Raw genomic sequence first — 57,671 nt, 5'->3', positions numbered from 1 at the left:
AATCCCGAATTTTTGCCTCTGGGCAAATCCACCTGGGTCACGTCGCCGGTAATCACCATTTTAGACCCAAAGCCGAGGCGGGTCAAAAACATCTTCATCTGCTCGGGGGTCGTATTTTGCGCTTCATCGAGAATGACAAAGGAATCTTCCAATGTCCGCCCCCGCATGTAGGCCAGAGGAGCCACCTCAATCAATCCGCGCTCCATCATCTTCGCCACTTGTTCCGTTCCCAGCATGGTGTAGAGACTGTCATATAACGGGCGAAGATACGGATCCACTTTTTCCTGCAAATCCCCGGGCAAAAAGCCCAAATTTTCCCCGGCTTCCACAGCAGGACGTGTAAGGACGATCTTTTTCACGCTGTGCGCTTTCAGGGCAGATACGGCCAACACGACTGCGAGAAAGGTTTTTCCAGTACCGGCCGGCCCGATTCCGAAGACGATATCCGACTTCTTGATGGCGGACACATAATGGCGTTGTCCGAGCGTTTTAACGCGAATCGCCTTCCCTTTTTGCGTCGTGCCGATCTCTTCCTGATAAAGTTCGAGCAGTTCGTCTGCTTGTCCCTGTCTGGCCAGACGGTGGGCATAGACAATATCGCGATCTGATATCGTTTTTCCCTGCCTGATCAAGGACAGCAGCACACGAAACAGATGATCCAATATCTCCAGTTCTTCCTCGCTTCCGGTGATGATCACCACTTCGCCGCGCGAAAAGATCCTGGCGGAAGTATTGGCTTCAATCTGCTTCAGATAGGCGTCATGAGGCCCGAATAGACTAAGTGCTTCTGCGGCATCCCGCAAGCGAATTTTCAGCGAATGATCTTGATTTTGCAATGGCTCATTCTCCTTGCAGAATCGGTTGTATACTTGCAATATTTTCAATGGCATCAAAGTGCACTTTCAAATTCACTTTACCATTCTCCACGCGCTGGTGCAAAATTTTTTCTTCCAAAATTCGTCCGTTGCCCCCCAATCTCTGTTGAAGTTCCTCCCTCGCGCGCATTTTTCCCAACATCACGGCATCCTCGGGAGTCAGATCCTTCTTCACCCACTTCATCTCCAAAATCTCATCTTCGACCAATCCGAACGGGAGCCGCCATTTCCCCAAGTAACAGGAGTGGATTTTGCGAATCGTTTCCACCTTTTTGAATGGGACTTTTTCGGCAAAAGGGTTGGGAATGATCATGGAAAACAGATATGGCGACAGCTTTTTCACCCGCTCTCCCGTATACACCTTCCGCTTCTGCACAAGCGGAACCGATACATTGGATTCATACCAGACTTCCCCGATCACTTTTCCTTTTGCACCGACGATTTTTCCATGATCCGGATTTTCCGGGTCGCCGTAAATGCCGGAGACCAAGATCTGTCCCTTTTTCACCACCTGATTGACCTCAACGAGCGGATTTCCCCTCTCGACGCGCAAATCATAAACCATCGCGTTCTTTTTGGCGACCAGGTTTACGGGCCCCGGGTCCCGGTTCTCCTCTTTTTTTGTTTCCGGCTCTTTTTTCTCCACAATCGTGACAATCACCCTTGTCCCTTCCACGCGGAATCCTACCCACGAAGCCTTTGGAAGGTGCATGAGCAAATCGTGCTGGATAACTTCCGCTTCCGGTAGTTTTCCCTTAAGTTGCCCGACAAACACCCCTTCCTTCTTTAAGAGGGCTTGTACATATCGTTCCGGAATTTGCTCGTTTCCCTCAATTTGCACTCTCCAGACAAATGAAGAAAGAGAGAGCGTGAGCAGAATAAAAAGAGCGACACCGAGCAAAAACGCTTTACGCCGCTTCAGCTTGCGCATGAAAAACGGCACACCTTCTTTTTTGACTATTTTCAGTCTCACCTTGTTCCTGCGGGCGATTGAAACGAACGAAAAAAAATGCGTTAATGGTACGGTAAGGTGGAGCTTCTGCTCATGAACCCATTGAATATCTTCCAGATGTATGCCTGCCTGTACCGTTTGATTGATCAAACCGGTAACCCGTTCCCCCGTACAGGCCAAACGGACTTTTCCTTTGACTAATGCCGGATAACCCATCACTGCCACCGCATTTCTCCCCTTACTTCATATATCGCAACTCCTGAATCTCGCCTTCAATCCGCACACCATCCTGATAAATGACGGCGATCTTTAATTTCTCCCCCTTGATTTGCAGGGTTCCTTCCTTCACTTTCAGCTTCAATTCGGTTGGGCTGAATTTTTCAACTTCAAGATAGTTTTCAATCTGGAGCCGCCGCGAGCCGACCATCTCGATCCGTGGAACTTCTTCTGTCACTTCTGCCGGCAGGTCCAACCAATCCGAAACCCATTTGCGCATCAGCTCCCGCCCTCTCCCATCCGATCTTCTTCTTTTTTCACTCTTATGCGCCCAAAGGCCGATTTATGAAGCAGACACAAAAAGCGGCATAGAGACCTACTATGCCGCCGTCTTCCATCTTATTCCGTTTTCATTTCGTTTTGAGCCGCAGCGATCAGGCGTTTGGTAATTTCTCCTCCGACAGATCCGTTGGCGCGCGCGGCCGTATCCGAACCCAATTTCACACCGAACTCGGCCGCGATCTCTTCTTTAAATTGGTTAAGAACCAAAGCCGCTCCCGGCACCAACAGGCGATTGGAATTGGATCGACGTGCCATGCCTTTCACCTCCTTTGGTTTTTAGTATGAAATTTGAAGCAAAATCTAATAAACGCAGTTGTTTCCATGAATAATAAAAAAGACTCGTGAAATCTCTTCACGAGCCGAGTACAATTTGTTTTAATTTTAACGGAACAGCGAAAAACGATACGGTTTCAATGCGCGGGGCGGACCTAAAATCTCTCTCATCCGCATCCCTTCACGGAGCGAGCCAATCCTTTTGCCCGGCCTTTGCCCCCGTTCCAAGCCGGTTCTCACCGCCTGAAGCGATCCGCTCCGCAGCTTTTGCGCTGAGATGCGAATTTCCATGAAACCACCTCCCTTGGGTGAAGCGGGGACTGATTAATTTTCCGCATCCGCTTCCGGATCATCATCACCCAGCGAGCGGCGCATTTTGGTATCGGCTTCAATATTTTGCATCATGTAATAATCCATGAACCCCATTTTCCCGGACTTGAGCGCCTCGGCCAACGCGCGCGGCACTTCGGCTTCCGCTTCGATCACTTTAGCCCTCATCTCCTGCACCTTTGCCTTCATCTCTTGCTCCAGTGCCACGGCCATTGCCCGCCGTTCTTCGGCTTTCGCCTGAGCGATGCGTTTATCCGCTTCCGCCTGGTCGATCTGCAGTTTCGCCCCGATATTTTTCCCGATGTCAATGTCAGCGATGTCAATGGAGAGGATTTCAAAGGCGGTTCCGGCATCCAGCCCTTTGGAGAGCACGGTTTCCGAGATCATATCCGGGTTTTCCAACACATCCTTATGGCTGTCAGCGGAACCATTCGTCGTCACAATTCCCTCTCCGACACGGGCAATAATCGTTTCTTCTCCCGCTCCGCCCACCAAACGGTCGATATTGGCACGCACCGTTACCCGGGCAATCACTTTTACCTCGATTCCGTCTTTACATACAGCAGAGACTTCCGGTGTCTCGATTACTTTTGGATTGACGCTCATCTGCACGGCCTCGAGCACATCCCGACCAGCCAGGTCAATTGCCGCGGCCCGTTCAAAAATCAGATCGATATCAGCCCGCTGGGCGGCGATCAAGGCATCGACAACCCGGTCCACATTCCCTCCGGCCAGATAGTGCGTTTCCAATTGGGAAATATCAACATGCAAGCCGGCTTTGCGCGCCTTGATCAAGGGATTTACGATTCGTGCAGGAACAATCCGGCGAAGGCGCATCCCGACCAGCGTGGAGAGTCCCACATAAACCCCCGATGCCATCGCGCTGATCCAGAGCATTACCGGTACAAATGAGAAGAAAATCGATAAAACAATAACAATCAGGATGACCAACAAAACAGCCCCCAACGCTCCGCCCGTCATTCCCTTCACTCCTTCAACTGATTTCCTTTATTGACAATTCTATCATATCGCAAAAAAATTCCATAAGTCATGAAAAATGGAGATTCTCTTTGAATGAATGATCAGGAAAAGATGACTAGTCCTCGATCTTTCGTACGACGACTCTGGCCCCTTCAACGGCGATCACCTTTACCTTCGCACCTTGCGGAATGATCTCTCCTTCACTGACAACATCTTCTTTCCGTTCTCCAAACCGGGCAAACCCGGAAGGACGGAGCTGGGTGACGGCGACGCCTTCCATGCCCAACAGATCCCGACGCTTTTTTGCGGACACATACCCCTCTTCATTCCTTTGTTCCGCCTTCAGCACAATCCGGTTCCAGGACGCTTTTAACCCGATGAAGCGGATCAGCACCCATAAAATGATGCCGGCCAGCACAAAGCCGATGACAAGGGCCGTCAATCCCGCCCACAAATCGGCTGCCGCCATGACAATTGAGGCAAGAATCATCACAAATCCGATCACTCCCAAAATTCCAAGCGTCGGCAACATCAATTCCAAGACGAGTAAAACGGCCCCCAGCACAAACAGAGCCGGTGCTCCCCAGCTCACCGTTCCCATGGTGAAATGAGCCCAGAAATAGAAAAAGAAACAAATGAGCCCGATGATCCCTGGTGCCCCAAAACCCGGCGACATCAGTTCAACCGCAATTCCGATCAAACCGATGGCCACAATCACGCCCATGACATAGGGATTGGTAAGAAATTGAGCGATCTCATACATGCTTCTTCTCCGCCTCTCCCTTCCTGATTCAGTGGTCAGACTGAAAAAAAACAGCGTGTTTTGGTTAAAACACGCTGCTGCATAACTCAACTCAACGCTTCGGACACCAAGCGGTTGACCAATCTTCCATCCGCTCTTCCTTTTACCTTGGGCATGAGAGCACCCATCACCTTACCCATATCGGCTTTGGATGAAGCACCCAATTCCTGGATCACCTGCTGCACAAGTGCTTTTACTTCATCCTCGCTCATTTGTTCAGGCAAGTAAGCGCGGAGGATCTCCATTTCCTCTTTCTCTTTTTGCACCAAATCCTCCCGGCCTGCCTTTTCGTACTCGGAAAGTGAATCCTGGCGCTGTTTCACTTCGCGCAACACCACTTCGAGCACCTCTTCATCAGTAAGCGGACGCCGTTTATCGATTTCCGCTTTTTTGATGGAAGACTTCAGCATGCGAATCGTGGAGAGTTTGGTTTTTTCTTTATTTTTTAGCGCCAACTTCATATCTTCGTTTAATTGTTCCAAAAGACTCAAGAGTTGCCACCTCTTTAGCGACGCTTTTTGCGAGCGGCCTCTGATTTTTTCTTGCGACGTACGCTAGGTTTTTCATAACGCTCGCGCTTTCTTACTTCCGCCAATACACCGTCTCTGGCGCAAGAGCGTTTGAAGCGACGCAAAGCGCTGTCCAGCGATTCGTTTTTGCGCACACGGGTTTCTACCATGCTATTCCCTCCCTCCACGGGTCAGCTAGGCCGTTTGGGCGCGCAGCCATAGCTAAAGGAAAAGACCCACACATTTCCACGCAAGCATCGGCCTGATCCCCAGCGGAGAGTCAGCACGACAACTGCATCAGAAAACTACCAACGATGCCCAAATCAAGCCTTTCCCAGGCTTTTTCCAAAGCCCAAGCTCTGGAAACCGTTGGGACACAAAGAGTCATTTTATATTATAACGTACAAGTCCAAAACCTGTCAAAACGCTTCAGCCTGTTATTGAAGAAATCAGCCCGGAGGCCAAGTGAGGGTACGTCCGCCCAGCAGATGAAAATGGATGTGGAACACGGTCTGACCGCCATGTTCGCCGGTATTATTCACCACACGGAATCCTTTTTCATCCAGGCCGAGTTCACGGGCCAGCTTTTGGATGACCAGATGGATCTTGCCGACCAGTTCTTGATCTTCTTCCTCCAGGTGCATCAGCGATTGAATATGTTTTTTCGGAATGACGAGGACATGAGTGGGCGCGGCGGGTGCAATGTCATGAAAGGCAAGTACATCGCGGTCTTCATACACTTTTTTTGAAGGGATCTTCCCTTCGATAATCTGGCAAAAAATGCAGGATTCCACTGTTTGAACCTCCACTCTCGATTAGGATCAGTACATTCACCCATGGTTCTCATCAGCATATACTATAACACGTTGAGGAAAAGAGGTGAATAAATTGGTTCGTCGACCTTCTGCTTATGAATCCCATCTCCGGCGGCTGATCCGCAAAATGATCAAAGAGGAACTCCGGTCCTTGTCCGAAAGCGGACAAAACACGGAAGGAACGGAGGCTGAAACCGCCAGCACTTCTGCTGGAGAGCAAGCGGAGCAAATTGCCCCTCCCCGCTTTGCGGACGGATTTCAGACGGAGACGTGGGCGATTTTTGGTTCTCCCGAACCCGACCCGGAAAAGCAGTTGCTACCGAAAAGAGAACAACCGCGAGCCTTGCCGGGTTTCCCCGAACTGTACCGGCCCGATTTTACCGGATTTGATTCTCCCCCTTTTCTTCCCCGAAGGCCGCAACCATTTCAGGATTCTTGATCAATTTCCACGCGGACAAAAACCGGAACGGTGTTGCAGCCAAACTGGCATTTGTCCGCTCATCTCCCTTGAACGAACGGTTCTTTTCCATTTTACTGGTCATGCTCCCTGTCTGTCCACCATATATATAGGCAAAGGATCAGGAGGGGTGGGTGCAGACCATGTTCAGGGAAATCGGAATTCCATTTCTTATCGGGCTTTGTGTGTTCATGATCGGGCTACACTTTATGCGGACAGGCTTGGAAGCGCTGGCGGCCAATCGCCTGCAAGATATTCTGCTCAAGTTCACGCGCACCCCGTTCAGGGGGTTTGTGACCGGAACGATTACAACTGCATTCTTGCAGTCTTCAAGCGCGATCACGGTTCTGACAATCGGTTTTGTCAATGCGGGTGTTTTGACCTTCGCCCAGTCGATCGGCATCATTCTGGGGAGCAATATCGGGACAACCATTACAACGCAAATCCTCGCCCTTAAAATCGAGGATTTCGCGCTTCCCCTTCTCATCCTCGGCACCATTCTCTGGATGTTGCCGCAGCTCATTGTCTCCCGTCTGGGAAAAACGACGGCCGGTTTTGGAATGATCTTTCTGGGGATCGATTACATGCAGAAAATCGCTTCGCCGATCAAAGAACACGGTCTGATCCAGTGGGTGATCGACTATGGCGGCCATCCGATCCTGGCCGGGATTGTTATCGGGGCTGTTTTTACCGCGCTCATTCACAGCAGCAGCGCCTGCATCGCGATCACGATGGGCTTCTACGCCTCCCATGCCATCCCTTTGCCGTTTGCGATCGCGGTTGTTTTCGGCAGCAATGTCGGAACCTGTGTCACCGCCATCCTCGCGGCGGTCAACGCCAACACGGCCAGCAAACAAGTGGCTTTATCCCATTTTCTTCTAAATTTGGCCGGAGTGATCCTGTTTGCGCCGCTCATCCCGTTGATCAGCCAATTCACGCCTTATCTGTCCGATAATCCAGCCACCCAAATCGCCCATATCCAAACGCTGTTCAACGTGATTTGCTCCGTAGCCGTACTGCCGTTTTGCGAACCGTTCGCCCGGGGGATTACCTATCTGATCCCCGATGAAACCGTGACATGGAAAAGAGGCGATTTTCACCGCCTCCCTTAATACGAGCCGCTCCCCTGCCCGCCACTGACAATTGCGACGCTTGCGCTGGCTCCAATCCGGTTTGCCCCGGCTTCCACCATTTTTTTCGCCGTCTCCTGATCGCGAATTCCGCCGGAAGCTTTTACACCCAAATCGGTACCGACGGTTTTGCGCATTAACCGAACGGCTTCAACGGTTGCCCCTCCATTGCCAAACCCGGTCGATGTTTTGACAAAATGAGCGCCCGCTTCTTTGGCCAATTTGCTTGCACCCGCGATTTCTTCATCATTGAGCAGTCCGGTTTCGAGGATCACTTTGACCAATTTCCCCTCTGCCGCTTTCACCACCGCCTCAATATCGCGTTTGACCGTTTCCGAATCTCCTGATTTTAATGCTCCGATATTGATGACCATGTCGATTTCATCGGCCCCGTTTTTAACGGCATCCTTGGTTTCGAACACTTTGGTCTCCGTTGTGGTGGCTCCGAGCGGAAAGCCGACAACCGTACATACCTTCACATCCGTTCCGGCCAATAACTTCGCCGCCTCCTTTACCCAAAATGGGTTGACACAAACAGAGGCGAAGTGATATTGTTTTGCTTCCTCACACAAAACGCGGATTTGTTCCAGCGTTGCTTCCGGTTTTAAGAGCGTATGATCGATCATCGCTGCCAGTTCTTTTGCATTCATGATTCATTTCCTTTCCGTAACCTGATTTGCTCGAGAGCGAGTTTCATCACTTCATCATTGTTATCATAGCCAAATTCCCGCTGTTTTTGCCATGCCTCTTCGGCAGGCAACCAGACGACACCGTTAATCTCCTCCAACTGCGGTGTCTCCGTTCCGGTCAGCGCCTTCACGAGATAATAGACGACGCTCTTTTCCACTTGTCCATGCAGTTCATGTAGATAATGGTAAGTAACTGTTTGAAGCCGGGATTCAATCCGGCCCTTAATTCCGGTTTCTTCCTCGATTTCCCGTAAGGCGGTCTCCTCATCCGTCTCTCCCGGCTCTTTTTTTCCTTTTGGCAGCGTCCAACGGCCAAACCGATCTTCAATCATCAGAATTTCGGTCCGCCTGTCTCGTTGCCGGTAGACAACACCGCCGGCGGAAACTTCTCTCATCCTCGACCATCCCTTCCACTGTTTGCTATGAGATCATAGCACAATTTTCCCTTACGAGACAAGCCGGGAAGCGCTTAAACGGACAGATGATCTGCCTAAAATGCCGCAAATCCTTTTCATAAAAAAAGCCGTCAGCAAACACTCTGCTGACAGCCAGTGACCTAAACCGCACGAGCGGGACGCGGAACATCGTCGACAACGCGCACAAACGTGCCATGGCAATATTCGCCTTCCACCCGATCGATCCGCACGCGGCACACTTTTCCGACCATGTCTTCCGTTGCCGGAAAAGCAACTTGCAAATAGTTATCCGCATATCCCATATAAAGACCGCTGGTCGGATCTTCTTTAAAGGGACGCTCCGGGATCACTTCCAAGACATCGCCGACAAATTTTTGTGCGTAATCAACAGTCAGGCGGTTGGAAAGTTCAATCAGGCGGCGAACCCGCTCATGTTTCACTTCTTCCGGAACCTGATCCGGCATGCGCGCGGCCGGGGTTCCCGTGCGTTTGGAATAAGGGAACACATGCAATTGGTACATCTGCAGTTCCTCGATAAAGCGATAACCGCGCTCAAATTGTTCATCCGTTTCACCAGGGAAACCGACGATCACATCGGTGGTGATGGCCACTTGGGGCATCGCCTCGTGAAGTTCAAGGATTTTTTCCCTGAACTCAGCCGTGGTGTATTTGCGCCGCATCCGTTTCAAAACGGCATCATCCCCTGCTTGCAACGGGATATGAAGATGGCGGCACATTTTTTCAGAAGCGTTCAGCACTTCGATAATCCGTTCATCGATCTGGCTCGCCTCGATCGAGCTGATGCGAATCCGTTTCAGCCCTTCGATTTTATCGAGATCCCACAGGAGATCAGCCAGTTTATAGTTTTCAAAATCATCGCCATATCCGCCGGTATGAATGCCGGTGAGCACAATCTCCTTATAACCGGCGTCAACCAATTGGCGCGCCTGGGCCAGCACATTTTCCGGCTTGCGGCTGCGGGACAGCCCTTTGGCCCACGGAATAATGCAGAAGGTGCAGAAATTGTTGCAACCCTCCTGGATTTTCAGGGAAGCACGTGTGCGGTCCGCAAAGGCCGGTACATCCAGTTCTTCAAATTCCCGCTGTTTCATGATGTTGGCTACGGCGTTGATCGGTTGCCGTTCGTGGATAAATTTCTCCACATACTCAATTAACTTGTCACGCCCCTGCGTTCCCACCACGATGTCGACACCTGGAATCGCAGCCACTTCCGCCGGCGAGGTTTGCGCATAGCAACCGGTAACCGCGATCACCGCATCGGGATTGCGCCGGATCGCCCGCCGAATCACCTGACGGCTCTTTTTATCACCCGTATTGGTTACCGTACAGGTGTTGATCAGGTAAACATCCGCTTCTTCCTCAAACTCCACGCGTTCGTAGCCTGCTTTTTTGAACAGCTGCCACATCGCTTCCGTCTCATATGCATTAACTTTGCATCCCAATGTATGAAATGCCACCGTTCTCATCCATTTTCACCTCACAAATCGTCTCTTGCAAACATGATGCAAGAAAGCGCCACAAGCGGAGCGGTTTCCGTGCGCAGTATACGTGCACCCAAAGAGACGGGGATTGCTCCCTTCTCTTTGGCCGCTGCAATTTCCCGCTCCTCGAATCCGCCCTCCGGCCCGATGATCACCATGATATTGTTCGCACTCACGGATGAGATCGCCGCCTTCAGAGGAATTCCACCTTTTTCATAAGCGATAAAACTCGCCTCAGCCTTCTCCGTTTGCTCCAGCAACTCTTCCCACGCAAGCGGCCGGGAGACAGTGGGAATTTGCCCGCGGTGTGCTTGTTCTGCCGCTTCTTTGGCAATTTTTTGCCACCGTTCCCGCTTCCTGTCTGCCTTGCGTGCATCTATTTTAACAACGCTTCGTTTTGAAATAAACGGAATAAACGAAACCGCACCCAGTTCCGTTCCTTTTTGGATGATCCATTCCAGTTTATCCCCTTTGGGCAGGGACTGTGCAATGGTCACTTTGGTTCGGGGTTCACCGCGGGAAACGCTTCGGCCGATGATGCGGCAGCGCACTTCCTTTGCTGCGATCTCCATCACTTCCGCTTGGTAATCCAAGCCCTGACCGGCACAAACGATCAGGTTTTGCCCCGGCTTGGCCCGCAATACATTTTTCAGATGATGGACATCTTCACCCCGAATCACCAATTCATCATCAGAAATTTGCTCAGGTAAGACAAAATATCTCTGCATTTGACACTCCTGCCATTTTACCATTTTTTCGCGAGGATTGCCACCCAACCGTCCTGGTGTTTCGTTTCCAACACTTCAAGGCCGGCATCGAGGAGCGACGCTTCCACCCATTTTGCCTTTTCTTCGATAATCCCGGAAGCGATAAACGCTCCCCCCGGTTTTAACACCCGTGGCAAATCGTGAACCAGAAGCACAATGATCTCGGCCAAAATATTGGCCACGACCAGATCGGCGGTTTGCCCCACACCTTTGAGGAGATCACCTTCCCTGGCCTCGATGACCCCGGATAAATGATTGGTTTCCACATTTTCTCGTGTTTTTTCGACAGCCAGGGGATCAAGATCGAGCGCCAGAACATACTCCGCCCCCAATTTCCCGGCAACGATGCTCAGCACTCCGCTGCCACAGCCTACGTCAATCACACGGTCGCCGGGGGTTAAAGCCTGTTCCAGCAGGTGAATGCACAGAGCCGTGGTTGGGTGCGTCCCCGTGCCAAAGGCCATTCCGGGATCGAGTTCAATCACTTTTTCTCCCGGCGAAGGATCGTACTCTTCCCATGTCGGTTTAATCGTAATCCGGTCTGAAATTTTGCTGACCTTGTAGTATTTTTTCCATTCATCCGCCCAATCGTTTTCATTCACCATCCGGTGCGTGACCGTCCCCGGGGAGATGTTCAGTCCGCTGTGCTTCAGGTGCTCCAATCCTTCCCTCACCTTTTGCAACAGCGCCTCCGGGTCTTCAATTTCCAGTTCGGACAGATAGGCTTTGATGCGAACCCCTTCTTCGGGATAATCATCCGGCGAAAGCTCGATTATTTCTCCATAGCGATTTTCCCATGCCCGATGGAGCACTTCGGGATCTTCGATCGCGACACCATCAGCCCCCAGCTCCTGCAACAAAAAGCTGACGGCTTCGACTGCTTCCTGATTTGTGTGTATGACAATTTCCATCCAGTCCAATCCGATTCACCCACCTCATCTGACGATAAATAAAAAACGGGCTGATCCACGCCCGTTTCATCTGTGATCAGTCCCCGCGAAACGCTTGCTTCATTTTGTCAAAGAAGTTTCCGCCGGACTGCTCATTGTTGATATACTCGCCGCAAAGGCGACTGAAGTTGCGCAGGGCTTCTTTTTGTTCTTCCGTCAATTTGGTCGGCGTCACCACACGGACTTTCACGCGCAGATCACCTTCGCCGTAGCCGCGCATACGCGGAACTCCTTTCCCCTGCAGGCGGAATTCTGTTCCGGTTTGCGTACCGGCCGGCACTTTCAGCCGCGCCCGCCCGTTCAGCGTCGGAACGATGACCTCATCCCCAAGCGCCGCTTGTCCGAAGGTGATAGGCAACTCGCAAACAAGATCATCGCCTTCTCGTCTGAAGAAGTCATGCGGCTTAATAAAGATGGTGATATATAAGTCCCCTGGCGGCCCGCCATTAATCCCCGGTTCTCCTTCCCCGGAAACTCGCAATTGCGCCCCTTCATGAATTCCGGCCGGAATTTTGACATTGATTTTTTTCTTTTGTTTCACGTTGCCGGAACCGCGACAAGCGGGGCATTTTTCGCGAATGATCTTGCCTGAACCGTTACAAGCATGACAGATGCGGCGGTTCACAATCCTTCCAAACGGTGTGTTTTGCACCATTTCCGCCTGACCCGATCCGTGGCATACCGAACATGTTTCCGGGTGCGTTCCCGGTTTGGCTCCGGTACCGCGGCACTGATCGCATTTTTCCGTGCGCGGGATCACAACATCCACATTTTTCCCAAAAATGGCATCCTTAAATTCAATCTGCAGGCGAAACTCCAGATCGGCACCTTGGCGAGGCGCATTAGGATTGTTGCGGCGACCCCCGCCAAAAAACATATCAAAGATGTCACCAAACCCAAAATCGGTGTCAAAACCGGTTCCAGCTCCGCCAAAACCGCCTCCGCCAAAGCCGGCACCCGGACCCTCATGGCCAAACTGATCATAAGATGCCCGTTTTTGGGGATCGCTCAAAACTTCGTATGCTTCTTTTACCTCTTTGAATTTCTTTTCGGCATCTGCTGCTTTGTTGACATCCGGATGGTATTTGCGCGCCAATTTTCGGTAGGCTTTACGAATCTCATCGTCAGTGGCACCTTTGCTGACTCCCAATATTTCGTAATAATCGCGTTTACTCACCGGGTCACCTCCTCTACCGATCACAAAGCTTTTGGTTCAATCCCACAAAAAGAGAAAAGCCATGTCAAGGCAGAGCCCCGACAATGACTTTCCTCGTCGAGGAGAACTCTTTCCTCTCCTCCGTAAATGATCTTTATTTATCTTCTTTTACTTCTTCATACTCGGCGTCGACAACGTTGTCATCCTTTTTCGAAGCCTTTTCACCGCCTTGGTTTTGCGCCGCCTGTTGCTGCATTTGTTCATAAAGTTTGATGGACAGTTGTTGAACCGCTTGTTCCAGCTCCTCTGTCGCTTTTTTAATCGCGTCGTCATCGTCCTGTTCCAACGCTTTTTTCAAATTGTCTTTGGCAGCGTTCGCTTTTTCCACATCGGCGCTGTCCACTTTGTCGCCAAGGTCTTTGATCGTTTTTTCTGCCGTGAAAATCAGTTGGTCTGCCTTATTGCGAAGCTCCACTTTTTCTTTGCGCTTCCGGTCTTGATCTGCGTACATTTCCGCTTCTTTTACCATGCGTTCAATCTCTTCGTCGCTCAATCCGCTAGAAGACTGAATGGTGATCGCCTGGCTTTTGCCGGTTGCCTTATCCTTGGCCGACACGTTCACGATTCCGTTGGCATCGATCTTAAAGGTTACCTCGATTTGCGGAATCCCGCGCGGAGCCGGAGGAATATCGGTCAACTGGAAGCGTCCGAGCGTCTTGTTGTCCGCAGCCATCGGGCGTTCTCCTTGCAACACGTGGATGTCAACCGAGGTTTGATTGTCAGCCGCAGTGGAGAAGATCTGCGATTTTTCCGTCGGAATCGTCGTGTTGCGCTCGATCAGTTTGGTGAAAACGCCGCCCAGCGTTTCAATTCCCAGCGAGAGCGGGGTAACGTCCAGCAATACGATATCCTTCACATCCCCGGAGAGCACGCCGCCCTGGATCGCTGCACCCATGGCCACTACTTCATCAGGGTTTACCCCTTTGCTCGGCTCTTTGCCAATCAGGCGTTTGATCGCTTCCTGAACAGCCGGAATCCGGGTCGATCCTCCGACCAAAATCACTTTATCGATATCGCTCGGCTGAAGACCTGCATCGCTCAATGCCTGACGGGTCGGCCCCATCGTGCGTTCAATGAGATCGGCACTCAGCTCTTCAAACTTGGCCCGCGTCAGGGTAACTTCGAGATGCTTTGGTCCCGTTTCATCGGAAGCCAGGAACGGAAGCGAAATCGTCGTTGTCAAAAGACCGGACAAGTCTTTTTTCGCTTTTTCCGCTTCGGCTTTCAAACGCTGAAGCGCAGCGCTGTCATTGCGCAGATCAATTCCGTTTTCCTTTTTAAACTCCTCAATCAGATAATCAATGATCACTTGGTCGAAGTCATCCCCGCCCAGCTTGTTATCCCCGCTGGTGGCCAAAACTTCAAATACACCGTCACCAAGTTCCAAAATGGAAACGTCGAACGTACCGCCGCCGAGGTCAAACACGAGAATTTTCTGATCTTCCGCTTTGTCGAGACCGTAAGCGAGAGCAGCTGCGGTCGGCTCGTTGATGATGCGCAGCACTTCCAACCCGGCGATCCGTCCGGCATCTTTCGTCGCCTGACGCTGGCTGTCATTAAAGTATGCCGGCACAGTGATGACAGCCTGGGTAACCGGCTCTTCAAGATAAGCTTCGGCATCCTGTTTCAGCTTTTGCAGAATCATCGCCGAAATTTCCTGCGGGGTATATGATTTATCATCGATTTTTACCTTATGGTTGGTACCCATATGGCGCTTGATCGAAATCACGGTTTTGTCCGGGTTGGTAATTGCTTGCCGTTTGGCCGCTTCACCGACGAGACGTTCGCCCGTCTTGGAAAAACCGACCACGGATGGAGTGGTGCGGGCACCTTCCGCGTTGGGGATAACAACGACTTCGCTTCCATCCATGAAAGCAACGCAAGAGTTCGTTGTACCCAAGTCAATCCCGATAACTTTACCCATAGACTACTACCTCCTACCTGTTTTCACAAAGGTAAATGAACCTTTTCTCATTTGCTCACTTTTACCATGGAAGGACGGATCACACGATCCAAATAGCGATATCCCGGCTGAAGTTCTTCCACAATCGTTCCGGGTTCATGACTGCTGCTTTCAACTTGCATGACGGCATTATGTTCATGAGGGTCAAACGGTCTGCCCTCGGTTTCAATAAGGGTGAGTCCCGCCTGGGATAAAGCGTTCAAAAACTGGCGGTAAACCATTTCGATCCCTTCCTGCAACGTCTTTACATTCCCGCTGTCATCAGCTGCATCCAGAGCACGCTCGAAGTTGTCCAGAACGGGAAGAAGCGATTCCAAGAGAGGAACTACGCTATATTTTATAGCATCTTCTTTTTCTTTGCGCGCCCTGCGCCGATAATTTTCCAAATCGGCAAGCGCGCGCATGTAATGCTCCCGATGCTGCTCGGCCTTCGCCTGCCAGTTCTCAGCTTCTTTTTTTGCTTCCTCCAATTCCCGCTTCAAGGCGGAAATCACTTCATCGGGAGAAGCTGAATTTTCCGGAGAAGTATCTCCAGTATGTACGCTTTCTTGCCCCTCAGCTTCGTTCTTGCCCGAAAAAGGTTGGCTGCCAGCGTTTGGCTGGAGCTCTTCTCTTTCTCGATCCATTTTCAATCCTCCTATCCTGACTGTTCAGGGATCGGAACCGGCTTCATCTTCACGATGGTATGGATGCGCAAAATGGCAACGGCTACTTCACCGGCAGTTTTTAAGGCATTTGCCTTGACGGGAAGCGGATCAACAACACCCATTTCCACCATGTCCACAATCGTTCCGCGGTCGCAATCAATGCCCAGAGAATCGGATTGCCGTTTCATCTGAAGCGCTTTGACCGCCTCGATTTTTTCCAGCGGATTAAAGCCTGCATTGGCCACAACCTGACTCATCGGGCGTTCCAAACATTCTGCCACAACAGAAACGCCAAACCGCTCCATTCCCTGCACCATATCACGAAAGCGCTCAACATCGCGGGCGAGCGCCAATTCAACCGCACCTCCGCCGGGCAAAAATCCTCCGCACACGGCTGCTTGCACGGCCGATGCTGCATCTTTGGCAATCCTTTCCCGCTCTCTTACAACCTCTTCCGTTTGTGCACCCACGATCAATGTGGCCATCGGACGTCCTTTACCGCCGAGAATGCGCAGTTTGCCAAGGCGCTCATCATCGATCACGCCTGCACAGGAACCCAGAGTCGATTCCAAAGCCTCGAGCGACTTTTTCAGTCCGCTCCTTGTTACGATCCGTGCACCCGTATGTTCGGCGACCTCTTCCAGGTCCGCTTGGCTGACATCCGTTACCACAATCACTCCTGCATCGGTCAGAACCTCTTCCGCATAGGGATCCACCCCTTTGGAAGTGACGATCAGCCCCACTTGCAAATGGATCAGATGTTCCAATAGGACATAAAAAGCTTCATTTACATTTTCCTGTTTCGCCGAAGCTTCGCCAGCACCGTTCTTTTCCGCCGAATCAGGTTCCAGGGCATCGCTCAGAACCAAAACGCGCGTGTGATCCTTTTTGCGCGGCATTTGCTGATTCATCCTCTGCCGGTTGATCACCATTCCCGAAAAGACGCTGTTATCCACACGCGGATGAGCGATGATGCAATCGGCGAGCTTGAAGTTCTGATCCAATAATTTCTCGCGTCCCACCAAATGGGCAGCCTCAATGACGGCCATCGTAATATCTTCGTTTTCCCTGCTGGCGGTAAAAGCGATCCGTTGCAGCCATTCATCATCTAATTCGTAAATCGGTCTTGCTTTTTCCTTCATTTTACGCAACGCAAACCGAATTCCGCGATCGATTCCGGCGATGACCTTCGTCACAGGTACGCCCTTCACCACCTGTTTTACGCCTTCTTCCACCAGCGCTGCGGTTAGCAACGTTGCCGTCGTCGTTCCGTCTCCGACTTCTTCCTGCTGAGACTTGGCTACATTGACAATCATTTTGGCTGCAGGATGACTGATTTCCATACGATCCAGAATCGTGACACCATCATTGGTCACAATCACCCGATGGTTGTCATCGACCAGCATCGTGTCCAACCCTTTAGGTCCCAATGTGGAAGCGACTGCAGAAGCCACTGACCTGACTGCATCCGCATTGCTTTTTAGAGCTGAGAGCCGGGTCTCGTCCTTCACCGTTACGTATTCATGATCAGGCACCTTGGCTTCCCTTCCTTTCTATATATAGGGAGAGGGATTCAGCAACTGAACCCCCAAAGATGCGTAAACTCCTGTTCTCACTCAAACCATGCACTGATCCGTCTGGAAAAATCATGAGCCAAAAATTCAAGAACGCCGATCACCCGACCATAATTCATCCGCGTCGGGCCGAGCACACCGATCGTGCCAACAGGTTCGCCATTTATCATATAGGAAGCAGTGATAATGCTGCAATCATTTACTGCCTCCAAATCATTTTCATCCCCGATTCGCACTTGAACCCCTTCTTTGTCGGAGTTGAACAATTGAACCAGCACCGTACTTTCTTCGACCAGATCCAGGATCGATTTCATTTTTTCCACGTCCCGGAACTCCGGCTGGTCCAGAATTCGGGTTGTGCCACTGGTATAAACGCGTTCTTCCAGCTCTGCTTTTAAAATGGTATCCAACAGATCCGTCAACTTATCAAAATGCTCCACATGCCGTTTTAGCTCTTCTGACAGTTCATGCTTGACAATCGCCTTTAACTTCGCGATCGGTACCCCCGTCAGCCGATAATTGAGCAGATTGACTAATCGTTCAATTGCGGACAGAGAAACGCCCTCCGGGACGATCACATGCTGCCGATGAACATATCCCGTATCGGTCACCAGAATGCTGACAGCGGCACGATCATGCAACGGTACAATCTGCAAGGCTTTTAGCTTGCTCTCAGACAATCTCGGCCCCAGAATAAACGTCATGTAATTGGTCATTTGGGACAGAATGGAATTTGCGTGTTTAATCGCTTGTTCCACATGATCAACTTTCATGGCATAAAAATCGTGCAGGGCCATCAGATCATCTTTTGACCACATATACGGTTGTAACAAATGGTCCACGTAAAAACGATACCCTTTTTGTGAAGGTATTCTTCCGGCAGATGTATGCGGTTGCTCCAAAAACCCCATCTCTTCCAGATCAGCCATTTCGTTGCGAATCGTGGCCGCGCTAAACCCGACACCCTTCTTTTTGGAAACAGTACGGGAGCCGACAGGTTCAGCCGAAACGATATAATCGTCGATGACGGCCCAGAGAATCCGTTTTTGTCGCTCAGTTAACATCTGCCTCCCCTCCTTGTTAGCACTCCAAGGAAACGAGTGCTAAAAATACTAATTTAAAATTACCAAACGGGAAATATGATGTCAATTGGTCCGCTTATAATTCCACGCCACCGAGAAATGAGGCAAATACCTCATTGCCAAAGAGAAGCCCCTGTTCAGTCAGGGCGATGCGGTCTCCCTGCTGCACCAATCGCTTTTGTTCAAATAATTGCCGCAAAACGCTGCCAAACGCATCCTCGATGCTGACCCCGAAACGTTCCCTGAACCGTGACCGGCTTACACCTGCGAGCAAGCGCAAGCCCAGAATCATGAAATTCTCAATCTCTTCTTCCCGTTCGACGCGATACGATTCAGCCACAGGACGCCTGCCGGCCGTCAAACGCGCAATATATTCTTTGACCCCTTTGATATTGGCATAGCGAACCCCTTCCACGTATCCGTGCGCCCCTGTTCCCAGTCCATAATACTCTTCGTTGAGCCAATACGTGCAATTGTGCCTGCTCTCAAATCCCGGCTGCGCAAAATTGCTCACTTCATATTGCTCATAGCCGTGCTGTTTCAAATGGGAGCGCAGCATCTGATACATGGTGAACTCCTCATCATCGGAGGGCAACGGCAGTTCATTTCGTTCATACAAATGGTGAAAAAGCGTCCCTTCCTCGATTTTCAGGCTGTAGCAGGAAAAGTGCTCGGGTCCCAGTGCAATCGCCGATTCCAGCGTCTGTTTCATATCTTCCACTGTCTGTGTCGGCAGGCCGAACATCAAATCGAGGGAAATATTCGCAAAACCGGCCTCCCGTGCCAGCCGGACGCTTTGTCCGATCTCTTCAACCCCGTGAATGCGCCCGATCCGCTGAAGCAGATCAGGACGAAACGTTTGGGCGCCAAAACTGATGCGATTAACCCCGCCCTCGAGCATGGCTTCCAGCAGTTCCGGACCGGTGGTGCCGGGATTGGCCTCGACCGTGAATTCACAGTCGGCGGCCCGGTTCGGGAAATAGCGGCGAATATCGTCCAGCAATTTCCTCATCTGAGCCGGTGTCAGGACAGTGGGCGTTCCTCCGCCGATAAAAATCGAGCGGATCTCAGCCGGGGGAGTTTCTGCCACAGCGAGAGCCATCTCCCGTCCGAGGGCGGAAAGATAATCATCCACCGGCTGCCCGTTCACGACATAAGCAGTAAAATCGCAGTAATGGCATTTATTTGTACAAAAAGGAATATGAATGTATACGGCTTGGGGCGGCATTTGCCCACCTCCTAAAAATGCCGCAAGCAACAGGCCGCGTGTCCGGCAAAGCGGGCAAGCCTTCCCTGCTGACGGACGTTCCGGCATCGATGCTTACGGCATGGTTGATGTGATTATTTGTCGTCGATTTTCAACACGGCCATAAAAGCTTCCTGCGGCACCTCGACGCTGCCGACCGCTTTCATCCGCTTTTTCCCTTCTTTCTGTTTCTCCAGCAATTTGCGTTTCCGGCTGATATCCCCGCCGTAGCATTTGGCCAGCACGTTTTTGCGCATGGCACTGATCGTTTCCCGCGCAACCACTTTATTGCCGATGGCCGCTTGGATCGGCACTTCAAACATCTGGCGCGGAATCAATTTTTTCAGTTTTTCCACCAGGGCGCGGCCGCGATGGTATGCGCGATCGCGATGCACAATAAAGGAAAGGGCATCGACGACTTCGCCATTCAGCAGGATATCCATTTTGACAAGATTGGACGGCTTGTAGCCGATCAGTTCATAGTCGAAGGAGGCATACCCTTTTGTCCCTGATTTCAGCTGGTCGAAGAAGTCATAAACGATTTCTGCGAGCGGCAATTCATAAACGAGGCTGACGCGGTTGGTATCAATATACGTCATATCGACATATTGACCGCGTTTGTTCTGGCAAATCTCCATTACAGCCCCAACATAATCATTCGGCACCAAAATGGTGGCCTTCACATAAGGTTCTTCCACCCGATCGATTTTTTGCTGCGGCGGCATCAGTGTCGGATTTTCGATCTCCAGCACGGATCCGTCAGTCTGATACACCTTGTAAACAACGCTTGGAGCAGTAGTGATGAGCTGCACGCCAAATTCGCGCTCAATCCGCTCCTGAATAATCTCCATGTGAAGCAGACCGAGGAAACCCGCGCGAAAACCAAATCCGAGCGCACTTGAGGTCTCCGGCTCGTAGGTGAGCGACGCATCATTCAGCTCCAATTTTTCCAGTGCTTCCCGCAAATCATCGTATTCGGAGGAATCGACCGGATACAACCCGCAAAACACCATCGGATTAATGCGGCGATACCCGGGCAGCGGCTCTTTGGCCGGGCGGTCCGCATCGGTGATCGTATCCCCCACGCGCGTATCCTTGACGTTTTTGATGTTGGCACAAACGTATCCAACCTCACCGACGGAAAGCTGTTCCATCGGAACCTGATGGGGCGTAAAAGCCCCCACTTCGGTAATTTCATATGTTTTACCCGTGGCCATCATTTTCATGCGCATGCCTTTTTTAATCGTTCCGTCGACGACACGCATATAAATGATGACACCCCGGTACGAATCATAAACGGAGTCAAAGATCAGCGCACGAAGCGGAGCATCGGGATCACCTTCCGGAGCCGGCACTTTTTCCACAATCCGCTCCAAAATCTCTTCGATGCCGATCCCCGCCTTGGCCGATGCGAGAACTGCATCGCTGGCATCCAGTCCGATCACATCTTCAATCTCCTGTTTGACGCGCTCCGGTTCCGCGCTGGGCAAGTCAATTTTATTGATAACGGGAATGATTTCCAGGTCATTTTCAAGCGCCAGATAAACATTGGCCAACGTTTGCGCTTCCACTCCCTGCGAGGCATCGACGACCAGCAGGGCGCCTTCGCACGCCTGAAGGCTTCTCGACACCTCATAGGTAAAATCCACATGACCCGGTGTATCAATCAAGTTCAGAATGTACTCTTTCCCGTCTTTTCCTTTATACGGAAGGCGAACCGACTGCAATTTGATGGTGATGCCGCGCTCCCGTTCCAAATCCATTTTGTCCAGGAACTGCTCCTGCATCTCCCGTTCGGTCAGCGCTCCCGTCTTTTCCAAGATTCGGTCAGCGAGTGTCGATTTCCCATGGTCGATATGGGCAATGATGGAAAAGTTACGAATCATTGCACGTTGTTCTTTGTTATCCATTCCCGTTCATTTCCCTCCTGCATCAATCGAGGACTGCATTGCTTAATTATATCAGCCCCAAACCCTCTCTTCAATGAGTTTCCTGTCCCTGACTCTCTGAAGCGATGACAAAATCGGTCATGACTCGCCGCCACAACCAGCGGAAAGCCAGACACGGCCGGGAAGCGAAACCGCCGAACGGACATCTGGAACACAGGGAGGCCGGAGCCGACGGCTGCTGCAACGCGTTTTCACACAAAACATTCTTATCTTATTAAATGCACAAATTAAATACACAAAAAAAGACAAAGGAACATCATGCTCCTTTGCCCCCGTATACAACTCCTGCCTATCTTTACTCGGCCAGGGCAAAAATGAAATTCATCACCTTACGGGAAAGGTTTTTGAGCCCCGTTCCCACTTCGTTTCCCACCACCGCCAAATAATTGGTTCCGTTTTTCTCCTGTTGGCTGGTTACCGTCTCTCTTACTTTCGCTGCCACCTTTGGCACGGGATTTTTCGTTTCAACGACTTGTCCCAGCACCGCGATTTCGATTTTTCCATCCTGTGGAGTAATCTGGATCGCGCGCGGCGCCCCCATGGTTCCCTGCATCTTTTGCATATTTTGCTCAGCCCTGTCGATTCCGACGAAAATCCCCGTCACCAACATTCCGATCATACAAACGATCTGCACCAAAACGCGCATCCTGTCACCTCATTTACCTGCCTCCGTTGCATCCGGCCGGGCTGTAACCACGGTTCCCTCATGGATTATATCGGCCAAAACCCGGGCCAAAACCTCAATCGACCGATTCGCTTCAGCGAATGAATTATCCACCCCGCCCACTTCAACCAGCATGCTGTTGGGCGATAAAGATTGATTATATTCCCCGTTGTTCCCATTTCCTCTCTCTTTAATAATCACCGCCCGGGACAAACCGGGATATAACTCGTTGATCCGCTTGTGCATCTCGCGGGCAAGGCTCAGGTTGTCCTCAAAGTGCGTGCTCGCCTTGCCGACTACAAACGCGAGCCTCGCATACGGTTTGCCGTCAAACACTTTTGTCGTCTTGTCGCGCCTTCGTGAATCGCGATGAATATCGATCATATAACTGATGCTGTGGTATTGCTTCAAGACAGAGAGCACCATTTTGCGCGATTGCACATACGCACCGGAATTCCATGTATACTTCCGTTCGGTTGTGACGGCGCCGATGCCCATCTTTTCCAGCTGCTTCGCCAAATGCTTGGAAACGAGGGTAATATTGCGATTCAGATCAGTGGCCTGGTCGGGATTTGTTTTATGGAGTTCCGGCAAAAAAGATTCCCAAAAATGGGTGTTATAAATAATCACTTGCTTCGTTTTGATACTTCCCGGGTCGGTGCTCGTTTTGTCTTCATCGGGATGCTCCATCGCCTTCATAATCTGTTTATCGAGATCAGGCGGCGGCGGTGATTCGATCGGGATCGAAGTATAATCCACATCGCTGCTGGCCACGTCAATCTCGCTGTCGAACAATGCGTACAACGGCAGCTCTTTGCCCAGAAAAGTGCGTGGATCACGAAAATCGATACTCGTCATCAACTCAAACGCCGTCCGCGAGATAATCTCTTCCAAACCGGCCGTCTGAATTTTCTCCTGGAAATAGGGAATGCTTTCCCCGACGATCATGCTGAGCGTTTGCGGGGAAAGATGAGACGTCACCCTGCTGAGATCCGACCCTGTCAAACTCTGTTCCGCTTGAACCATTGCCAGCGCACCGACAAAGGAAAAAAGAACAGCCGCTGCCAAAAATAAAAACACAAACCTCTGCCTCGTTTTCGGACGCGCCATATTCAGCGTCAAGAAACCACGGTAGCGACTTCTCATTCGGTTCACCCTCTATCTGCTTGTCTCACCCTAATCTATGAAAACCGGCAAACAGGTAGAACCGATTAACTGAATTTGCTAGAAATAGATTGAGACCTCACGGCGGCCGGCAGAGAGCGGCAGGCGGAAAAGGATAAAAAATCTTGCTTTTGAAACTCAACGAGCCCCGTTCCACGCGGATGTCCCAAACTCCAAACAAGAATCCCGTTCCCCGGGGAAGCCGGACAACGGGATTCGCGCCAAATGGAAACAATATTTTGTTCTGCGAAAGTGCTTCTGCATTGCCCGCACATCTCCCGGATTAGCCGGGAGGAAATCAAATGTTTTATTGCACATGCGAAGCCACATTTTTCATGGTTACAGCCTCATGCAGGGCGCAGTTCAGTCCGTTGGCGATCAATTTGGCCATATTGCCAATGAAGGAATCCACCTCCTTCGGGGTAACGATCAGATTTTGCCCCAAAGGTGCCAGCACTTCATGAATCAGTTGCCTTTTCTCATCCGAGTTCAGGCTGCCAAACATCCCCAGCATGCGGTTGCTGGTCTCCGGCGGAGCTTGATAGTTTTCCAGATCTTTTACCGAAGGCCGGTTGTGAGGATCAAGCGGGTTATTTTTCACCCCGTGCAATTCCCGGCCGAGGTGGGAAATCACATAATCGATGGTGTCATGGGCAATGGTGACGGCATCCACGACGGTGGGAACACCAACGGCCAGAACGGGCACACCCAAAAACTCCTTGGTCAACGCCTTGCGATTGTTTCCGACACCGGACCCCGGCTGAATTCCCGTATCAGCAATCTGAATCGTCGTATTGACCCGGGACAAGGCCCTTGAGGCCAGTGCATCAAACGCGATCACAAAATCAGGCTTTGATTTCTGCACCACCCCGCGCACAATTTCACTCGTTTCTATCCCGGTCGTCCCGAGCACTCCCGGCGAGAGGGCGGAAACGCTGCGATACCCTTCGGCAACCGTTTCCGGCTGCAATTTAAAGAGATGACGGGTGACCAGGGTGTGCTTGACGACGAGCGGTCCGAGTGAATCCGGCGTTACATCCCAGTTTCCAAGCCCCACTACCAGGCAGGAATCATTTGGCTTAATGCCGACTTCATCGAGGAAACGGCTGAATTGCTCAGCAAAATGTTGCGATACGCGCTTTTCCAGCATGGAATCTCCCGACCGAAGACCGGGCACTTCAATCGTCAGGTAAGTACCCGGCAGTTTGCCCATCTGCTCACCGGCATCTTCGCTGTCAATCCAGATCCAACTGGTCGTAATCCCGTCCTGTGTCTCTTCCTGTTTGCGAACGCCCGGAATGGAACTTCCCCGCCCTTGCTCCCGGGTCACCATGTCATGAGCTTCGCGGGCCAAATCCGTGCGAATATTGTACATACTCAAATCAATCTGGTGTTCCGACGCTTGATTCATCCAATATATCCCCTTTTTTTGCCTGTTTCCACTCTTAGTTTGCTTCTTTGCCTCTCATTTATTCTGCTCATGACCGTTGTTGCTTTTTGCAGAGCCTCATGCTAGAATATTGCATGTTGCATTATTGGGATGCGGAAACCCTTCCCTCAGGAGGTGAACGTCTTGGCAAACATTAAATCCGCAATCAAACGCGCCAAAACCAACGAAGTGCGCCGCGCCCGCAATGCTTCTCAAAAATCGGCGATGCGCACGGCCGTAAAAAAATTCTTGGCAGCCGTTGACCAACAAGATAAAGAACAAGCCGCTGTGCTTTTGAAAGCAGCAACCCGCAGCTTGGATAAAGCCGTAACCAAAGGTTTGATCCACAAAAATGCGGCTGCTCGCAAAAAATCCCGCCTCACCAAAAAATATCAGGCACTCGAAGCTTAATATCTTTCTTTTACATGAAAAAACGACCCACATCGATTGGGTCGCTTTTATTTTTTATCCGCCAATTTTCGCGCCGTCCGGCTCATCTCCACCCCGGATTCATCGGGAAAAGTCCGAAAAAGGTGATCCATGGCCGGATTGGTCACGCCAAACCAGTAATGCTCGTTCTTGAAATGGTGCAACAAATGATATTTTTTCAATTTCTTCCCCCATGGGGTGAGAGGCTTGATCGGCCGGTGCGCGATATAATGTTTCCATTCATAATATAAATGATAGAGCACAGCACCGCTTAAAAAAGTGGTTGTGATCGCGATTTTCCCCGTCACCAGGTAAACGATGCTCCCGACGAGGACAAACTGGGGAACACTGTACCACAGCGGCAAAAAGAGCAATTCCAGTTTATCGGGGTCTTCATGATGATCATAATGTAACCGCTTTAACAGCTTCAACAAAAAAGGATGCTTCGGCGGAGGAAGATGAAATAAAAAACGATGGGTTCCGTACTCAGCGATGGCATATAGGGCGACTCCGCCCAAGAACACCGCCACCGTCACAAGACTGTTCGCCCATGCCAATGTCAACCCCAGACCGCAGACACAGACCAGACTCATCACGAAAATATCTGGAAAAAAGAAAAATTCAAATAAATAACGCCGCATCGGTTCACTCCTTTCGCGAACTTATCCTTTCTTTTCATTATAACATCCCGCGGGCGCTTCCTTCATAACTACTTCACGGAAGATCTCGTGAATTCCCTGTCTTTCATCAATATTGATTCACCGCTTTCGGTGAGTTTCAAAATGAGGACATTCCGCCCATTGGAATGTCCTCCGCTTATTGACTCACTATAAAATCCCCATCGCATCTTTCATTTGTCGCAATGTCTTCTCCGCAACTGCACCTGCTTTTTCCGCACCGATTTTCAGCACATCATCCAAATAGGAAGAACCGCGGATTTCCCGGAACTTCTCCTGGATCGGCTGCAAGTGCTGAACAGTTGCTTCCGCCAGGTCTTTTTTAAACTGGCCATAACCGGCACCTTCATATTGCCGTTCCAGTTCGGAAATCGTTTTGCCGGAGAGCAGGCTGTAAATGGAAAGCAGATTACTCACACCCGGTTTGTTTTCCGGGTCATAGCGAACCAGGTTTTCCGAATCGGTAACGGCGCGCTTGATTTTTTTCTCAATCAATTTCGGCTCATCAAGCAGCGTGATGTTGCTGTACGCCCCTTCCGTGCTTTTGCTCATTTTTTTCTCCGGATTATCGAGGGACATGATGCGGGCTCCCACTTTGCCGATCAACGGCTCGGGGATTGTAAAGATTTCTTTGTAATCGCGGTTAAACCGTTCAGCAATATCCCTCGTCAACTCCAAGTGCTGCTTTTGATCCTCACCGACGGGAACATGTGTCGCATGATAGAGCAAAATATCACCGGCCATCAATACCGGATAGGTATACAAGCCTGCCGTCACCGCTTCAGATCCTTTGCTTTTCTCCTTAAATTGAATCATGCGGTTAAGCTCGCCAACGCGGGCTACACACTGCAACAACCAGCATGCTTCCGCATGGGCGGGAATCTGGGATTGGACAAAGATCGTCGCTTTTTCGGGATCAATCCCGATCGCCAGGTAAAGCGCCGCCACATCCCGCGTTTTCTCCAACAGCTGACGGGGATCCTGGGGAACGGTATGGGAATGGAGATTGACTACACAAAAATAACATTCCGCCTCATTTTGCAACTCAACGAATTGCTTCATGGCGCCAAGATAATTGCCTATATGGATATTGCCGGTCGGTTGGACACCGGATAAGACACGTTTCATCTTCTCACTCCTTTTGAACCATCATGATTTGCCGGCATTTGGCAGGATCGCGATTGACCCGGCCTGCAACAATTTCACACAAAAAAGCCCGTCCCCGGCAAGGGACGAGCTGATTCTCGCGGTACCACCCTTCTTTGCCTCTCCTGTACATCAGAGAGGCACACTCTTAGCTATAACGGGATCATCCCGGTTTTCCCTACTTGATATGGCATCGTTAAGGAAAACAGCTCCAAAGCCCATTCATGCAGCCGGCTGATTGGCTCGCACCCTCCGCCAACTCTCTGCACAGCCACTGCCGCATTACTATTCTTTCTCATCGCTGCTTGTTCTATGTTATTTTCGTTTGTACCGGCTCTAGGTATGAGGCAGGCATTGCCGGCAAAAGATACTTATTGAAATGTATTTTCCTGCAATTTTGCTGAAAAGTCAAGCATACTTATTTACAAACCCCGGGAATTGTGCTAGCTTTTTTCTAGAAACAGGAGGGACGGTTATGGTGCATTCCTTTCCGATCAGTTTAAATTTTGTAGCCCCGATTTTTGCTTTAATCATGGCCTCCATGGTGATTGTCATCCGCCTGCGGGCAACCAATAAGCCAACGAACGCGAGAAAAATTCTCATCCCTCCACTGGGCATGAGCACGGGTTTCCTGATGTTTCTCTACCCGCCGATGCGCGTTCCATGGGCTTGGGCCGGGGTCGCTTTTTTGGCCGGTGCCCTTTTGTTTTCGTACCCTCTGATCAAAACATCTCATTTTGAAATGATCGATGGCAAAGTTTATCTGAAACGTTCGCGCGCTTTTATTCTCATCCTGATCGGTCTGTTTATCCTGCGCATGGTACTCCATGACTATCTCGAACACCTGATCAGCGTGGAACAAACAGCGGCGCTCTTCTTCATCCTTGCGTTTGGCATGCTGTTGCCATGGCGACTGGCAATGTATCTGAAATACAGGAAATTGCAAGAGAAAAACTCCTTGGAAAAAGCCAATGCCGAAGCCTAGCCCCCACCTTGTCCGGGGGCTTTTTTTTCATGAAAATGCGCCGCAGATCGGGGGTTGGTCCTTTGTTTCGGATGGCTGGTCCGGGTGGCACCTTCTTCCGCCAAAAATGCAGGCTTTCATTCTTTATCATCGGATTTATTCTTTCGTTTCATCCATTATATTCTTTTTTCTGAAAAGGTGTCCTCCGAAATCACTTTAATCCCTTTTCGTCGCAGCAAGGCAGTGGTCACGCCGGCACCCGGGTTCGTTTTCCCCTGGAAAGTGCCGTCATAGATGCAGCAACTGCCGCAAGACGGACTTTTTTCTTTTAAAATGGCTTCGTTCGCTCCCACCGTCTTCGCGATGCGATACGTTTCATAGGCTCCCCGGATAAAGGCATCGGTCACATCATTGCCTTGGTTGTCGATCACACGTGCTTTTCCTTCCAGCACATCGTCCCCGTCACCGCCGACAATCTCAGCCGGATTTCTGGGAGTGGACAGTCCGCCGAGCTGTTCCGGACAGACCGGGATCGCCTCCCCTTCCCTGATCAATTTTTGAATCGCCTCCACCGCATTGTGCCGTCCGTCATAGCGGCAGTGAATGCCGGCAAAACAGGCACTGACCACTTTTTTGGTCACTTTGCCCCCTCCTTTGCTTCTCAGATGCTTTCGTTTATCTTCCTCAATCATAACACGCCTACAGATTCGCACGAAATTTGCGAACATGAATAAAACACTATCCGATTCATTTCAAACTTGTTACAATAGTGTAAGTGGTTGATACAAGATGGTTTAAAATGTAACCGTTTCCCAAGGAGTGTGTTTCTTGTGTCTGATAAAGTGATTGTAGTGGGTGGAGGACTTGCCGGACTGAGCGCCGCAGCTCGACTCGCTTACAATGGTTGCAAAGTAACCTTGCTGGAAAAGGCACCGAAGCTCGGAGGGCGCGCAATTTCCATTCCGATGAAAGGGTTTAATTTCAATTTTGGAGCCCATGCCATTTATGCGCGAGATAAATCGATCCTGCGCAAGTATGAACATGAAATCGGACTGAAGGTTGACTGGAAAGATTTTTCACCTTCCAAAGCCTTTTATGACATGGGAACTTTCACCACCCCCATGCCTGCAACACTCGAAGGATTGTATCGCACCAAAGTGTTGGATTCACAGAATAAATGGCGCTTTGCTTACGAAGTCTTCAAAACGATGTCTTCTCTTGAACGGGGAGAACCCGGCGTGTTAATCGGAGATTATCTGAAAAAGGAAACTCCCCAAGTGAGGGATCTTTTGTTGACCATCGCTTCATCCAACTTTTTTACCAATGAACCGGAAAAAATTCCGTCCCCCCTCTTTTTCCAATATTATAAACGGCTGTTTGCCACACAACGCGCTGTCAGCTACATCGGCGGCGGATGGCAGGCAATTGTTGATTCATTTGCGGAAATCATTGAAAAAAACGGCAGCAAAATCATCACCAAAGAAAAAGTAACCAAAATCGAACTCGATGGCAACCGGATTACCGCTGTTTATGGAAAAGAAGAAAAATACGAAGCTGATTATATTATTTTCTGCATTCCTCCAAAAGAGTTATGCCAATTGTTCGCCGACACTCCATTCGCCAAATATTTTGAGGAATACAGCCACTATGTGCCTACGCAAGTCGTTGTCTATGATGTCGGTTTAAGCGAGCGGATTTCCAGCCCGTTCACCTACATTTATCAAAAAGCGCAACGCGTCTTTATCACCGACATTTCCTACTACGATACAACCTGCGTTCCTGACGGGGGACAGCTGATGCAAGCGGTTGCCTACCTCAACGAACAAGAGATTGCAGAAGGAAAAGCGGATGAAAAAGTGGCGACTATCGAATCCGTCTATGACAAGCATTTCCCCGGCTGGCGTGAACGCCTTGTCGCCAAGCGCATTTCCAAAAAAGCGACTGTCCAGGAAATCAAATGCATTGAGGATCAACGCTTGATGCCAGTCAAATTTTACAGCTTGCCCAATGCCTACTTTGCCGGTGACTGGTGTGAAGGAGACGGACAGCTTTCGGAACTTTCCTTTAGCTCCGCTTACAACGTAACCAGCCATATCCTCGAGCATGCGGTTCCGGCGGAAGGAATGAAAAAAGCAACCAGCGCCTGATGCTGGTTGCTTTTTTACGCTCCCATCAATATGTAAACGATCGTGCCGATCAGGGTCATTCCGATGGCAACCGATGCGAACACCAATGAAAACAGCATTTTATCGCTGGCATAATCCTTTAACTCCTCCGGTGTTTTGCTGTCGATCCGACGCGCCTGACTACGCAAATGAACATTGCCGAGCAGGATCAAGAAAAGCGGAACAATAGCAAAATACCACCACGAAATTCCTTCGCCAAACCGGATGTTCCCCTCGCGTATCCAAGCCTGGACGAAGAAAAAAATCCCGACGACGAACAGCAACAATGACGTGGAAGTGTAATAGGCTCCCCACTTCTCCCCCAGCTTGTCCCGTTCATACTGATAAAGCTCTCTCATCTCCGGAAAAAGATGAAGAAACGGATTGGGCGACTTCATCCACCAACTGATGAGCGGGAACAGGACAAACAGGCAACCCCAGATGAAATAAACAAGCCGGGCGGCAGGCTCCACTAAGAGGAAAACAAAGAGAAGTGCGATTATGCAAAGGTAGAACAGATTGGAGTAAATGGATTGTTTTTTTCGAAGTTCACATAAACGGTTTTCATCCATCGTTGGGGATTCCACCTTTTTTATATTTTCATAATCATTGGGCCAAAGGCCTCTCCGTGGCAACGGGAGGCTCAAGCAGAAAGGTTGACTTGGAAAAGCAGGCGTTCCACCGCCAAATGTTTGTCCACTTTTCCTGACTTGATATCTTGATCAGTCAAAATCGCCGTATCCAATAAGAGGCGCAGTTGCTGTTCGGAAAAGGCCGCTCCCTGTTTTGCCGCCAGTTTCACCGGGTAGGGATGAACCTTGAGAAATGCCGCCATCTCTTTGTCAGACATCCCCTGCCGCTGCAAGATCTTGACCTGCAGCATCAACCGAATCTGACGTGTAATCAGAGCCAGGATGCGAATCGGCTCTTCCTTTTGAAAAATCAGGTCACTCCAGATATGGAACGCTTCGTTCAATTGGCGCTTCGCTATTTTATCCGTCAGCTTAAATACATCATGCTCCAGGGTGCGCGGTACCAGTTCGGCGACAATGTCCGGTGTCACCTTTCCCCCCGCTCCGACATAAAGGGCCAATTTGCTCACTTCCGCGTGGAGAAGCCGGAGATCAGGACCAGTCAGCATGATCAAATCAAGAACCGCTTGCGGATCTGCCTGGACATGCAATTTGGCAAACCGCCTTTCCACCCACTGAAGCAAATCCTTCCCCGCCAACAGGGGAAACTCAACGGCACGCGCATGTTTAAGCAGTTCCTTCACGATTTTTTTTCGCTTGTCAAGCTGCTCGCCGGAAACGGTTAAAACCACCACACTGGTGGACAGAGGCTGCTTTAAGTACTGGAGCAGGGCATCCGTTTCATGCTGAACGCCGCTTTTCCCTTTCCCGGCTGTCAAAAAGCGGGCATTCTGACCGATAATCAACCGCCTGTCCCCAAAAAAGGGCAGAGTTTCCGCCTCTTGCACCAGCATCTGCACCGGCGTCTCATCCAAATCAATCTGCATGAGATTACCAAAGGAGACTTCTTCCGGACTCCACCTTTTTTTCATCCATTCAATTGCTTCTTCAATCAAGAAACCTTCTTCACCATAAAAGAGATAAACGGGAGCGATGTTATCTTCCTGCCACTCTTTCAGCCATGAACGATCCATTTTCGCCACCTCTTCCTCCTAGTTTATCTCTTTTTTCTCCTTGACATCAATCATGACGGTCTGGTCGTCTTTTCCATCAGCAGACGGCAGGATCAGCCGAACGCGTTGTTTGTTTTGCCATACAACCGATGGCGAGCCGTCAACCTTCCGAAAAATGCGGCTGCGATATTGGACGCTTCCGTCCGCCTTGCGCACGATTAAATGATTTCCCTGCCAAATGGCGCAATATTGACGATCAGGTGACCAAACCTCCTGAATATTTTCCAGCTCGAATTTGGCAGCCCGATCTTTGCTCCCGTCTGTATGCTCCGGCGGAACCGGATCGGCAATTTTGGAGGCCGTATTGATGGGAATGGCCCCCCATTTGCTCAGATAAAACAGACCGATAAAGAGGAACAAGACGAGCGCAGCAGCCATCCTCCCTAATCGGAGCCAATTGTATCTCGGTTTGATCACTGTTTGCGGCTTCGTCTTCTTTTTGTCGTCCTCGATCGCCTCCAGCACCGCATCGACGACGCTGTGCGGTGGCTCCACTTTGGGAAGAAGGGATAGTTCACCGGACAGCCACTGCATCTCTTCCGCCGTTGCCCGGCATTGCGGCGACTGTTCCAGCTGCTTTTCCAGCATTTTCTTTTCTGCCGCAGTCAGATCACCATCCAAGTCACGTTGAATCCATTCCATCACTTTTTCATCTGCCAAGATACATCCCCTCCTTCCTGATATTCCGACAACCACTTTTGCAGTTGTTTGCGCGCACGAAACAAATGCGATTTGACCGTATTCAGGGGGAGTCCCATCGCTTCTGCTATCTCCTGGTAATGATAACCTTGTACATAGCGCAGGATAATCGCCGTTTGCTGTTGCAGGGGCAGACGGCGAATCGCCTGTCTCAAATCAGACAGGATCGCTCCCCGCTCCACCTCTTTAGCCGCTTTGCCATCCTCATGCTGCGGTTCTTCATCAAACAGTATGACGTTTTTCCGTTTGCGAAACAAATCGATGCATACATTGGTAACAATGCGCTGCGCCCATGTATGCAACAAAGCTTCTCCTTTATAGGAAGGGAGATATTTATATATTTTCAACAGAGCTTCTTGTGTGGCGTCCAAAGCATCCTGTTCGTTTCCCATCATATAATAAGCGGTGCGATAAAGCGATGTCTCCAATTGCTTAAGTATTTGCACAATCGCTTTCCTGTCGCCCGACTGAGCCTGTTTGATCAACTCTGAATCAAGCAACGAAATACCCCCTATATTCTTTTAGACCTGTTTGAACTGCGGCAGGTTGCAACACCCTATGTATGTACATAAATAATACTATTATATCGCGGGGCAAATCGGGCAAAAGACGAATCCTTTTTTACATCTTCAAGGAGAAGTGCTTTCCACCCGGATCTTTTGCTTTTCGACGTGAAAAATGATCGCTCCAAGCTGATCGGTTCGCAAGATCACGGCATGTCGGGCACGCAAGCGCTGAAGCACCAGGGGAGAGGGATGGCCAAACGGATTATGCCGCCCCACGGAGATAACGGCATAGCGCGGGGCCACGGCATCGAGCCATTCTGCACCGGTGGACGTGCGGCTCCCGTGGTGTGCCACCTTTAGCACCTGGACATGCGGCAACCTCCACCCGGCTAATATCCGCTTTTCCGCTTCACTGCTGATATCTCCTGTCATCAAGGTTTGAAAGCGGCCGATCGATAACAAAAAAACAACGGACTCATCATTTGCCGATCGGTTCGCGGTCGCCGGATGCAAAAATGTAAGGAACACACCGGGCGAAAATTGCCATCTCAATCCCGGCCGGGCGATCCGGATCGGAATTTTTCGTTCCCGCATCTCTCTTAACAAATCCAGTTCCAACGCGCTTTTCGGCGGAAGAGGGCCACGGATCACCATTTTCACCGGAAATCTTTGCACCACCGCTTTCGCTCCGCCAATATGGTCCGCATCGCCATGCGTTAAAATGAACAGATCAATCTGTTTGATACCCCGGTATTTGAGATAAGGAATAATCACATTTTCACCGGCATCAAAGTGGCGGCTACCTGATCCGAAGCGGTTTCCGCGCGAGGAAAACCCTCCGCTGTCGATGAGAATCGTCTTTCCTGTCTGTGTTTCCACAACTGCCGCATCTCCCTGACCCACGTCGAGAAATGCGATCCGGTTTTCCGCTCCCTCTCCGTTACGTTTCCCATAAGCAAATGCCACCAAACTGAACAGCAAAAGAACGACACCGATCCGCTTCCATTGAGGAACAAACGGCTTCATCCAAACGACGGCCAGACTTATGACTGTAAAGCAATAAAGTGCAAGCCACAGGGCGGACGGCCCGGCCCATGACGGAAATGCCCATGTCCATTGCAACATCCAGCGGACACCCTGATGAACCAGCTCCAGCAATTGGCTGGTGAGACAGGCAAGCCACGAAGCCAGCGGTCCCGGAACAAAAGCAAGCAGAAGCGAACCGAGAGACAGCGGAAGAATCAGGGAACTGATCAATGGAACGAACAGAAGGTTGGCCAGCCAAGAAAGAAGCGAAAACTCGTGAAAATGAAAGATGAGAACCGGGAACGACACCAGCTCTGCAATCAGATTGGCGGCCAAAAACTGACGAAGACTGCGCGACGGAACAGGAATGCGGCCGGCGACAGGCTCCGTCCCCACAACCAGAGCAGCGGTCACCAGATAGCTTAACTGAAAGCCGGCTTCTTCGATTTGAAAGGGATTCCATCCTAACTGGACCAGAAAGGAAACAGCCAAAAACGAAAGGGTATCCCGAAACTTTTTCAAAACGATGGCTAAAAGTGAAAAACCGGCCATGATCACCGCGCGGATCACCGGCGGACCAAGTCCTGTCAGAACGGCGTACACCGGAAGACACAAAAGGATTGCCAACGCCGATTTTTCCCGCGTCAGCCCCAGGCGCGTCAACAAAAAATAAAAACAGCCGATCACAACAGCCACGTGCAGCCCGGATACAGATAAAAGATGAATAATGCCCAATGTGGCATACTGGGTCTCCAAACTGTCGGGAACAGCTGATTGCTCTCCCAGCAGAAGGCCGCGAAGATATCCGCTCTGATCTCGGCCATACAGTTTCTCAATTCGTTGATCCAGCCAGGCGCGCCCTCGATCGATCAGTACCAGCGGATGATGCGGGACGGAAGCCAAAACCTTGATCCGTTCCGGCGAGTCAGATTGTCCGATCAAATGGATATGCCGACGATATAGATACGCGCCATAATCAAAGGCTCCCGGATTGCGCGGCCGGGGCGGTTTGCTGAAGGTGAGCCTGATCCGGATCGTGGACAGCCGCTTTAACTGCCGGGCTTCTTCCCATTCGTCGTAAGAATGCAGCTTCCGCCTGACAGCAACCCGTTCGGGAATCACTCTGCGCCATCCCCGATCGGTTTTTACGTCGAAGACCATCATTTCGAACGTTAACTGGTCTCCCTCGATATCCGGAAGCGAAACAACCTTTCCGATCGCAACCTGAGGGCTGTTCAAAAACTGGCGCGGCAGATGGGAAACGTTGTTCGCCACGTCCCAGGCATAACGGAATGCTCCGGCAAACAGTCCGAGCAGCAGAAACAGGACAACCCGGCCTTTTCGATAATGATAGACGATCCAGCCTCCGGCCAGCGCGACCAGGACCGCTGCACATCCGTAAAAGAAAAATGCATTCCACCCGCGTGCGGCGAAAACCCCGGCAATCCATCCCGCGCTGACCCATACGAGCGGCCGCTTCACCCTCCTTCCCCTCCTTTTTTTTTACAAACTTCGGAGGATTTCTCCATTTTCCTACATTTTCCTTCTTCTTTTTCCATCCGGTCATTAATTTTCAAGGCACAAAAAAACGCCAATATCACCATTGGCGTGATGCTCAAACCGGAGCATAAGGAATCGGTGCTTTTCTGCTACGACTGATGCCAAAGGAACGGGAGAAAAGCGAACAGACTGGAAAATAAGCTGACCAGATCTCAATTGGCATTATTGTTCAGGGCATATCTCCTGTTTCTTCCCTGTACCTCAACAACCGTCACATAAGGCTTGATTCTTTCCATGATCCTTTTGGCCTTCAGCGGTTCATGGCGTTCATATCCGTTTGACAGCGTAATGGAGAGCCATTCCTCCAATTCATCAAGCGTGAGGTTGGAAGTGTAAATGGTCGGAAGCTGATTGGATACCCGGTTGTGCAAAACCACGGCCAATACACTGTCCCTCAACCAGGAAGTCAGGTTTTCCACCCCGATATCATCCAGTACCAATATGGGGACGTTGCTTAATGCTTCCAGTTTACTATTGAGCAATCCTTCTTTCTTGGCGATGGTATCCCTCAGTTCCTGGGCAAGTGCCGAAGTGTGAACCATCATGGAGGGAATTCCGTATTCAGCCAGGGTATTTAAAATAGCACCGGCAATATAACTTTTTCCCGTCCCGAATGATCCGCAAAAGTAAAGGCCTTTAACCGTTTCCCCGTTGGCTATTCTCAGGCAGAAATCCAAAGCGGCATCGATCGCCTTTTCCCGTCCATGATCCAATTCAATCGTTTGAAACGTTGCCTTTTGAATGTCCAGAGGAATTTGCTGACACTGAATTAAGTTTTTTCTCCGCTCTTCCTCTTTTTTCGCCTTGAGCTTGCTGCATTCATTCATGACCAGATCCACAAAACCGCCGTATTCCCTTAAAGTCGGAAAGTGCCCTTTCATCAGGTTTGGACACTCACTCAAACGGAGACACTGTTTGCAGTTTTCATTTTCCTGGACGAATTGATGGAGCTTGGAGAACGAACGTTTTAAGATTGCCTCGGAAACTTCATGCTCCACCATATATTTGACCACTAAAGGGTGTTTTAACAACGCGTTTAATTGCCTTTCCATCTGATCCGGACTGAAGCGTTCTTTCATTTTTGAAGAGATAACGTTTCCCAGTTTTTTCAATTTCTCGAATCTCCCCGTTCTTATGGTCAGACATGCTGATTTTCCGTTTGTATGTGATCGACACGCCTGTCCACGAAGACTTCTGCATGTAATCTTATCACAAAACCGGGTGGCAATCACCTGATCGAATTTACATTTTTTTCCGATCTGAAAAACACATATCCAAGTGATCAGGGCAGAGACGGGTAATTCCCGCATCATCCCGAAATGACGATCGGATTTTTTCCTCTCACTCAAATCCTGGGATGAAAGAAGAAAATCGGAGACTGATGCATTCCTCACGATCCGGTCAATAAAGGCAAAAAAGACGGCCGATGGATTTCGCCGTCTGTTTCATCTATGATCCTGTTATACCTTTGGCAGTGTAATTCCCGTTTGTCCCTGGTATTTCCCTTGTTTGGAGCGGTAAGAGACTTCACAAATCTCATCACTCTCCAAAAACAGAATCTGACAAAGGCCTTCATTGGAATAAATCTTTGCCGGCAGCGGTGTCGTATTTGAGATTTCCAACGTAACGTACCCTTCCCAGCCGGGTTCGAGAGGGGTCACATTGGTAATGATTCCGCAGCGCGCATACGTTGACTTGCCGACACACACGGCCAGGACGTTTTCCGGAATGCGAAAATATTCCACCGACCGCGCCAGGGCAAATGAGTTGGGAGGAATGATGCACACTTCTCCTTTAAAATCGATAAACGAATCGGAATCGATCTTTTTCGGATCGATGACGGGGTTCAGCGCATTGTGAAAAATCTTGTATTCATCCGCAACGCGCAAATCATATCCATAACTGCTGAGTCCAAAACTGACCGCTTCCCCTTTCCCCACGTTCCGATCGATAAACGGCTCGATCATTTGATGATGAAGCGCCATTTCGCGTATCCATTTATCCGATTTAATGGCCATTTCCTGCAATCTCCTTCTGTGCAAAATTTCCCTTCTCATTTTACATGATCATCTGCAAAAGAAAAACGCCCCCTGGAGGAGACGCTATAAATTACCAAAACCTGCCGGGATCGTCACCTTTTTTTCTTGCAAGGCCGCCGCCAGATCATCAATCAGATCATCCGCGTTTTCCAGTCCGACCGACAGGCGCAGCAGCCCGTCCGTAATCCCGTGACGATTCCGCACTTCCGCGGGCATTGCCGCATGGGACATCATCGCCGGATAGGAGAGAATGCTTTCGACCGCACCGAGACTGACCGCCACGATCGGCAGACGGACCCGTGACAGGATGCGCTTGGCTTTCTCCATGCTGCCGACATCGAAGGAGAGAACCGCTCCATGCCCGCTCGCCTGTTCATTTTGCAAATGATACCCTTCGTGTGACGGAAGGCCGGTATAGTAAACCCGTTTGACATCCGGATGCTGTTCCAGCCACAGTGCCACCTTTTCCGCGCTTTGCGTCGACAACTCCATCCGTGCCTGCAACGTCTTGAGACCTCTGAGCACCAGCCAAGAATCGTACACACCCAGGATGGCGCCAAAAGCATTTTGCAGCAGTCCGATCTCCTCGGCCAGTTCTTCATCCTTCACCACAACCAGTCCGGCCACAACATCACTGTGCCCGCTGATAAATTTGGTTGCGCTGTGAACCACGATATCGGCACCCAGCTCGAGCGGCCGCTGGAAATACGGGGTTAAAAAGGTGTTATCGACGATGGTTCGCAAACGGTACGCTTTAGCAATCCGCACAATGCCACGCAAGTCCGTCACCTTGAGCAGCGGATTGGACGGGGTTTCCACATAGATCGCCCGGGTGTTGGGGCGAATCGCAGCGGCCACCTGTTCCAAATCGGTCGTATCAACAAACGTGGTTTCAATTCCCATGCGGTCAAACACCTTTGTCAAGACGCGATATGTACCCCCGTACACATCTTGGGACACAATCAGGTGATCTCCGCGCGAGAACAAGAGAAATACCGTGGAAATCGCCGCCATTCCGGAAGCGAACGCATAGCCGCGACAGCCCCCTTCGAGTCTTGTGATCGTTTGCTCCAGCGCTTTGCGCGTCGGGTTGCCCGAACGGGCATAGTCAAATTCGCCCGGCTGGTCAATGGAAAACTGATGGTAAGTCGATGACTGGTAAATCGGAATGCTGGAAGCCCCCGTAAACGAATCAATTTCATTCCCGTTGTGCAAAAGCCTTGTCTCAAATCTCATCTTGCTCCCCTTCCTTTCTATTCCTGATCCGCTTTTTTCAGCGCTTGATCCAAATCAGCAATCAGATCTTCCTTGTGTTCAATTCCCACTGACAGTCGCAACAAGCGATCGCAGACCCCGATGCTCTCCCTGATCTCAGCCGGCACATCCGCATGGGTCTGCCTTGCCGGATAGGTGATCAAACTCTCCACGCCGCCCAGACTCTCCGCAAAAGTGATCACATTCAGATTTTCCAGGATTGAGGCAATCATCCCACTATTCCTGACCCGGAATGAAATCATTCCCCCGTATCCGTCCGCCTGTTCATCCAAAATCGCTTTTGATTCCGGGTTGAGCGAGGGATAAAAAACCTCGTCCACCAGCGGGTGTTGCTTTAAATATTCAGCGATCGCCAGCGCATTTTCCTGATGTTTTTCCATCCTCAAGGCCAATGTTTTCATCCCGCGCATCAATAACCACGTATCCAGCGGCCCCAGAGCAGCTCCGATCGAATTTTGAATAAAGCGCAACCGTTCAGCCAATTCATCTCCTTTTACGACAATCAACCCTGCCAGCACATCATTGTGGCCTCCCAGATACTTGGTCGCACTGTGGACGACGATATCGGCACCGAGCTCCAGCGGCCGCTGGAAATACGGAGTCATAAAGGTATTGTCAACAATGGTGTAACAGCCCGCCTGCTTTGCAATTTGCGCAATCTGCTTCAAGTCCGTTACATGCATCAGCGGATTGGTGGGCGACTCGATAAAAACAGCCTTTGTATTCGGACCGATTGCCCGCTTTACATCATCCGACCGTCGCAAATCCACGTAAGTAAAGGACAGACCGAACCGGGTCAATACCTCTTCAAACAGACGATAGGTTCCACCATATAAATCAAGGGATACGACGAAATGATCCCCGGCGGAAAACAACCCCATCAATGTATGAATCGCCGCCATTCCCGAACTGCAGGCAAACCCGCCGTTTCCTCCCTCCAACTGGCTGATCGCCTCTTCCAGCACGTCCCGGGTCGGATTGGCTGTGCGCGAATAATCATAACCAGTACTAACTCCCAAAGAGATATGCTCATATGCTGTGGAAAAATACACAGGAAAGTTAACGGCCCCTGTCTTCTTCTCCTTCTTGTTGCCGATTTGTGCCAGTCTCGTTTCCAGTTTCACAGGTGATCCCTCCCAGAAGTTAGCCAATAAAAAAACCCCTTCCCTTATCCAGAGAAGAGGCAGAACCTGCGACGGTCAATCTCTCTTCTCTTATCTCTCAGAAACACTCGTTTCTGCAGGAATTGGCACCTTCCGGCAGCAAACGCCGCCGAGGTTGCCGGGCTTCATCGGGCCAGTCCCTCCGCCACTCTGGATAAGAGAACCTTTATCCCCTTTTAACTTTTCCGGTTTCAATTTTTCATCTTTCACAGATTATACTAAACAGTTCCGGCCACGTCAAGAGTGATATTTATACTTGTCATTGATAGAGTATACATTTCATTGATTTTCTTAACATACTTCCCTTACAATAAATTTGTAAATGATCAAATAGTTTTGAGCTAAGGGGGTAATTCCATGTCGCGCAACCAGGAACTCATTGAGCTTACGGATAAATTCGGGGCAAGGAACTATCATCCTCTGCCGATCGTTATTTCCAAAGCAGAGGGAATCTGGGTTGAGGATGCCGACGGTAACCGTTACATGGATATGTTAAGCGCTTACTCGGCTCTCAACCACGGACACCGCCATCCCAGACTGATCCAGGCGTTAAAAGAGCAGGCTGACAAAGTCACCTTGACTTCACGTGCCTTTCATAACGACCAATTGGGTCTCTTTTACGAAAAAGTGGCAAAACTGACGGACAAAGAGATGGTTTTGCCGATGAACACAGGAGCCGAAGCCGTTGAAACGGCGATCAAAGCCGTTCGCCGCTGGGCTTACGATGTGAAAAAGGTTCCGGACAACCAGGCGGAAATCATCGTTTGCGCCGACAACTTTCACGGCCGCACCGTCACCGCTGTTTCCCTCTCGTCCAACGATGAGTACAAACGCGGTTTCGGCCCCCTGACCCCAGGCTTCAAAGTAATCCCTTACGGCGATTTGGAAGCGCTTCGCCAAGCGATTACCCCGAACACGGCCGCGTTCCTTTTCGAACCAATCCAGGGAGAAGCCGGCGTCATCGTGCCTCCGGAAGGATTCCTCAAACAAGCATATGAATTGTGCAAAGAACATCATGTTCTCTTTGTCGCCGACGAAATCCAGACCGGTTTCGGCCGGACGGGGCAATTGTTCGCATGCGACTGGGAAGACGTAAAACCGGATCTGTACATTATGGGAAAAGCGCTTGGCGGCGGTGTGATGCCGATTTCGGCCGTAGCGGCAGACAGAGAGGTTCTCGGCGTCTTTGAACCTGGTTCCCACGGGTCCACGTTTGGCGGAAACCCTCTCGCTTGCGCCGTGGCCATTGCCGCCTTGGATGTGCTGATCGAAGAAGAGTTACCCAAGCGCTCCCGCGAGCTCGGAGCCTATTTTATTGAGGAATTGCGCAAAATCAACAACCCGAAAATCAAAGAAGTACGCGGCAAAGGCTTGTTTATCGGAATGGAGCTGACGGAAGCGGCACGGCCTTATTGTGAATCCTTGATGCAAGAAGGACTCTTGTGCAAAGAAACCCATGAAAATACCATCCGCTTTGCTCCCCCGCTCATCATCACCCGGGAAGAACTCGATCTGGCTCTCGATAAAGTGCGCAAAGTCATGGAGCGTTAATTTTTGCAAAAAGCGGCTTCCTGTCGAGGTTGCCGTTTTTTCTTTTTCAAATCCTCTTACAGGACGATCTGTGCGCGAAATTTCTCCAGTGTCTTTTCCCCGATGCCCGGAACATTCGCAATTTCCTCGATGGTGCGAAAAGGGCCGTGTTCCTGTCTGTACTGGAAAATGTTTTTCGCTTTTGACGGCCCGATCCCATCCAGTTTCTCCAGTTCTTCCAGGGTGGCCTGGTTGATATGGATCTTGTCCGATGATGATGTTCCTTGCATATTGCCTTGTCCCGATGCTATCCATCCTTCCGGAACCGCTTCCCCGCGCCTGGGTATGTAAACCACCATGCCGTCGCTCAGGGGCTGTGCCAGATTCACCTGGTTGAGATCGGCATCCTTCCCCGCACCGCCCGCTTTTTCCAACACATCGTATACCCTGGCCCCTGATTCGAGATGATAAAGTCCCGGATGGGAGACCGCTCCTTTCAGATCGATGACAATCACATCATTCTTCTGCTTTTTCTCTGCAGGCTCAACTTTCTCCGCCTTCGCCACTTCAGATTGATACGGTTCAAGGCCCTCCGTCGGCAAATTCTCCGCGGAGGGTTGAAAAACCCAGGCCGCAACAGCCACCAGCAATAAAATCAATACCGCTCCGGCCATTATTTTCTCACGCGGCGTCCAGTCCCATTGAACCAAAGGCAAACACCTCTGAATATTCCGTTATTTTATATCTAACAATGTACATGATGATCGCTTTTCAGACAAGTCTTATGGACAAATTTCCAAAACAAAAAAACCCGCCTGCCAAACGCGGCAAGCGGGCTCCAATATGCTCTCTTCCTTGACAACAATGTCAGTTGGCAACGATGTTCACCAATTTGCCCGGCACGACAATCACTTTTCGCACGGTTTTTCCATCAATCCAGCCTTGAATCCGGTCGGTGGACAGCGCCTGTTTTTCCACTTCCTCGCGGGAAGCATTCGCGGAAACGACGAGTTTGTCCCTTACCTTGCCGTTGATTTGGACGGCGATCTCGATCTCGTCCAATACGAGGGCGCTCTCGTCATATTTCGGCCAAGACGCGAGATGAACACTTCCCTTCCGCCCGGTCATCTGCCACATCTCCTCGGCAATATGGGGGACGAACGGGGCCAAAAGCAGCACCAATGTTTCCAGCGCTTCTTTGTAAATGGCACGATCTGCCGTATCAGGGTAGCTGTACAGGGAGTTGACCAATTCCATGATACTGCTGATCGCCGTGTTAAAGTGACTGCGTTCGCCGATTTCGCCTGTCACTTTTTTGATCGTCTGATGAAGCACGCGGCGCAACTCTTTGCCCTCGGCGTCAAGCGATGCGGAAGGGGTGAATTCTTGCTTGAACAGCTCTTCATTCTGGACGATCAGGCGCCAAACCCGATTCAGGAAGCGATGGCTTCCCTCCACTCCTGTATCGCTCCACTCCAGGTCACGATCCGGCGGAGCTGCAAACAGGATAAACAGGCGGGCCGTATCCGCGCCGAACCGGTCGATGATCTCCAGCGGGCTGACCACATTCCCTTTGGACTTGGACATCTTGAATCCGTCTTTTAAAACCATCCCCTGGGTGAGCAAGCTCTTAAACGGCTCATCCACCTGAACCATGCCGGCATCGTACAGAACTTTGGTCACAAATCGGGAATAGAGCAGATGAAGTACCGCATGCTCGATCCCGCCGATATATTCATCGACTGGGAGCCATTTGTTTACTTCTTCCGGACTGAACGGAACCGTTTCATTATGTGCGTCGGTGTAGCGGAAATAATACCAGGAAGAGTCGACGAACGTATCCATGGTGTCCGTTTCCCGACGCGCCTGTTTGCCGCAGGAAGGGCACTTGGCATGGACAAAAGTTTCCGATGTAGTCAGCGGATTGCGCTTGCCGTCAAACACTACATCTTCCGGCAACACCACCGGCAAATCTTCTTTCGGAACCGGCTGCACGCCGCAATCATCACAATAAATCACGGGAATCGGGGTGCCCCAGTAACGCTGGCGGGAGATGAGCCAGTCACGCAAGCGGTAATTGACGGTGGAACCGCCCAATCCCTGCTCTTGCAGTTTGTCGGCAATCGCCTTGATCGCCGCACGATTGTCCAATCCGTCAAACGGCCCGGAGGAAATGAGGATGCCGTCTTCGGTATAAGCTTCCGCCAGCGGTTCGGCAGGCGCATCGCCGTCTTTGGGCCGGATGACTTGCTTGATCTCCAGCCCGTATTTGCGGGCAAACTGGAAATCGCGCTCATCGTGTGCGGGAACCCCCATCACCGCACCGGTACCGTAATCCATAAGCACATAATTGGCGATCCAAATCGGGACCAATTCCCCAGTAAGCGGGTGTTTGGCAAACGCGCCGGTCGGATAACCGACTTTTTCCGCATCCGTTGAAGTGCGCTCAATCTCCGACTGTTTTTTCATCTCCTCAATGAACCGGAGAATCGGCTCTTCCTCTTTTTTCCCTTTGATCAGGCGCGGAACCAACGGATGCTCCGGTGCAAGGACCAGGTAGGTCACTCCGTAAAGCGTATCGGGACGGGTGGTGAAAACGGTCACCTTCTCATCGCCGCATTCAGGAACGGAAAACGTGACATGGGCACCTTCACTTTTCCCGATCCAGTTGCGCTGCATCGCTTTCACCTTTTCCGGCCAATCCGGCAGGCGATCCAGACCTTCGAGCAACCGTTCCGCATAATCGGTGATCCGCAAGAACCACTGCTCCAGCTCTTTTTTGGTCACTTCCGAATCACAGCGCCAGCATCTGCCGTCTTCCACCTGCTCGTTGGCCAAAACCGTATTGCAGGAAGGGCACCAGTTCACCGATGCTTTTTTGCGGTAAGCCAGCCCCCGTTCATAAAAGAGCAGGAACAGCCACTGGTTGAATTTATAATAATCGGGCAGGCAGGTGCCCACATAGCGGTCCCAGTCGTATGAAACACCGAGCAATGCTTGTTCTCTGCGAATCCGCTCCATATTGTTCAACGTCCATTCGCGCGGATTGACACCGCGGTTGATGGCCGCGTTTTCCGCCGGCAGACCGAAGGCGTCGGCTCCCATCGGATGAAGAACGCGGTAACCGTTCATGCGGCGGAAACGGGCCACCACATCACCGATGGAATAAACACGCATATGCCCCATGTGCAATCCTTCCCCGGAAGGATAGGGAAATTGTTCCAGGGCATAATATTTCGGCTTGGACGGATCTTCATCCGTTTTATATAAATCGGTATCTTGCCAAACCTTTTGCCATTTGGCTTCAATCTCTTTCGGGCTGTACTCTTTCATGTTCGTTCTCCTCCACAGTAAACTTCAAATATCCCTTTTTTCGCCAATGAAAAGTGAAAACCTCCCACCCCCAGCTTCCGTGCTAGGGACGAGAGGTTGACTGACAATTCCCGCGGTACCACCCTGCTTAGTGCATGTCGGATGACTGCACTCACTCAAATCCGGTAACGGAGATGAACCGCCAAAGAGTAGTGAGGAAATCCCCTTTCCCCTTTGGAGCGATGAGGCGAGTTCACCTGTGGCCCAGATTGACTCTCACCAACCGTCAACTCTCTGCGCTGGGCTTTACAGATTACTGCTCCCCATCCTTGCTTCGCTCAAATAGTTTATTAACATTATATGAACAAGGTTAAAGCAGTGTCAACGCTTTTTTAATCATTATCAACAAAAATATATTTTTATATTAACCCTTTTTTATGGAGAATATTCTTTTATTGTACTTTTAACTGTCTGGCATCGCCCCAGAGGCGTTCCAAATCATAAAACTCGCGTTCATCTTTGTGGAAAACATGGACAACCACATCACCGAGGTCAATCAGAACCCAGCGCGCATCTTGAAATCCTTCAATCCCTTTCAGGATGAGGTCGGATTCCAGCACTTTATCCTTGATTCCATTGACGATGGCTTGCACTTGTGTTTGCGAATTTCCATGGCAGATCACAAAGTAATCAGCAAACACGGACAGGCCGCGAATATCCAGGATGATGATATCTTGCGCTTTTTTCTCCTCGGCAGCGGTGGCCGCCAACTGAGCGATTTCCACTACGTTCAAAAAGATTCCTCCCTTATCGCTTTTGAGCTGTTTGCTCCAACATGTGATTGCGCGCATGCAGGGTGAGAGGATACACTTTCTGCCCGCGCTCAATCAAAAAGACAATCGTCTTGTCAAGTGCCGCCAGCACGGCACGATCCAAATCGGATTCCGCCGTTTTCCGCACTTCCTCCACCCCGGGAAAACGGCGTCCTGGTTCGATGTAATCGGCCAAAAAGACGATTTTCTCAAGAAGTGACATCTGCGGACGTCCCGATGTGTGGTAGCGGATCGCGTTCAGGATGTCTTCATCTTGGATCCCGAAACGAACCTCTGCCACTTCGGCACCGACCGGCGCGTGCCACAGTTCTTTGTTAAACTGAAGCAGGTCTTCCGGAAGACCCCTGTCCATAATCCAACGCACCAGTTGCTCGTCCGGCCAGAATTTGCAGTAATCATGCAAAATCGCCGCCACTTCCGCTTTCTGTTCATCTGCTCCAAACCGTCTGGCCAACCGGATTGACGTCTCGGCAACACGAAGCGTATGTTCCCATCTGTGCTGGGGAAGCTGTTCTTTTGTAGCTTGTAATAAAAGATCAAGTTCCATACAGACGATGCTCCTTTATATACTGGTAAACAGGGTCGGGAACGAGATAGCGCAAAGATTTGCCGCACTTGGCCCGCTGCCGGACGGCGGTCGAAGAAATCGAAGTTTCAATGGCCCCGGGGATCCACTGCAGGCGGTCAGTCACAAAATCGGGCAATCCCTCCGCCCGAACACCGGGCCGCCCCAATCCGATCACTTGGACCAGTTGAAGGATTTTCTTTATTTTATACCAATGAGGAAGATCTTTCACCGTATCAGCCCCCACCAGCAGAAAAAAATCATGTTCGGGCGTCGATTCCTTTAATATCTGAATGGTATCAACGGTATAGGAAGGACCTTCCCTTTTTAATTCCATCTCATTCACCAGAAATCGGGGATTGCCTTCGACTGCCAATCTGACCATTTGCAGCCGGTGTTGGGCCGGAGTGATTTCATTTTCCTGCTTATGCGGCGGTTCCCCGGCCGGAATAAACCAGACTTGTTCCAGAGATGCCGTTTCCATTGCCTGCTGGGCAAGCAACAGGTGCCCCATGTGGATGGGATCAAAGGTGCCGCCAAAAATGCCTACCCTCATGTCCAATTCACTCTTTCTTTACCTTTGTTCCTGTTAATGACGCTTCCAAAACCTCTTTCATCAGGGAAACCGGCGCTTTTTTCTGCAACCACATTTCCAAAGCGAGCGCCGCCTGATGAACCAGCATGCCCAATCCAGTATGGATGCGCGCTCCTTTTCCCTTCGCTTGTCGCAACAAAAGCGTTTCTTTTGGATGATAGACCAGATCGCTGACAATTTGCCCCTGCCGGAGCCAGTCGCAAGGAACCGGGCTTTCTTCCGTATGGGGATGCATTCCGACCGAAGTGGTATTGACCACCAGCTGTGCTTTCTCCACTTCTGCCCGGCTATCTGCCAGCAGGACGGCTTCGGTTTTGGTCCACTGCGACAAATGGGCCGCCAGCGCCTCCGCTTTGTCCAGGGTGCGATTGGCAACGGTGATTTTCGGCACACCTGCTGTCGCCAGTGTATAACCGACCGCCCGCGCAGCTCCTCCCGCCCCCAGAATCACAGCCGACAGTTCAGAAAAAGCGGGATTCCACTCCTCGATGAGCGAACGCAAATAACCGGGACCGTCGGTATTGGTGCCGATCCACTTTCCTTCTCGCCGCACGACCGTATTGACGGCTCCGATCTCGGCAGCGGTCTGATCCAAATCATCCAGCAAATCCATGATCGCCACCTTGTGCGGTATCGTTACATTAAATCCGATCAAATCCTGTGCTTTTAACCGGTTTACCGCTTCTTCCAGCTCGGCCGGGGCAACCCGGAAAGCCTGGTATACATAAGGCAATCCGAGCTGCTCAAACGCCGCGTTCATCATCTCCGGCGACTTGGAATGGGCGACCGGGTCCCCGATCAACCCCATTGCCACAATCCGGCCAGCCTTTTTTTGTTTTTGCATCCCTTTCCCCTCCCTAATAAAAGAGCGCCCCATTGACGGGCGCAATGCTAAATGATAGCCGCTCGTGTACTCACCTGAATCCCTTCCGGCACCCAGAGTTCCACCCGCGCTTTTTCTTTTCCGCACGCCACCCATCCCAATCCGGCGATCACAATATCTTCTTTCTCCTTCCCGGACAGGGTGATCACATGTTTGGTCAGCGGCGGAATCGCAGCCGGGTCTTTTGGCGGAGCGAGCAGTTCCCCCCTGTGTTTTTGCCAAATTTCATCCGCTTGCGCCAGTTTAGTCCGGTGCACATACAGGCGGTTTGACATATAAGTGACAAACGGCTGCCTTGTCCCCTGCACATAATCCAACCGGGCCAGTCCGCCGAAGAACAGGGTCTGCCCGTCGTTTAACTGGTATACCTTCGGCCTCAGCACCGCGTTCGGCACGACGATCTTCAGTTCTTTTGGGTCAACCCATTCACTGATGCGGTCCTTGCGAACGATTCCCGGCGTATCAATGATCTCCTTGCCATCTTCAAGCGGGATACGAATCGTGTCCAAAGTGGTTCCCGGATAAGGTGAGGTGGTAATCATCTCCTCTTCCGTTCCGCCCGCTTCCCTGAGCAGCCGGTTGATCAAGGTCGATTTACCCACGTTGGTGGTGCCGACAATATAGATATCCCTTCCCTCCCGATAACGCTCCATCGCCTGCATTACATCGGGAATTTTCAAGCCTTTGGCACTGCTGCACAGGAGGGTATCGACCGGGTGGACACCCATCTCCCTGGCCGAAGCGGAGACCCAGTCGCGCAGCCGCTTCCAATTGGCTGTTTTGGGAAACAGATCCACTTTGTTGGCGACGAGCAAAACGGGATTTTTTCCGATCCGCCGGCTGAATCCCGGAATCCAGCTCCCGGCAAAATCAAACAGGTCTACGACCAGCACCACCAGGCTGTCTGTCGCGGCAATCTCATCCAGTACCCGCAAATAGGCCTCCGGATCTTGTTCCACCGCACCCAAATCCCCGTAATGCCGGATGCGAAAACAGCGCTGGCACAGAATCACTTCGCGTTCCAACGCTTTTTCCGGTATATATCCTTTTTGTTCGGGGGACTCCGTCTGCACGGGGACGCCGCACCCCTCACAACGAACTGCTTTAACTTTGCTCAATGATGTCACAAACCTTCCTTTCAGCCTTCTGTCCGCTTGTCTCAAGTCTGATCCCAGTTCAACAGCCCTTTTCTTTCCATCCAGCGGAATACGAAGCGTTCCACCCGCCGGTTCAGCCTGGTGAAGAATCCTTCCACTTCGGAAACGGGCACCACCAAAATCGTATAAAGCCCGACGCGGTTTCCGCCAAGCACATCGGTCAACAGCTGATCCCCGATCACAACCGTTTCCTCCTTGGAAACCCCCAACATCCTCATCGCTTTGAGAAAAGAGAGGGACAACGGTTTTCGGGCCGCATGGATGTAAGGAACCTTTAAGGGAATCGCGAACCGGGACACGCGCGTCTTGTTGTTGTTGGATACAATCATCACCTTGAATCCGAGTTTTCGCACTTCATTCAACCATGTTACCAATTTCGGCGTGGCATCAGGGCGGTTTGATTCCACCAGCGTATTGTCCAAATCGACAATGACCGCTTTGATCCCACGCGCCTTTAACTCATCCAAATCGATATGGTAAATCGAATTGGCATACAAATCGGGTATCAGGGATCGAAACACAGGCTACACCGTCCATGATCAAACTCGTCGTTACTATATCATAGGCTTTACTCCGTTGTAAAAGCAAGACAAAACCGCTTGTGTCAGCCCAGAATCAAAATGCGCCCCGTTACTGTTTCGCTTTTTCTTGTTCCTGCCGCTCTTTTTCTTGCAGAACCGCGATAAAAAGATCTGCGTCGGCCAGATATTGAAACCATGCGATCACCTCGTCCGCTTCGCTGTCCACCACATTGTACCCCTTATCTTCCAAAGGTTCGCCAATTCGTTTCAGTACGTAACGTTCTTTCATCTCATTGCCTCCACTCCATATTATCATTTCCGATTTTACCCGGAATACCGGGCAACAGCAAGAAAGCAGGCAATGGGATGGGAATCGGCCGATGATCAGTTCCGTTGATCCGGGTGAACTCTTTCGTCCTGACTGCAAACCGGGCATCAGTGCTTCAACACTACAAATCCCATTGCCCCCTTCTCCGGGCAATGGGATTCCCTTTACCTCTCATATTCTCAGACCGGCTCCGCCAGCTTGTATTCTCCCCGTCAATAAGGGGATGACTCTCCCTTTCCCATCCGGATCTTCTTGGCGAAAATCCAGCCACTGCATGCCAAAACAAAGACGATCAAGGCAATTGTTCCTCCTTGTTTCAGCAGCTGGAGAAATTTCTGGATCGTTTCCAGGTTCCCCTGACGGCCGATAAACAAAAGTAATGTATTCCAAGGAAAAACTCCGATGAAGGTGAACACGAGATAACGACAAATCGAAATATTGCTCAATCCGCAGATGTAGGACATATAATTTCCAAAGCCGGTGGGTCGCGATAAAGCGATGCTCCAATCTCCGTATTTTTGAAACCAGTGTTGCGCCTTTTCAATTTTTTGGGGATCCAATTTCTTTTTTGACAATTTCCCGATCTTCATGCCGATATAATAAGGAATCAAGGAAAACAGTGTATAAATCAGGCTGTTTACCGCACTGAGCAACACCAGCTGCCACGTGCCGATCGGCATCAGATATCCATAAATCAAGAGAAACAAAGCGCCCGGGAACGGAACGGAAGTCGCTTCAATCGCCGTGGAACCGAATAATCCCCAGACACCGAAACTCTGTAAATAATGCAGAACCGTATGCAGCATAAGTCCACTCCCTGTAATAAAAACAGGCATCAGCCGGAGCCCAATGCCCATTCATATCCGAAAAATTATTCGCAAGTTTCGAATTCCGCTTCCACAGCAAGTTCCACATTTCCCCGAAGCGCGTTGGAAATCATGCAGGAGCGCTCGGCCATCTCCGTGGCGTGGCGGATCATTTCCCATTCTTTTTCTGTCGCTTCTTTCTTCACCAATAAATGCGGGCGGTGAATAATTTTTTCAAAAGTAAACTTGTTCTCGACTTTGACAATGCCCTCCGTTTCCAGGGAGAGTTTGGTCACCGGCAACTGTTTGCGCTCGATGATGGCTGCCAGGGTGATCAGATAGCAAGTCGCCGCAGCCCCGATGAGCATTTCATCCGGGTTGGTTCCCACCCCCGGGCCGTCCATCTCCTTGGGGATCGAGATTTGTTGTTGCAAATTGCCGGCGGCAATCGTTCCGGTACCATTCCGGCCTCCCTTCCATGTTGCCTTCAAGTGAAAATGATGGCGTGGCACGCTCTCACTTCCTCGTCTATGTAATTTTTGTCGTTTTATGATCAAAGGATCTGTTTTTATTTTAACCTGAAAAAGCAATTTTCAGGTGAACAACCGTTGAAAAGCGAGTGACGGTTTGGGAAACAAAACGCGGGAGGCAGTGCTTCTTCCTTCGCAGCACCACCTTCCGCGTTTGGGATTACAATTGGATCAGTTCTTTCGGATAATGGGTCAATACCTGACAGCCCTCTTCGGTAATCACCACATCATCTTCAATGCGAACGCCGCCTGAACCCGGCAAATAAATCCCCGGCTCGATGGTAAAGACCATTCCGGCCTGCAGGACTTGATCATTGGCCTGATGAATCGAGGGAAACTCATGCACATCGATTCCCAGACCGTGACCGAGGCGATGGGTAAAATACTGGCCATACCCCGCTTCCTCAATCACCCTGCGCGCAACCAAATCCAGATCGCCAAGCCGGACTCCCGGTTTGCACGCGGCGATGGCAGCCGTTTCCGCTTCCAATACAGTATGGTAGATCTCCTTCTGTTTTTCATCGATCGGCCCGAAGGCGACAGTGCGGGTAATGTCGGAACAGTAGCCGTCGACAACAACCCCCAGATCGAACAGAACGAGCTCACCTCTTTTTAAGGGACGCAAACCCGGAGTTCCATGTGGCAGGGCTGATTTTTCCCCAAACAGAACCGTCGTGGCAAAAGACATCGCCTGTACCCCTTTTTTCTTCATGGCCAATTCGATTTCTGCCACCACTTCCATCTCGGTAATGCCCGGCTTCAAGGCGTCGATTCCGACCGCAACCGCTTCATCGGCCAATTTGGCAGCTTTCTGCAAAATGGCAATCTCCGTTTCATCTTTCAGGACGCGCAATTCATTTAAGTATTCATCAACCGGACAGAGCTCCATCCGCGGAATCACTTGCTGCAATTGTTCCGCCCGGGCAACGGAAAGATGATCTTTTTCCACCGCGACGACTGCCCCTTCCCCGACCGAACATCTCACCAATTGCTCCCGGATTCTTTCCCACGGATTTTCCGCATCATCATAAGCGAGAATCTGATGCGCCCATCCTGACTGACGGGCATTTTCTTCCTCCAGCCGGGGACAAACGAGCAGCGGGTTCGCTTCCGGAAAAACGAAGATCCCCATCAGGCGTTCATGCGGATTACACATGAACCCGCTCAAATAAAAAACGCTGTGTGGTGAATGAATAAAAGCCAAGTCAGCGTTTTGCCGTTTCAGCCATGCTGAAATTTTCTCGATTCGTTTTTTCATATTAAAGCCACTCCTCTGCTGGGTTGCCAAAAATAAAAATCGGTAGTTTAATATTATCTTATCACAGATCCCGTTCAACACTTGTTTACCTGACTTGAAGAAAAAAGGTTTCGGAAAACAGAAGAAAGGGAATGAAGAAAATATTAATAAATTGACCGTTGTTTTCAGGATTTTGATCTGAGGAGAACAAGCCCCGTCAAGTTCGATCCTTATTTGATCACTGGAAAACAAACATTGGGTAAAGGAGGAAAGAAGCATGAAAAAAACGAGAGGCTATCTGTGTGAACACTGCCATGAAAAAGCGGCCAAATATGAAGCGTTTATGCAATATGAAGGGGAAAATATCCTGGTTTGCTGGGATTGCTTGCACAAACTGCACCATGTCAAACTGGACCATCGGCTCTTTGTCGGCGAAAAAAAACACCCTCTTCCCTGGGGAGGTTTTGCTGACAAGGAACAAACCCAAATACGAAATATTTAACCATTTTTGGGGTATGGGTATTTTCTTTCCCGTACCTTTTTATGTGCCTTTGCCTTAAAGGCACGAGCCAGGCACCGCTCCGTTGCCCCCCTTCGATTCACATCAATTACTGATCGGGAACAGTCGATCTTTCTGCGGACGACGGAATCCGTAACCGGCCGACCCGTCCATTCCCCAAACAAAATAGCTCCTCTATCGGAAAAGTCCGAATTTTTCCGCAAACACAACCGTGCCATCTCCTTCCCGTTCACTTATTTGCCAAATTCGATGTGATTGAAATCACAGCACCCTCTTCATTCTTAAATTCATAATAAAATTACACTAAAACAACAGGAGTGAATGGAGTATGGCCCAACTGACAACGCTAAATCCGGCCTCCATGCGTCTTGTCATGGAAAGCGTTCCGTTTTTGAAACAACACGGTGAAAAAATCACCACCGTTTTTTACCAAAAATTATTCAGTAACCATCCGGAACTACTGAATCTCTTTAATCAGACCCATCAAAAACAAAAACAACAGCAAAAAGCGCTGGCGGAAATGGTCATGAGTGCCGCCATGCATTTGCAAAACCTTGAAGCGATTGCCCCGGCGATCACCCGCATCGCCCATAAGCATCGCAGTCTTGATGTAAAACCGGAACAATACCCGATTGTCGGTGAAAATCTGCTCGCGGCGATTAAAGAAGTTTTGGGAGAAAAGGCGACACCGGAAATTCTCAATGCCTGGGCTGAAGTCTACAGCTTTTTGGCTGATCAGTTTATTCGGATTGAGACTCAACTAGCGGAAGAACTTCTGCAGCAGCCCGGAGGTTGGACCGGCTTCCGCGAGTTTGTGATCGACAAAAAAGAAAAAGAGAGCGATGTGATCACTTCTTTTTATCTTGTGCCCAAGGACGGGAAAGCCATCTGCTCCTTTCAACCCGGACAGTATATCAGCGTGAAAATGGACATCCCGGGAGAAAAGATCACGCATATTCGCCAGTACAGTTTATCTGATTCTCCAAGCAAACCTTATTACCGGATCAGTGTGAAACGGGAAGACGGAAATGATCAGTTTCCCGCCGGCATTGTTTCCACCTTTTTGCACAACCGGATCCTTGAAGGGGATTCTCTCATGATCAGCGCTCCGGCCGGAGACTTTGTTTTGCAGGAAAAAGAAAACCGCCCGGTGGTTCTCATCAGCGGCGGCGTCGGCCTCACTCCGCTGGTCAGCATGCTGAACACCCTGGCAGAGCGCAGACACGACGTCCCGGTCACCTTTATTCATGCCGCCCTGAACAGCCGGGTTCATGCAATGAAAGACCATTTGCGAAATCTGGCCGAGCAACATGACAACATCCGCTATTTTGTCTGCTATGAGCAGCCGAGCGATGAGGACCGCCGCCTGAAAAACTTTGACAAGGAAGGCTATCTTGATCTGGACTGGCTGAGATCGCTGATTCCTTCACCGGAAGCCGATTTCTACTTCTGCGGTCCCGTTCCCTTCATGAAAGTGGTCAAATCGCTCCTCGGCCAATTGGGCGTAAAAGATACCGATATGCACTACGAGATCTTCGGTTCCGCCATTCCCATTTAATCCATGTCGAAAACCCGTACTTCTTGGCTAATCTGCCTGTGAAATACGGGTTTTTTTCTCTGATCAAACACGGGTGTTTTTACTCTTTCTCGTAAATCGGCACCCATCCTTCTTTCGTTTTGAAAATCCGGACAGCCACCACTTTCCTGTCCTCCATCAAGGTAAAGTAATGGCGGTAACCCTCGGGAACGGAAATGAGATCGCCCGGCTCCAGCTCCACATCAAAATAACGGCCATTTGGTCCCTGGATGGCAAAAATGCCATGTCCGCTGACAATGAAGCGAACTTCATCGTCGGGATGATGGTGTTCTTTCTTGAAATTTTGCAGGAGTTGTTCCAAGTTTGGCGTTTCCGGGGACAAGGCCACGATATCTTCGGTGATGTAACCGCGCCGCTTGGACAACTCGTCTATCTCCGCGCGGAAAGTTTGAATGATCTCCGCTTTTTCCTCATCGGAGAGGTTATATTTTTCACTGAGGTGGGCGGGCAATTTGGAAATGTCCCAACGTTCGTAAATCACTCCTTGCCCGTTCAAATAGCGGCTCACTTCTGCCGGATCAGACAGGCGTTCGTTATTGTCGTGGAAGCGCAATTCTGCCATGATGTTTCCCCCTATGCATGAATGGTTTTCATAAACTCCGGATCAGACGACAATCTGCCCAAAATAGCCATTTTCAACTGATATGAAAACAAAAATTCCAAAGCCTCCAAATGCTTTTTGGCGGCAAATCCATTTTCACCCCAGACAGTAATGCCGTGATTGCGAATCAGCACTGCTTTTGTCTGCGGTGTGATAACACGCCCGACCTCTTTGGCCAATCGCTTCAGATCTGCGTGATTTTCCACAATCGGCACCGTCAGCTCACCGTCTTCTTCCCAGATGCCAAACGCTTTGATCAGCTCCTGCCCGCGAAAGGTGATTTCTCCTTGTTCCGCATACAACGCGGAGATCACATTGTTATCCACCGTATGAACATGCAGGATGCAACCGGCATCGGTCAACCGGTAAATTTCCAGATGAATCCCCGTTTCGGCCGACGGTTTCAGCGGGGTCTCTTCCAACGGGGTTCCATCTGCGCCGACCAGCAAAAAGTCTTCGTCGGTGCGCTTGCGCTTATCTTTTCCGCTGGCCGTAACCAGGCAGGAAAACGGAGAATCGCTCACCTTGATGGAGAGATTGCCGCTGGTTCCCGGAAACCAGTCCCTTGCCGCCAGCTCATCTTTGATCTCGGCCAGCTCGTTCCATCGCTTCAGCAAGTTGCTCACGCGATTACCTCCTTTCCGGCCAGGGCGTCACGAATATCAAAAAAAGAGGCAAACGGCGTATAAGCCAACCCTTCCTCTTCACATTTCTCCTGCAAAAAATCCCGGGCAAATACGTGATCGGCCATTTTCGCAGCTTCCAGATCCGTGATCGAATCCCCGATCACGATCCGCTGATACCGGTCACCGGCAAACTTTTTGAGAATCGCCGGTTTGCAGAGGCCGCAATCATTATGGCAGGTGTCATCACAGGGATGGGGCCAGCGGATTTGAATCGTTTCGCCGGAAAAATCGCTGCCGTTGCAGTAGATCTGCTCCTTTTCCACCAACCCTTCGAGCATGGGATAAACGAAAAAGTCGATCCCGCCGCTGACGATAAAGAGAGGGATCCCCCGCTCGCGGGTATAATCGACGAACTCCTGGAATCCTGCGCGAATCCTTGCTGTTCGCTGCACAAAGGAGATGATCTCCTGCTTGAGGCCGGAGGGGAGGAGGGCAAACATCTCTCCCACTCCCTGCCGGATCGAGACCCGTTTGCTGAGCACATCATCTTTGATTTGCTCCCAGCCAGGCGGGGCAAATTGCTTCATGATCGCGATAATGTTATCCGTCTCGGTGACGGTTCCGTCAAAATCACAGAAAATAACCGGTTTCTTCATTTTTTCACCACATTCCCCCACAATTCCAGCGCCTGTGCCAGTTCCGTCTCCGTTTTCGCGGCTTTCTCCAGGGTTTTACCGTTCAAAACAGCGTCCACCGCCTGGCGAAAAGCTTTTCCGCCCGCCTCTGCACCGCCCGGATGCCCGTGGACACCGCCTCCGGCATTGATCACGCTGTCGATGCCAAAATCCTGGATGAGCGCCGGGACCATTCCCGGATGGATACCCGCTGACGGTACGGGAAAGGCTTTTTTCACTCCTTCCCAGTTGCCAGTTAATTCACTCGCAATCCCAAGGGCTTTTTCCTTCGGCAGCGCGACGCTTCCGTAAGGAGACGGAAACAGCACGAGATCGGCACCGGCCAGACGGAGCAATTTGCCCATTAACAGAGCATGTTCAAAACCGTAAAACTCCGACGGGGTCAATGCGCCGGATACAGCGGGGTGCGCCATGATCGGAACCGTGATCTGCGGATCTTCCGCCAGTGCTTGCAATACATCGAGACCATAAGCAAAGACGTTGAACAACAGCGCACTGGCTCCCAATTCAACGGCGCGCCTGGCTTTCTCTTTCAATTCGTACGTGCGGCCGGTCAGATTGACCGCGTACAGCGTTTTTTCGCCCGTTTCCTCTTCCGTATCCAGCAATACCCTCACAGCTGTTTCAATTCGCTTTTCAAACGGGGTAAGGGAATTGTCAAAGAGAATTTCATCATCTTTGACCAGATCGACGCCGCCAAGAGCCTGCTCCCGGAGCTGGTTTTGGAAATAATCCAGATCGCGGCCGATGACGGCTTTAAAGATGCTCATCGTCAGCGGCCGGCCATAAACGCCGAGCCTTTCCCTGATTCCTTCAACCCCGTACTTCGGTCCGGGAAATGCCTGAAGCAGCTCTTCAGAAAAATCGAGGTCAATTAGTTTGACTTCTCCGTCCAGCGACAATTTTCCAAATACCGTCGTCAGAATCGCTGGCAGATCCGGACTGAAATTGGCCGCTGGATAGGCGATTTTGAGCAGGGCGCGCTTCCGGCTTTCGCCAAAATAACCGTTCACCCGTTCCTCTTCCGGCAGCTCCGTAATC

61 protein-coding genes, 1 riboswitch and 2 other annotated features (2 of these 64 only partly in view) are annotated in these 57,671 nt (G+C 50.7%); of the genes, 8 read left to right on the top strand and 53 right to left on the bottom strand.

Going from position 1 to position 57,671, the window contains the following annotated elements; all coding sequences use genetic code 11:
- The 10 genes from I8U18_RS01790 to I8U18_RS01745 all read right to left on the bottom strand — a co-directional run.
- A protein-coding gene (locus I8U18_RS01790) for a PhoH family protein (protein WP_033101731.1) crosses the window boundary here: on the bottom strand, positions 1-836 show its 5' portion. 133 nt of this gene lie to the left of the window's left edge; only the first 836 of its 969 coding nucleotides appear in the window; it begins with the start codon at positions 834-836; the stop codon falls past the left edge of the window.
- 4 nt (positions 837-840) lie between these two features.
- The gene (yqfD, locus tag I8U18_RS01785; RefSeq protein WP_232330942.1) at positions 841-2,043 is read right to left on the bottom strand and encodes a sporulation protein YqfD; all 1,203 of its coding nucleotides are present in this window, start codon (positions 2,041-2,043) and stop codon (positions 841-843) included.
- 22 nt (positions 2,044-2,065) lie between these two features.
- Positions 2,066-2,323, bottom strand: a complete 258-nt coding sequence (gene yqfC / locus I8U18_RS01780) for a sporulation protein YqfC (protein WP_033101733.1) — start codon at positions 2,321-2,323, stop codon at positions 2,066-2,068.
- A gap of 119 nt (positions 2,324-2,442) precedes the next feature.
- Positions 2,443-2,640 (bottom strand): alpha/beta-type small acid-soluble spore protein, encoded by a 198-nt coding sequence (locus I8U18_RS01775; protein ID WP_033101734.1) that lies wholly within the window; start codon positions 2,638-2,640, stop codon positions 2,443-2,445.
- Between the two features lie 126 nt (positions 2,641-2,766).
- The gene (locus I8U18_RS01770) at positions 2,767-2,949 is read right to left on the bottom strand and encodes a hypothetical protein (RefSeq protein WP_033101735.1); all 183 of its coding nucleotides are present in this window, start codon (positions 2,947-2,949) and stop codon (positions 2,767-2,769) included.
- Positions 2,950-2,982: 33 nt separating this feature from the next.
- A complete protein-coding gene (gene floA / locus I8U18_RS01765; RefSeq protein ID WP_033101736.1) occupies positions 2,983-3,969 on the bottom strand; it encodes a flotillin-like protein FloA in 987 nt (328 codons plus the stop codon).
- 115 nt (positions 3,970-4,084) lie between these two features.
- Complete coding sequence (locus I8U18_RS01760) at positions 4,085-4,732, bottom strand: NfeD family protein (RefSeq protein ID WP_052154348.1); 648 nt, start codon at positions 4,730-4,732, stop codon at positions 4,085-4,087.
- 86 nt (positions 4,733-4,818) lie between these two features.
- Positions 4,819-5,262, bottom strand: a complete 444-nt coding sequence (locus I8U18_RS01755; RefSeq protein WP_033101737.1) for a GatB/YqeY domain-containing protein — start codon at positions 5,260-5,262, stop codon at positions 4,819-4,821.
- 14 nt (positions 5,263-5,276) lie between these two features.
- Positions 5,277-5,450: a 30S ribosomal protein S21 gene (rpsU, locus tag I8U18_RS01750; RefSeq protein WP_033101738.1), complete on the bottom strand. Its 174-nt coding sequence runs from the start codon at positions 5,448-5,450 to the stop codon at positions 5,277-5,279.
- 279 nt (positions 5,451-5,729) lie between these two features.
- Positions 5,730-6,074, bottom strand: a complete 345-nt coding sequence (locus I8U18_RS01745; protein ID WP_033101739.1) for a histidine triad nucleotide-binding protein — start codon at positions 6,072-6,074, stop codon at positions 5,730-5,732.
- Between the two features lie 94 nt (positions 6,075-6,168).
- Here I8U18_RS01745 and I8U18_RS01740 point away from each other — a divergent pair, with 94 nt between their 5' ends.
- A complete protein-coding gene (locus tag I8U18_RS01740) occupies positions 6,169-6,534 on the top strand; it encodes a hypothetical protein (protein ID WP_033101740.1) in 366 nt (121 codons plus the stop codon).
- 161 nt (positions 6,535-6,695) lie between these two features.
- Positions 6,696-7,664 (top strand): Na/Pi cotransporter family protein, encoded by a 969-nt coding sequence (locus I8U18_RS01735; RefSeq protein ID WP_033101820.1) that lies wholly within the window; start codon positions 6,696-6,698, stop codon positions 7,662-7,664.
- Here I8U18_RS01735 and deoC read toward each other — a convergent pair.
- The 15 genes from deoC to gpr all read right to left on the bottom strand — a co-directional run bounded on the left by deoC (position 7,661) and on the right by gpr (position 24,922).
- Positions 7,661-8,332, bottom strand: a complete 672-nt coding sequence (deoC, locus tag I8U18_RS01730; protein ID WP_033101741.1) for a deoxyribose-phosphate aldolase — start codon at positions 8,330-8,332, stop codon at positions 7,661-7,663. The two genes, I8U18_RS01735 and deoC, sit on opposite strands and share 4 nt — an antisense overlap.
- Positions 8,329-8,766: an NUDIX hydrolase gene (locus tag I8U18_RS01725; protein WP_198059174.1), complete on the bottom strand. Its 438-nt coding sequence runs from the start codon at positions 8,764-8,766 to the stop codon at positions 8,329-8,331. The genes deoC and I8U18_RS01725 overlap by 4 nt, the downstream gene beginning before the upstream one ends.
- A gap of 161 nt (positions 8,767-8,927) precedes the next feature.
- Complete coding sequence (gene mtaB / locus I8U18_RS01720) at positions 8,928-10,274, bottom strand: tRNA (N(6)-L-threonylcarbamoyladenosine(37)-C(2))-methylthiotransferase MtaB (RefSeq protein ID WP_033101743.1); 1,347 nt, start codon at positions 10,272-10,274, stop codon at positions 8,928-8,930.
- A gap of 11 nt (positions 10,275-10,285) precedes the next feature.
- Positions 10,286-11,017, bottom strand: coding sequence for a 16S rRNA (uracil(1498)-N(3))-methyltransferase (locus I8U18_RS01715; RefSeq protein WP_198064428.1), 732 nt, complete (start codon positions 11,015-11,017; stop codon positions 10,286-10,288).
- Positions 11,018-11,034: 17 nt separating this feature from the next.
- Positions 11,035-11,976, bottom strand: coding sequence for a 50S ribosomal protein L11 methyltransferase (gene prmA / locus I8U18_RS01710; protein ID WP_198064427.1), 942 nt, complete (start codon positions 11,974-11,976; stop codon positions 11,035-11,037).
- A 67-nt stretch (positions 11,977-12,043) separates the two neighbouring features.
- Positions 12,044-13,183: a molecular chaperone DnaJ gene (gene dnaJ / locus I8U18_RS01705; protein WP_033101745.1), complete on the bottom strand. Its 1,140-nt coding sequence runs from the start codon at positions 13,181-13,183 to the stop codon at positions 12,044-12,046.
- Positions 13,184-13,316: 133 nt separating this feature from the next.
- Positions 13,317-15,146 carry a molecular chaperone DnaK gene (gene dnaK / locus I8U18_RS01700; RefSeq protein ID WP_033101746.1) on the bottom strand — a complete coding sequence of 610 codons (1,830 nt, stop codon included), beginning with the start codon at positions 15,144-15,146 and terminating at the stop codon, positions 13,317-13,319.
- Positions 15,147-15,193: 47 nt separating this feature from the next.
- Complete coding sequence (gene grpE / locus I8U18_RS01695) at positions 15,194-15,811, bottom strand: nucleotide exchange factor GrpE (RefSeq protein WP_052154349.1); 618 nt, start codon at positions 15,809-15,811, stop codon at positions 15,194-15,196.
- 11 nt (positions 15,812-15,822) lie between these two features.
- Entirely contained in the window at positions 15,823-17,367 is a 1,545-nt protein-coding gene (locus tag I8U18_RS01690; RefSeq protein WP_198055301.1) for a TCP-1/cpn60 chaperonin family protein, read from the bottom strand.
- Positions 17,368-17,444: 77 nt separating this feature from the next.
- Positions 17,445-18,470: a heat-inducible transcriptional repressor HrcA gene (gene hrcA, locus I8U18_RS01685; RefSeq protein ID WP_033101748.1), complete on the bottom strand. Its 1,026-nt coding sequence runs from the start codon at positions 18,468-18,470 to the stop codon at positions 17,445-17,447.
- Between the two features lie 94 nt (positions 18,471-18,564).
- Complete coding sequence (hemW, locus tag I8U18_RS01680; RefSeq protein ID WP_033101749.1) at positions 18,565-19,716, bottom strand: radical SAM family heme chaperone HemW; 1,152 nt, start codon at positions 19,714-19,716, stop codon at positions 18,565-18,567.
- Positions 19,717-19,829: 113 nt separating this feature from the next.
- Positions 19,830-21,644 (bottom strand): translation elongation factor 4, encoded by a 1,815-nt coding sequence (gene lepA, locus I8U18_RS01675; protein ID WP_033101750.1) that lies wholly within the window; start codon positions 21,642-21,644, stop codon positions 19,830-19,832.
- A 334-nt stretch (positions 21,645-21,978) separates the two neighbouring features.
- Positions 21,979-22,329 carry a DUF3679 domain-containing protein gene (locus I8U18_RS01670; protein ID WP_033101751.1) on the bottom strand — a complete coding sequence of 117 codons (351 nt, stop codon included), beginning with the start codon at positions 22,327-22,329 and terminating at the stop codon, positions 21,979-21,981.
- Positions 22,330-22,338: 9 nt separating this feature from the next.
- On the bottom strand, positions 22,339-23,493 hold the full coding sequence (gene spoIIP, locus I8U18_RS01665) for a stage II sporulation protein P (protein WP_033101752.1): 1,155 nt from the start codon (positions 23,491-23,493) through the stop codon (positions 22,339-22,341).
- 325 nt (positions 23,494-23,818) lie between these two features.
- Positions 23,819-24,922 (bottom strand): GPR endopeptidase, encoded by a 1,104-nt coding sequence (gpr, locus tag I8U18_RS01660; RefSeq protein ID WP_198059177.1) that lies wholly within the window; start codon positions 24,920-24,922, stop codon positions 23,819-23,821.
- A gap of 162 nt (positions 24,923-25,084) precedes the next feature.
- Here gpr and rpsT point away from each other — a divergent pair, with 162 nt between their 5' ends.
- The gene (gene rpsT, locus I8U18_RS01655; RefSeq protein WP_033101754.1) at positions 25,085-25,351 is read left to right on the top strand and encodes a 30S ribosomal protein S20; all 267 of its coding nucleotides are present in this window, start codon (positions 25,085-25,087) and stop codon (positions 25,349-25,351) included.
- Positions 25,352-25,398: 47 nt separating this feature from the next.
- Here rpsT and I8U18_RS01650 read toward each other — a convergent pair whose 3' ends face one another.
- Both I8U18_RS01650 and trpS read right to left on the bottom strand, forming a co-directional pair.
- Positions 25,399-26,010, bottom strand: a complete 612-nt coding sequence (locus tag I8U18_RS01650; RefSeq protein WP_198055299.1) for a sterol desaturase family protein — start codon at positions 26,008-26,010, stop codon at positions 25,399-25,401.
- Positions 26,011-26,196: 186 nt separating this feature from the next.
- Positions 26,197-27,174, bottom strand: a complete 978-nt coding sequence (gene trpS / locus I8U18_RS01645; RefSeq protein ID WP_033101755.1) for a tryptophan--tRNA ligase — start codon at positions 27,172-27,174, stop codon at positions 26,197-26,199.
- A 97-nt stretch (positions 27,175-27,271) separates the two neighbouring features.
- Positions 27,272-27,500, bottom strand: a binding site (T-box leader).
- Between the two features lie 167 nt (positions 27,501-27,667).
- Between trpS and I8U18_RS01640 the strand changes: the two genes are divergently transcribed.
- Entirely contained in the window at positions 27,668-28,177 is a 510-nt protein-coding gene (locus I8U18_RS01640) for a CcdC family protein (RefSeq protein WP_033101756.1), read from the top strand.
- 155 nt (positions 28,178-28,332) lie between these two features.
- On the opposite strand, the gene I8U18_RS01635 is transcribed toward I8U18_RS01640, so the two are convergent.
- A complete protein-coding gene (locus I8U18_RS01635) occupies positions 28,333-28,797 on the bottom strand; it encodes a 2-thiouracil desulfurase family protein (RefSeq protein WP_033101757.1) in 465 nt (154 codons plus the stop codon).
- A 189-nt stretch (positions 28,798-28,986) separates the two neighbouring features.
- On the opposite strand from I8U18_RS01635, the gene I8U18_RS01630 reads away from it, so the two are divergent.
- Positions 28,987-30,303 (top strand): phytoene desaturase family protein, encoded by a 1,317-nt coding sequence (locus I8U18_RS01630; RefSeq protein WP_370589362.1) that lies wholly within the window; start codon positions 28,987-28,989, stop codon positions 30,301-30,303.
- Between the two features lie 14 nt (positions 30,304-30,317).
- Here I8U18_RS01630 and I8U18_RS01625 read toward each other — a convergent pair whose 3' ends face one another.
- The 9 genes from I8U18_RS01625 to I8U18_RS01585 form a co-directional block, all read right to left on the bottom strand.
- Complete coding sequence (locus tag I8U18_RS01625; protein ID WP_198064425.1) at positions 30,318-30,893, bottom strand: hypothetical protein; 576 nt, start codon at positions 30,891-30,893, stop codon at positions 30,318-30,320.
- A gap of 71 nt (positions 30,894-30,964) precedes the next feature.
- Positions 30,965-31,987: a DNA polymerase III subunit delta gene (holA, locus tag I8U18_RS01620; RefSeq protein ID WP_033101822.1), complete on the bottom strand. Its 1,023-nt coding sequence runs from the start codon at positions 31,985-31,987 to the stop codon at positions 30,965-30,967.
- Between the two features lie 18 nt (positions 31,988-32,005).
- A complete protein-coding gene (locus I8U18_RS01615) occupies positions 32,006-32,686 on the bottom strand; it encodes an anti-sigma factor family protein (protein WP_198055296.1) in 681 nt (226 codons plus the stop codon).
- Entirely contained in the window at positions 32,668-33,225 is a 558-nt protein-coding gene (locus tag I8U18_RS01610; protein ID WP_033101761.1) for an RNA polymerase sigma factor, read from the bottom strand. Before I8U18_RS01610 ends, I8U18_RS01615 begins: the two co-directional genes overlap by 19 nt.
- A gap of 129 nt (positions 33,226-33,354) precedes the next feature.
- The gene (locus I8U18_RS01605) at positions 33,355-35,739 is read right to left on the bottom strand and encodes a DNA internalization-related competence protein ComEC/Rec2 (RefSeq protein WP_198064424.1); all 2,385 of its coding nucleotides are present in this window, start codon (positions 35,737-35,739) and stop codon (positions 33,355-33,357) included.
- A gap of 230 nt (positions 35,740-35,969) precedes the next feature.
- The gene (dnaI, locus tag I8U18_RS01600) at positions 35,970-36,929 is read right to left on the bottom strand and encodes a primosomal protein DnaI (RefSeq protein WP_198059181.1); all 960 of its coding nucleotides are present in this window, start codon (positions 36,927-36,929) and stop codon (positions 35,970-35,972) included.
- Positions 36,930-37,277: 348 nt separating this feature from the next.
- Entirely contained in the window at positions 37,278-37,835 is a 558-nt protein-coding gene (gene dcd, locus I8U18_RS01595; protein WP_033101765.1) for a dCTP deaminase, read from the bottom strand.
- A gap of 84 nt (positions 37,836-37,919) precedes the next feature.
- Entirely contained in the window at positions 37,920-39,092 is a 1,173-nt protein-coding gene (locus I8U18_RS01590; RefSeq protein ID WP_033101766.1) for an aminotransferase class I/II-fold pyridoxal phosphate-dependent enzyme, read from the bottom strand.
- Positions 39,093-39,109: 17 nt separating this feature from the next.
- A complete protein-coding gene (locus I8U18_RS01585) occupies positions 39,110-40,255 on the bottom strand; it encodes an aminotransferase class I/II-fold pyridoxal phosphate-dependent enzyme (protein WP_198055293.1) in 1,146 nt (381 codons plus the stop codon).
- An 87-nt stretch (positions 40,256-40,342) separates the two neighbouring features.
- A riboswitch (SAM riboswitch) is annotated at positions 40,343-40,455 on the bottom strand.
- A gap of 196 nt (positions 40,456-40,651) precedes the next feature.
- Here I8U18_RS01585 and I8U18_RS01580 point away from each other — a divergent pair.
- Positions 40,652-41,845, top strand: coding sequence for an ornithine--oxo-acid transaminase (locus I8U18_RS01580; protein ID WP_033101768.1), 1,194 nt, complete (start codon positions 40,652-40,654; stop codon positions 41,843-41,845).
- Between the two features lie 56 nt (positions 41,846-41,901).
- Here I8U18_RS01580 and I8U18_RS01575 read toward each other — a convergent pair whose 3' ends face one another.
- The 12 genes from I8U18_RS01575 to I8U18_RS01520 form a co-directional block, all read right to left on the bottom strand.
- A complete protein-coding gene (locus tag I8U18_RS01575) occupies positions 41,902-42,534 on the bottom strand; it encodes a helix-hairpin-helix domain-containing protein (protein ID WP_198055292.1) in 633 nt (210 codons plus the stop codon).
- 157 nt (positions 42,535-42,691) lie between these two features.
- Positions 42,692-45,157: a leucine--tRNA ligase gene (gene leuS / locus I8U18_RS01570; RefSeq protein WP_198055291.1), complete on the bottom strand. Its 2,466-nt coding sequence runs from the start codon at positions 45,155-45,157 to the stop codon at positions 42,692-42,694.
- 81 nt (positions 45,158-45,238) lie between these two features.
- Positions 45,239-45,475: a binding site (T-box leader), on the bottom strand.
- Positions 45,476-45,588: 113 nt separating this feature from the next.
- Positions 45,589-45,930: a ribosome silencing factor gene (gene rsfS, locus I8U18_RS01565; protein ID WP_033101770.1), complete on the bottom strand. Its 342-nt coding sequence runs from the start codon at positions 45,928-45,930 to the stop codon at positions 45,589-45,591.
- Between the two features lie 13 nt (positions 45,931-45,943).
- Positions 45,944-46,516, bottom strand: a complete 573-nt coding sequence (gene yqeK, locus I8U18_RS01560; RefSeq protein WP_033101771.1) for a bis(5'-nucleosyl)-tetraphosphatase (symmetrical) YqeK — start codon at positions 46,514-46,516, stop codon at positions 45,944-45,946.
- Positions 46,506-47,090, bottom strand: a complete 585-nt coding sequence (locus I8U18_RS01555; protein ID WP_033101772.1) for a nicotinate-nucleotide adenylyltransferase — start codon at positions 47,088-47,090, stop codon at positions 46,506-46,508. The genes yqeK and I8U18_RS01555 overlap by 11 nt, the downstream gene beginning before the upstream one ends.
- Before the next feature lie 7 nt (positions 47,091-47,097).
- Positions 47,098-47,973 carry a shikimate dehydrogenase gene (aroE, locus tag I8U18_RS01550; protein ID WP_198064423.1) on the bottom strand — a complete coding sequence of 292 codons (876 nt, stop codon included), beginning with the start codon at positions 47,971-47,973 and terminating at the stop codon, positions 47,098-47,100.
- Positions 47,974-48,020: 47 nt separating this feature from the next.
- Positions 48,021-49,130 (bottom strand): ribosome biogenesis GTPase YqeH, encoded by a 1,110-nt coding sequence (gene yqeH / locus I8U18_RS01545; RefSeq protein ID WP_198064422.1) that lies wholly within the window; start codon positions 49,128-49,130, stop codon positions 48,021-48,023.
- Positions 49,131-49,171: 41 nt separating this feature from the next.
- The gene (locus I8U18_RS01540) at positions 49,172-49,690 is read right to left on the bottom strand and encodes a YqeG family HAD IIIA-type phosphatase (RefSeq protein ID WP_198064421.1); all 519 of its coding nucleotides are present in this window, start codon (positions 49,688-49,690) and stop codon (positions 49,172-49,174) included.
- Positions 49,691-49,799: 109 nt separating this feature from the next.
- Positions 49,800-49,979 carry a hypothetical protein gene (locus I8U18_RS01535; protein WP_033101775.1) on the bottom strand — a complete coding sequence of 60 codons (180 nt, stop codon included), beginning with the start codon at positions 49,977-49,979 and terminating at the stop codon, positions 49,800-49,802.
- 251 nt (positions 49,980-50,230) lie between these two features.
- Positions 50,231-50,824, bottom strand: coding sequence for a DedA family protein (locus I8U18_RS01530; RefSeq protein WP_198059183.1), 594 nt, complete (start codon positions 50,822-50,824; stop codon positions 50,231-50,233).
- A gap of 65 nt (positions 50,825-50,889) precedes the next feature.
- On the bottom strand, positions 50,890-51,336 hold the full coding sequence (locus tag I8U18_RS01525; RefSeq protein WP_033101776.1) for an OsmC family protein: 447 nt from the start codon (positions 51,334-51,336) through the stop codon (positions 50,890-50,892).
- Between the two features lie 178 nt (positions 51,337-51,514).
- Positions 51,515-52,612 (bottom strand): M24 family metallopeptidase, encoded by a 1,098-nt coding sequence (locus tag I8U18_RS01520; RefSeq protein ID WP_033101777.1) that lies wholly within the window; start codon positions 52,610-52,612, stop codon positions 51,515-51,517.
- Positions 52,613-52,868: 256 nt separating this feature from the next.
- Here I8U18_RS01520 and I8U18_RS01515 point away from each other — a divergent pair, with 256 nt between their 5' ends.
- Together I8U18_RS01515 and hmpA are read left to right on the top strand one after the other, a co-directional pair.
- Entirely contained in the window at positions 52,869-53,093 is a 225-nt protein-coding gene (locus I8U18_RS01515; protein WP_198064420.1) for a hypothetical protein, read from the top strand.
- Positions 53,094-53,439: 346 nt separating this feature from the next.
- Positions 53,440-54,669: an NO-inducible flavohemoprotein gene (gene hmpA, locus I8U18_RS01510; protein WP_198059184.1), complete on the top strand. Its 1,230-nt coding sequence runs from the start codon at positions 53,440-53,442 to the stop codon at positions 54,667-54,669.
- A gap of 79 nt (positions 54,670-54,748) precedes the next feature.
- Here hmpA and I8U18_RS01505 read toward each other — a convergent pair whose 3' ends face one another.
- The 4 genes in view from I8U18_RS01505 to I8U18_RS01490 are tightly spaced (at most 11 nt apart) and all read right to left on the bottom strand, a layout consistent with a single transcriptional unit that may run on beyond the window.
- The gene (locus tag I8U18_RS01505; RefSeq protein ID WP_033101780.1) at positions 54,749-55,270 is read right to left on the bottom strand and encodes a 1,2-dihydroxy-3-keto-5-methylthiopentene dioxygenase; all 522 of its coding nucleotides are present in this window, start codon (positions 55,268-55,270) and stop codon (positions 54,749-54,751) included.
- An 11-nt stretch (positions 55,271-55,281) separates the two neighbouring features.
- Positions 55,282-55,935, bottom strand: coding sequence for a methylthioribulose 1-phosphate dehydratase (locus tag I8U18_RS01500; protein ID WP_033101781.1), 654 nt, complete (start codon positions 55,933-55,935; stop codon positions 55,282-55,284).
- Complete coding sequence (locus I8U18_RS01495; RefSeq protein ID WP_033101782.1) at positions 55,932-56,591, bottom strand: 2-hydroxy-3-keto-5-methylthiopentenyl-1-phosphate phosphatase; 660 nt, start codon at positions 56,589-56,591, stop codon at positions 55,932-55,934. The genes I8U18_RS01500 and I8U18_RS01495 overlap by 4 nt, the downstream gene beginning before the upstream one ends.
- A protein-coding gene (locus I8U18_RS01490; protein WP_033101783.1) for a 2,3-diketo-5-methylthiopentyl-1-phosphate enolase crosses the window boundary here: on the bottom strand, positions 56,588-57,671 show its 3' portion. The gene runs 158 nt beyond the window's last position; 1,084 of the gene's 1,242 nt are visible here — the last part of the coding sequence; its start codon lies beyond the right edge, outside the window; its stop codon occupies positions 56,588-56,590. Before I8U18_RS01490 ends, I8U18_RS01495 begins: the two co-directional genes overlap by 4 nt.

The sequence above is a fragment of the Thermoactinomyces sp. CICC 10522 genome (assembly GCF_016055075.1).
GTDB lineage: Bacteria > Bacillota > Bacilli > Thermoactinomycetales > Thermoactinomycetaceae > Thermoactinomyces_A > Thermoactinomyces_A daqus.
This window is presented reverse-complemented; position numbering and strand designations above follow the sequence as displayed.

Bases quoted from the DNA above. Each gene is read 5' to 3' on its own strand.
- dnaK (WP_033101746.1), bottom strand. From the start codon at position 15,146: ATGGGTAAAGTTATCGGGATTGACTTGGGTACAACGAACTCTTGCGTT.
- holA (WP_033101822.1), bottom strand. From the start codon at position 31,987: ATGGATCGTTCATGGCTGAAAGAGTGGCAGGAAGATAACATCGCTCCC.
- aroE (WP_198064423.1), bottom strand. From the start codon at position 47,973: ATGCAAAAACAAAAAAAGGCTGGCCGGATTGTGGCAATGGGGTTGATC.
- I8U18_RS01580 (WP_033101768.1), top strand. From the start codon at position 40,652: ATGTCGCGCAACCAGGAACTCATTGAGCTTACGGATAAATTCGGGGCA.
- leuS (WP_198055291.1), bottom strand. From the start codon at position 45,157: ATGAAAGAGTACAGCCCGAAAGAGATTGAAGCCAAATGGCAAAAGGTT.
- deoC (WP_033101741.1), bottom strand. From the start codon at position 8,332: ATGAATGCAAAAGAACTGGCAGCGATGATCGATCATACGCTCTTAAAA.
- I8U18_RS01735 (WP_033101820.1), top strand. From the start codon at position 6,696: ATGTTCAGGGAAATCGGAATTCCATTTCTTATCGGGCTTTGTGTGTTC.
- floA (WP_033101736.1), bottom strand. From the start codon at position 3,969: ATGACGGGCGGAGCGTTGGGGGCTGTTTTGTTGGTCATCCTGATTGTT.
- I8U18_RS01760 (WP_052154348.1), bottom strand. From the start codon at position 4,732: ATGTATGAGATCGCTCAATTTCTTACCAATCCCTATGTCATGGGCGTG.
- hemW (WP_033101749.1), bottom strand. From the start codon at position 19,716: ATGCCGCCCCAAGCCGTATACATTCATATTCCTTTTTGTACAAATAAA.
- gpr (WP_198059177.1), bottom strand. From the start codon at position 24,922: ATGAATCAAGCGTCGGAACACCAGATTGATTTGAGTATGTACAATATT.
- I8U18_RS01515 (WP_198064420.1), top strand. From the start codon at position 52,869: ATGAAAAAAACGAGAGGCTATCTGTGTGAACACTGCCATGAAAAAGCG.
- lepA (WP_033101750.1), bottom strand. From the start codon at position 21,644: ATGGATAACAAAGAACAACGTGCAATGATTCGTAACTTTTCCATCATT.
- grpE (WP_052154349.1), bottom strand. From the start codon at position 15,811: ATGGATCGAGAAAGAGAAGAGCTCCAGCCAAACGCTGGCAGCCAACCT.
- rpsU (WP_033101738.1), bottom strand. From the start codon at position 5,450: ATGGTAGAAACCCGTGTGCGCAAAAACGAATCGCTGGACAGCGCTTTG.
- I8U18_RS01725 (WP_198059174.1), bottom strand. From the start codon at position 8,766: ATGAGAGAAGTTTCCGCCGGCGGTGTTGTCTACCGGCAACGAGACAGG.
- hrcA (WP_033101748.1), bottom strand. From the start codon at position 18,470: ATGTTAACTGAGCGACAAAAACGGATTCTCTGGGCCGTCATCGACGAT.
- I8U18_RS01590 (WP_033101766.1), bottom strand. From the start codon at position 39,092: ATGAGATTTGAGACAAGGCTTTTGCACAACGGGAATGAAATTGATTCG.
- I8U18_RS01775 (WP_033101734.1), bottom strand. From the start codon at position 2,640: ATGGCACGTCGATCCAATTCCAATCGCCTGTTGGTGCCGGGAGCGGCT.
- I8U18_RS01520 (WP_033101777.1), bottom strand. From the start codon at position 52,612: ATGAAAAAACGAATCGAGAAAATTTCAGCATGGCTGAAACGGCAAAAC.
- I8U18_RS01495 (WP_033101782.1), bottom strand. From the start codon at position 56,591: ATGAAGAAACCGGTTATTTTCTGTGATTTTGACGGAACCGTCACCGAG.
- I8U18_RS01670 (WP_033101751.1), bottom strand. From the start codon at position 22,329: ATGCGCGTTTTGGTGCAGATCGTTTGTATGATCGGAATGTTGGTGACG.
- spoIIP (WP_033101752.1), bottom strand. From the start codon at position 23,493: ATGAGAAGTCGCTACCGTGGTTTCTTGACGCTGAATATGGCGCGTCCG.
- yqfC (WP_033101733.1), bottom strand. From the start codon at position 2,323: ATGCGCAAATGGGTTTCGGATTGGTTGGACCTGCCGGCAGAAGTGACA.
- I8U18_RS01535 (WP_033101775.1), bottom strand. From the start codon at position 49,979: ATGAAAGAACGTTACGTACTGAAACGAATTGGCGAACCTTTGGAAGAT.
- I8U18_RS01555 (WP_033101772.1), bottom strand. From the start codon at position 47,090: ATGAGGGTAGGCATTTTTGGCGGCACCTTTGATCCCATCCACATGGGG.
- trpS (WP_033101755.1), bottom strand. From the start codon at position 27,174: ATGAAACGTGTCTTATCCGGTGTCCAACCGACCGGCAATATCCATATA.
- I8U18_RS01530 (WP_198059183.1), bottom strand. From the start codon at position 50,824: ATGCTGCATACGGTTCTGCATTATTTACAGAGTTTCGGTGTCTGGGGA.
- I8U18_RS01650 (WP_198055299.1), bottom strand. From the start codon at position 26,010: ATGCGGCGTTATTTATTTGAATTTTTCTTTTTTCCAGATATTTTCGTG.
- hmpA (WP_198059184.1), top strand. From the start codon at position 53,440: ATGGCCCAACTGACAACGCTAAATCCGGCCTCCATGCGTCTTGTCATG.
- I8U18_RS01640 (WP_033101756.1), top strand. From the start codon at position 27,668: ATGGTGCATTCCTTTCCGATCAGTTTAAATTTTGTAGCCCCGATTTTT.
- yqeK (WP_033101771.1), bottom strand. From the start codon at position 46,516: ATGGAACTTGATCTTTTATTACAAGCTACAAAAGAACAGCTTCCCCAG.
- dcd (WP_033101765.1), bottom strand. From the start codon at position 37,835: ATGGCCATTAAATCGGATAAATGGATACGCGAAATGGCGCTTCATCAT.
- mtaB (WP_033101743.1), bottom strand. From the start codon at position 10,274: ATGAGAACGGTGGCATTTCATACATTGGGATGCAAAGTTAATGCATAT.
- I8U18_RS01505 (WP_033101780.1), bottom strand. From the start codon at position 55,270: ATGGCAGAATTGCGCTTCCACGACAATAACGAACGCCTGTCTGATCCG.
- I8U18_RS01715 (WP_198064428.1), bottom strand. From the start codon at position 11,017: ATGCAGAGATATTTTGTCTTACCTGAGCAAATTTCTGATGATGAATTG.
- I8U18_RS01770 (WP_033101735.1), bottom strand. From the start codon at position 2,949: ATGGAAATTCGCATCTCAGCGCAAAAGCTGCGGAGCGGATCGCTTCAG.
- yqfD (WP_232330942.1), bottom strand. From the start codon at position 2,043: ATGGGTTATCCGGCATTAGTCAAAGGAAAAGTCCGTTTGGCCTGTACG.
- I8U18_RS01625 (WP_198064425.1), bottom strand. From the start codon at position 30,893: ATGGATGAAAACCGTTTATGTGAACTTCGAAAAAAACAATCCATTTAC.